The organism is Psychrobacter sp. CX21 (genome assembly GCF_057396255.1).
On sequence record NZ_JBXYJG010000019.1, the window covers coordinates 1 to 49,278 of the forward strand.

At 39.9% G+C, this 49,278-nt stretch carries 37 protein-coding genes and 2 pseudogenes; 22 read left to right on the plus strand and 17 right to left on the minus strand.

What is annotated here, in order from left to right:
- The 3 genes and pseudogenes from AC2SLP_RS10295 to AC2SLP_RS10305 all read left to right on the plus strand — a co-directional run.
- On the plus strand, positions 1 to 4,536 hold a 4,536-nt coding region (locus tag AC2SLP_RS10295; RefSeq protein WP_486536582.1), incomplete at its 5' end, for a beta strand repeat-containing protein.
- A 198-nt stretch (positions 4,537 to 4,734) separates the two neighbouring features.
- Positions 4,735 to 4,863 (plus strand): annotated as a pseudogene (locus AC2SLP_RS10300) (transposase domain-containing protein); the annotation flags it as partial.
- Positions 4,864 to 5,138: 275 nt separating this feature from the next.
- Positions 5,139 to 5,471 (plus strand): hypothetical protein, encoded by a 333-nt coding sequence (locus AC2SLP_RS10305; RefSeq protein ID WP_486536583.1) that lies wholly within the window; start codon positions 5,139 to 5,141, stop codon positions 5,469 to 5,471.
- Positions 5,472 to 5,802: 331 nt separating this feature from the next.
- On the opposite strand, the gene AC2SLP_RS10310 is transcribed toward AC2SLP_RS10305, so the two are convergent.
- The 6 genes from AC2SLP_RS10310 to gmk form a co-directional block, all read right to left on the minus strand.
- Entirely contained in the window at positions 5,803 to 6,903 is a 1,101-nt protein-coding gene (locus AC2SLP_RS10310) for a cation diffusion facilitator family transporter (protein ID WP_486536584.1), read from the minus strand.
- 224 nt (positions 6,904 to 7,127) lie between these two features.
- Complete coding sequence (locus AC2SLP_RS10315; protein ID WP_486536585.1) at positions 7,128 to 9,560, minus strand: primosomal protein N'; 2,433 nt, start codon at positions 9,558 to 9,560, stop codon at positions 7,128 to 7,130.
- 265 nt (positions 9,561 to 9,825) lie between these two features.
- Positions 9,826 to 10,221: a Rid family detoxifying hydrolase gene (locus tag AC2SLP_RS10320; RefSeq protein ID WP_486536586.1), complete on the minus strand. Its 396-nt coding sequence runs from the start codon at positions 10,219 to 10,221 to the stop codon at positions 9,826 to 9,828.
- Between the two features lie 149 nt (positions 10,222 to 10,370).
- A complete protein-coding gene (locus AC2SLP_RS10325) occupies positions 10,371 to 12,818 on the minus strand; it encodes a RelA/SpoT family protein (RefSeq protein WP_486536587.1) in 2,448 nt (815 codons plus the stop codon).
- A gap of 434 nt (positions 12,819 to 13,252) precedes the next feature.
- Positions 13,253 to 13,513 (minus strand): DNA-directed RNA polymerase subunit omega, encoded by a 261-nt coding sequence (gene rpoZ / locus AC2SLP_RS10330; protein WP_486536588.1) that lies wholly within the window; start codon positions 13,511 to 13,513, stop codon positions 13,253 to 13,255.
- A 318-nt stretch (positions 13,514 to 13,831) separates the two neighbouring features.
- Positions 13,832 to 14,446 carry a guanylate kinase gene (gmk, locus tag AC2SLP_RS10335; RefSeq protein ID WP_486536589.1) on the minus strand — a complete coding sequence of 205 codons (615 nt, stop codon included), beginning with the start codon at positions 14,444 to 14,446 and terminating at the stop codon, positions 13,832 to 13,834.
- 443 nt (positions 14,447 to 14,889) lie between these two features.
- Here gmk and ispH point away from each other — a divergent pair, with 443 nt between their 5' ends.
- Positions 14,890 to 15,846: a 4-hydroxy-3-methylbut-2-enyl diphosphate reductase gene (ispH, locus tag AC2SLP_RS10340; RefSeq protein ID WP_486536590.1), complete on the plus strand. Its 957-nt coding sequence runs from the start codon at positions 14,890 to 14,892 to the stop codon at positions 15,844 to 15,846.
- Positions 15,847 to 16,096: 250 nt separating this feature from the next.
- Positions 16,097 to 16,909, plus strand: a complete 813-nt coding sequence (locus AC2SLP_RS10345) for a thioesterase family protein (RefSeq protein ID WP_486536591.1) — start codon at positions 16,097 to 16,099, stop codon at positions 16,907 to 16,909.
- 119 nt (positions 16,910 to 17,028) lie between these two features.
- Here AC2SLP_RS10345 and AC2SLP_RS10350 read toward each other — a convergent pair whose 3' ends face one another.
- The gene (locus AC2SLP_RS10350) at positions 17,029 to 17,310 is read right to left on the minus strand and encodes an aldehyde dehydrogenase family protein (protein ID WP_486536616.1); all 282 of its coding nucleotides are present in this window, start codon (positions 17,308 to 17,310) and stop codon (positions 17,029 to 17,031) included.
- Positions 17,311 to 17,850: 540 nt separating this feature from the next.
- On the opposite strand from AC2SLP_RS10350, the gene htpG reads away from it, so the two are divergent.
- The 3 genes from htpG to AC2SLP_RS10365 all read left to right on the plus strand — a co-directional run bounded on the left by htpG (position 17,851) and on the right by AC2SLP_RS10365 (position 21,086).
- Positions 17,851 to 19,851 (plus strand): molecular chaperone HtpG, encoded by a 2,001-nt coding sequence (gene htpG / locus AC2SLP_RS10355; RefSeq protein ID WP_486536592.1) that lies wholly within the window; start codon positions 17,851 to 17,853, stop codon positions 19,849 to 19,851.
- A gap of 497 nt (positions 19,852 to 20,348) precedes the next feature.
- Positions 20,349 to 20,573, plus strand: coding sequence for a hypothetical protein (locus AC2SLP_RS10360; RefSeq protein WP_486536593.1), 225 nt, complete (start codon positions 20,349 to 20,351; stop codon positions 20,571 to 20,573).
- A 9-nt stretch (positions 20,574 to 20,582) separates the two neighbouring features.
- Positions 20,583 to 21,086, plus strand: coding sequence for a hypothetical protein (locus tag AC2SLP_RS10365; protein ID WP_486536594.1), 504 nt, complete (start codon positions 20,583 to 20,585; stop codon positions 21,084 to 21,086).
- A 95-nt stretch (positions 21,087 to 21,181) separates the two neighbouring features.
- Here the strand turns inward: AC2SLP_RS10365 and AC2SLP_RS10370 are convergent, their stop codons facing one another.
- A complete protein-coding gene (locus AC2SLP_RS10370; RefSeq protein ID WP_486536595.1) occupies positions 21,182 to 21,544 on the minus strand; it encodes a hypothetical protein in 363 nt (120 codons plus the stop codon).
- Positions 21,545 to 21,682: 138 nt separating this feature from the next.
- Entirely contained in the window at positions 21,683 to 22,387 is a 705-nt protein-coding gene (locus AC2SLP_RS10375; protein ID WP_486536596.1) for a DsbA family oxidoreductase, read from the minus strand.
- Between the two features lie 250 nt (positions 22,388 to 22,637).
- Between AC2SLP_RS10375 and pncB the strand changes: the two genes are divergently transcribed.
- Both pncB and AC2SLP_RS10385 read left to right on the plus strand, forming a co-directional pair.
- Positions 22,638 to 23,843 carry a nicotinate phosphoribosyltransferase gene (pncB, locus tag AC2SLP_RS10380; RefSeq protein WP_486536597.1) on the plus strand — a complete coding sequence of 402 codons (1,206 nt, stop codon included), beginning with the start codon at positions 22,638 to 22,640 and terminating at the stop codon, positions 23,841 to 23,843.
- 287 nt (positions 23,844 to 24,130) lie between these two features.
- Positions 24,131 to 25,870: an AMP-binding protein gene (locus AC2SLP_RS10385; protein WP_486536598.1), complete on the plus strand. Its 1,740-nt coding sequence runs from the start codon at positions 24,131 to 24,133 to the stop codon at positions 25,868 to 25,870.
- Between the two features lie 141 nt (positions 25,871 to 26,011).
- Here the strand turns inward: AC2SLP_RS10385 and AC2SLP_RS10390 are convergent, their stop codons facing one another.
- Positions 26,012 to 26,569 carry a DUF924 family protein gene (locus AC2SLP_RS10390; protein WP_486536599.1) on the minus strand — a complete coding sequence of 186 codons (558 nt, stop codon included), beginning with the start codon at positions 26,567 to 26,569 and terminating at the stop codon, positions 26,012 to 26,014.
- A 454-nt stretch (positions 26,570 to 27,023) separates the two neighbouring features.
- Between AC2SLP_RS10390 and aqpZ the strand changes: the two genes are divergently transcribed.
- From aqpZ to AC2SLP_RS10420, 6 genes are all read left to right on the plus strand, one after another.
- Positions 27,024 to 27,761 (plus strand): aquaporin Z, encoded by a 738-nt coding sequence (aqpZ, locus tag AC2SLP_RS10395; protein ID WP_486536600.1) that lies wholly within the window; start codon positions 27,024 to 27,026, stop codon positions 27,759 to 27,761.
- A 464-nt stretch (positions 27,762 to 28,225) separates the two neighbouring features.
- Positions 28,226 to 29,089 carry an S-formylglutathione hydrolase gene (gene fghA / locus AC2SLP_RS10400; protein ID WP_486536601.1) on the plus strand — a complete coding sequence of 288 codons (864 nt, stop codon included), beginning with the start codon at positions 28,226 to 28,228 and terminating at the stop codon, positions 29,087 to 29,089.
- Between the two features lie 111 nt (positions 29,090 to 29,200).
- Positions 29,201 to 29,920 carry a ribulose-phosphate 3-epimerase gene (gene rpe / locus AC2SLP_RS10405; protein ID WP_486536602.1) on the plus strand — a complete coding sequence of 240 codons (720 nt, stop codon included), beginning with the start codon at positions 29,201 to 29,203 and terminating at the stop codon, positions 29,918 to 29,920.
- A 147-nt stretch (positions 29,921 to 30,067) separates the two neighbouring features.
- Positions 30,068 to 30,409 (plus strand): hypothetical protein, encoded by a 342-nt coding sequence (locus AC2SLP_RS10410; protein ID WP_486536603.1) that lies wholly within the window; start codon positions 30,068 to 30,070, stop codon positions 30,407 to 30,409.
- A 91-nt stretch (positions 30,410 to 30,500) separates the two neighbouring features.
- Positions 30,501 to 30,812, plus strand: a complete 312-nt coding sequence (locus AC2SLP_RS10415; protein WP_486536604.1) for a hypothetical protein — start codon at positions 30,501 to 30,503, stop codon at positions 30,810 to 30,812.
- 204 nt (positions 30,813 to 31,016) lie between these two features.
- Complete coding sequence (locus AC2SLP_RS10420; protein ID WP_486536605.1) at positions 31,017 to 31,349, plus strand: hypothetical protein; 333 nt, start codon at positions 31,017 to 31,019, stop codon at positions 31,347 to 31,349.
- A 198-nt stretch (positions 31,350 to 31,547) separates the two neighbouring features.
- On the opposite strand, the gene rpmG is transcribed toward AC2SLP_RS10420, so the two are convergent.
- Positions 31,548 to 31,703, minus strand: a complete 156-nt coding sequence (gene rpmG / locus AC2SLP_RS10425) for a 50S ribosomal protein L33 (protein ID WP_486536606.1) — start codon at positions 31,701 to 31,703, stop codon at positions 31,548 to 31,550.
- Positions 31,704 to 31,771: 68 nt separating this feature from the next.
- Positions 31,772 to 32,008: a 50S ribosomal protein L28 gene (rpmB, locus tag AC2SLP_RS10430; protein ID WP_486536607.1), complete on the minus strand. Its 237-nt coding sequence runs from the start codon at positions 32,006 to 32,008 to the stop codon at positions 31,772 to 31,774.
- Positions 32,009 to 32,605: 597 nt separating this feature from the next.
- Between rpmB and AC2SLP_RS10435 the strand changes: the two genes are divergently transcribed.
- Both AC2SLP_RS10435 and AC2SLP_RS10440 read left to right on the plus strand, forming a co-directional pair.
- Entirely contained in the window at positions 32,606 to 34,672 is a 2,067-nt protein-coding gene (locus AC2SLP_RS10435) for a hypothetical protein (RefSeq protein ID WP_486536608.1), read from the plus strand.
- A gap of 357 nt (positions 34,673 to 35,029) precedes the next feature.
- The gene (locus tag AC2SLP_RS10440) at positions 35,030 to 36,712 is read left to right on the plus strand and encodes an MFS transporter (RefSeq protein ID WP_486536609.1); all 1,683 of its coding nucleotides are present in this window, start codon (positions 35,030 to 35,032) and stop codon (positions 36,710 to 36,712) included.
- A 30-nt stretch (positions 36,713 to 36,742) separates the two neighbouring features.
- Here AC2SLP_RS10440 and AC2SLP_RS10445 read toward each other — a convergent pair whose 3' ends face one another.
- Entirely contained in the window at positions 36,743 to 37,537 is a 795-nt protein-coding gene (locus AC2SLP_RS10445; RefSeq protein WP_486536610.1) for a cytochrome C assembly family protein, read from the minus strand.
- Between the two features lie 412 nt (positions 37,538 to 37,949).
- On the opposite strand from AC2SLP_RS10445, the gene ffh reads away from it, so the two are divergent.
- Positions 37,950 to 39,497, plus strand: coding sequence for a signal recognition particle protein (gene ffh, locus AC2SLP_RS10450; RefSeq protein WP_486536611.1), 1,548 nt, complete (start codon positions 37,950 to 37,952; stop codon positions 39,495 to 39,497).
- A gap of 193 nt (positions 39,498 to 39,690) precedes the next feature.
- Here ffh and AC2SLP_RS10455 read toward each other — a convergent pair whose 3' ends face one another.
- Both AC2SLP_RS10455 and AC2SLP_RS10460 read right to left on the minus strand, forming a co-directional pair.
- Positions 39,691 to 40,089, minus strand: coding sequence for a hypothetical protein (locus tag AC2SLP_RS10455; protein ID WP_486536612.1), 399 nt, complete (start codon positions 40,087 to 40,089; stop codon positions 39,691 to 39,693).
- A gap of 353 nt (positions 40,090 to 40,442) precedes the next feature.
- A complete protein-coding gene (locus AC2SLP_RS10460; RefSeq protein ID WP_486536613.1) occupies positions 40,443 to 41,657 on the minus strand; it encodes an RtcB family protein in 1,215 nt (404 codons plus the stop codon).
- A gap of 1,480 nt (positions 41,658 to 43,137) precedes the next feature.
- On the opposite strand from AC2SLP_RS10460, the pseudogene AC2SLP_RS10465 reads away from it, so the two are divergent.
- The 3 genes and pseudogenes from AC2SLP_RS10465 to AC2SLP_RS10475 form a co-directional block, all read left to right on the plus strand.
- Positions 43,138 to 44,588, plus strand: a pseudogene (locus tag AC2SLP_RS10465) (neutral/alkaline non-lysosomal ceramidase N-terminal domain-containing protein); the annotation flags it as partial.
- An 84-nt stretch (positions 44,589 to 44,672) separates the two neighbouring features.
- Complete coding sequence (locus tag AC2SLP_RS10470) at positions 44,673 to 45,167, plus strand: neutral/alkaline non-lysosomal ceramidase C-terminal domain-containing protein (RefSeq protein WP_486536617.1); 495 nt, start codon at positions 44,673 to 44,675, stop codon at positions 45,165 to 45,167.
- Between the two features lie 101 nt (positions 45,168 to 45,268).
- On the plus strand, positions 45,269 to 45,907 hold the full coding sequence (locus tag AC2SLP_RS10475; RefSeq protein WP_486536614.1) for a class I SAM-dependent methyltransferase: 639 nt from the start codon (positions 45,269 to 45,271) through the stop codon (positions 45,905 to 45,907).
- 169 nt (positions 45,908 to 46,076) lie between these two features.
- Here AC2SLP_RS10475 and AC2SLP_RS10480 read toward each other — a convergent pair whose 3' ends face one another.
- On the minus strand, positions 46,077 to 47,429 hold the full coding sequence (locus tag AC2SLP_RS10480; RefSeq protein WP_486536615.1) for an MFS transporter: 1,353 nt from the start codon (positions 47,427 to 47,429) through the stop codon (positions 46,077 to 46,079).
- A 577-nt stretch (positions 47,430 to 48,006) separates the two neighbouring features.
- Positions 48,007 to 49,221, minus strand: a complete 1,215-nt coding sequence (locus AC2SLP_RS10485) for an IS256 family transposase (RefSeq protein ID WP_486535535.1) — start codon at positions 49,219 to 49,221, stop codon at positions 48,007 to 48,009.
- Positions 49,222 to 49,278: the final 57 nt, after the last annotated feature.

Below are 49,278 nucleotides of genomic sequence, written 5' to 3' on the forward strand. Positions count from 1 at the left end.
CTTACCCAAACAGACGTAGACACCGGTGAGGTTGTGGTTGACGTACCAGCACCATCAGAAGGCGAAACCTTAGAGGTTAACGCCACCATTACTGATCAAGCGGGTAACGAAAGTGATCCGGCAACTGGCAGCGCCACCGTAGACACTCAAGCACCAAGCGCACCGACAGTCGCGATAGGTAACGGCGATGACTTCATCACCAGCGATGAGATTGATGCAGACGGTAACGTACCGGTCACCGTCACGCTACCAGGTGATGCCGAAGCTGGCGACACAGTTACCGTAAACGGTGAAGAGACCGTATTGACAGAAGACGACATCACAAACGGTGAAATCGTGGTAGACGTCCCAGCACCAGCCGAAGGTGAAACGCTAGAGGTTGAAACCACCATCACCGATACTGCCGGTAACGAAAGCGCGCCTGTTAATAACAGTGCGACGGTAGATACCATCGTACCAGGCGATAGCAATGGCGATGGCACATCAGATACCGCACCAGTAGTCACTATCACCGAAGATACAGATGGCGACGGCTACATCAATGCCGATGAACTAGAAGGTCCGGTTGACGTCACTATTGAAACGCCTGTCAACACCCAAATCGGTGACACCATCACAGTAACCAACCCTGATGGCAGCACAGAAGACTATGTGGTTACTCAAGATGTATTAAACACCGGTCTACAAATCAGCTACCCACAAAGCGACTTCCTAGAAGGTGAAGAAGTAACGGTTTCAGCGGTAGTTAAAGATGACGCTGGTAACGAAACACCAGAAGGTAGTGGCAGCGCCACCGTAGACACTCAAGCACCAAGCGCACCGACAGTCGCGATAGGTAACGGCGATGACTTCATCACCAGCGATGAGATTGATGCAGACGGTAACGTACCGGTCACCGTCACGCTACCGAATGATGCCGAAGCTGGCGACACAGTCACCGTAAACGGTGAAGACACCGTATTGACAGAAGACGACATCACAAACGGTGAAATCGTGGTTGACGTCCCAGCACCAGCCGAAGGTGAAACGCTAGAGGTTGAAACCACCATCACCGATACTGCCGGTAACGAAAGCGCGCCTGTTAATAACAGTGCGACGGTAGACGCTGTCATTCCAACTGCTGAACCAGTTGTCACCATTAACGATATAGATAGCGATGGTAATATTGATAGTGAAGATTTAAATGCTGATGGCACTGTAACAACTACTATCACCTTCCCAACAGATTCAGGCTTTAGTGAGGGCGATACTGTAACTATTACTAAGCCAGATGGTACTACAGAGCAAGTTGTGTTGACTGCCAATGACCTGACCAATGGTATTGAAACAACGTTTATACCTTTAGATGAGAACAACACCAACGTTATCAGTGCAGTAGTAACTGACCCTCAAGGTAACACTTCTCCTCAAGGTTCTGACCAAGCGATTACTGACTTGGTGTTCCCAGTAAACCCGCCTATTGTAGAGATAGTGGAAGATGAAAATAATGACGGTATTATCAATGCTCAAGAACTTAGTGGAACTATAGACGTAAAAGTCACTGTACCGGAAGACACTCAAATTGGTGATAGCATAAACATTACCAATCCTAATGGTACGGTCGACGAATATATAGTTACAGATGCTATTTTAAATAATGGTCTACTCTTGAACTATGATGTAGCTGAGTTCCCTGAAGGCGAAGAAAAAACAGTGTTAGCTACTATTAGTGATGCCGCAGGTAACAGTACACAATTTGGTGAAGATAGTGCATTCGTTGATTCAACAGCACCATCAAAACCAGAAGTGGTTATCGGAAACGGGGACGATTTTATTAATGCTAATGAGATTGATGCCAATGACAAAGTTAATGTAACGATTAGTTTACCTGCCGATGCAGTAGCTGGTGACACCCTTACTGTAAATGGCGTTGATATTGAGCTAACTGCAGAAGATATCGCTGCCGAACAAGTATATATTAAATTTACAGCACCGGAAGAGGGGGCGATTTTAAATGTTGAAGCAAAAATAACCGATATAGCAGGTAATGAAAGTGAAAGAGCAACCGATAACGCCACTGTTAAATTCATACCTGAAGTCGATATTACATTTATTGCAGGAGAAGCCCAACCTGAAAATAATGAAATAGAAGACGAACCTTATGCCATCATAAGTCCGTCAGACTATCAAAGTGGTTTCACGATATCTGGTGATACCTCTAAGATTGATCCTGACGCAGTTATAGATGTCACTATTACGGAGTCTGGAAACGCTGCCAATACGTTAGAGACAACAGCATTGGTTGATGCAGACGGCAATTGGTCTGTCACTATTAATCCTTCTACCTCGATTCCAAACTTTGATCCTACCAAAGGATATGAAGTAACTGCGGCAGTCAATGATGGCGGTACTGTTGTTGCTACCGATACCGATTACACCAGAGGTATGCCTGTTGTTAGCTTATCAGTAGATTCGGCTAAAGGTGATTCTTATACGTCAACGCAAGGGGTAGAATATGCGGCTGCTTATGAGAATCAAAACGGTACCACTGATGATCAATTAATATATACTGCAACGATAGATAATGCGCTAACTAGTGAGACAACTATTTCACTTAATATTGGTGGCGCCGCTGATTTTGAAGGCCGTGTAATAACTGATCAAAATGGTAATCCTACTAATGACTATGTCACGGATACAGGTCGTGACTACTATATTGAATTAGACGACGGTACTATTATTAATCCAGATGCACAAGGTAACTTCGAGTTGATGGTTCCTGAGGGTGATCCTGACGCTATGAGTCAAAAGCAAATAGAATTTAAGGTGATACCGATTGCAGAGCCAAATTCATCGCGTTATGTGGGTGAGGGATTAGAAGATGTCGTGGTTACTGCTGAAGATAGTAATGATGTGTTGGCAGCTACTGACGGCACAGAGACTGCCATTGGTACTATCATTGATATCAACCCTATTTCTATGGCAAATATCACTGGTGACATCAGCTTAATTGCTGGACCAACTTCAAACACTGCTTATCTGGCAAATACTGAAAACACGACTCAAAATGGTAACCAGTTTGCACCAGCTACCGACGCTGAGGGTGAACCTGGTTTGGTAACTACCAATGCTTCAGATACTATCTATTCAGGTCTTACCCAAGATAGATCAGATAGCGGTTATGGTAATATTTCTGTTAACCGAGCCTCTATTGGTAGAAACCAAATTAATGATACAGATGGAACTAATGTTCGAACTACGGTCGATCTTGCAGCTGGCGACGATAAGTTAGAAGTTTTCGGTAGAATACTTGCCAATTCTTATACGTATACTGGTGAAGGTAATGATTTAGTCAACCTTTATGAAGGGTCAACAAATGTTAATACTCGACTGTTTACTGAAGCCGGCGACGATACGATAACCGCTGGTGGTATTCCAGATGGTAATGGCGGCTTTTATGTGGAACAAAACATAAATGGCGTTCTTACTCAAGTTCCAGTTTCCAGTACGACTCTGAGTGGTGATACCTATACGGGTAGTGGTAGTGATTCAGTGTCAGTACATGGCAATATGAATAATGGAGTGATCGATTTAGGTAGTGGTGTCGACTTGATCGACGAGGGTACTGCACAAGCTTATTATGCGGGTGATTATAGTTACTTGAGCTTATATAATGATGGTGATTTTGACGCCAATACTGGTGTCTTTACCAACGTTAATGCTGATGAAGTAACCGATGTCAATACACTCGATGTGACGGGTACTGTTAATGGTCACGAAGTAAGAGGCGGTGCAGGTAAAGATCTGATAACTATTGGTGAATATGTTGATAGTGGCGCTACTGTTAATCTTGCTGGCAACGATGATTCTCTGAAAGCTAGCGAGTTCAATAATAGCTCTACCATCGATATGGGTTCAGGTGATGATAAAGTTGAGTTAGGTTCTATGGGTAACGGTGTAGGTACTCCTACAATACTACTCGGTACTGGCAGTGATACCTTAGATTTAACCACTTTGAATAAGGGTAATATTGACACTGGTGCAGATACTGATATTGATACTGTTAATATAACCAATATGCAGGGAGGTACAGTCAACTTAGGAGAGGGTGATATTTTAAATATAGCCAATATGAGTAATGGTACCCTTGCCTTAAGTAGTGCTGACGATGTTATCACTATTGGAGATTTGGTTACTGATGGTATGAGTGTTACTAACTTCACGAGTGGTGCGATTAATGGTGGAAGTGGTACAGATACCTTAAAAGTTGTTAATGGTAGTTCTATCAACGCTAGCAACATAACTAACTTTGAGACTGTCGACTTAGGCCGAGGCGACGCAAGCAATAGTATTTCAATAGGTAGGAATGCTGCTCGAGATCTCGATGGTTTAACCATTGAAGGTGATGCTAATGATACTGTTAATTTAACAGGTAACTTAAGTTATTGGGAGCAGACAGGCAGTGCTAATGGCTATAATGAATATACCACATCAACTTTAAGTGGTAACAATCCAGCCACTATAATAATCTCAGAAGATATTAACGTTGTTATCTAGAGATAGTTAAAAAAACGAATGTTTAAAGAACTAAACGCCTTATTACGAGTAATGCCAGTCAGTTAAGGCCAAACCCGAAGAAAAGTAATAAAATAGCTCATCTATAACTAGATGGGCTATTTTACTATGAGACTACAAGAAGCAATTAATGAGACGCATAAAAGGATCCCAGACACTTTAGAATAATTTAAAGAATAAATAGACCCTGAATGGATACAGCAGGCCCTAGAATATACAGGCAAAGCGAGCATTAGAAGGCGGAAGCTACCAGCTGAACGCGTTGTTTGGCTAGTCATCGGTTCCGCCTTATATCGAAACCGTTCCATCTGGTATATCACATAGCAAATGCGGCTTAATCTAGACTCACAGTCCTGCGTACCCAGTGCTGTTGTACAAGCAAGACAACGCCTCGGGCATGAACCTAGCAGCTATTTAATCAATTAAGTGCTCACTACCAAACGGAATCATAAGACCAGTAACAAGACTTCATGGGACTTAGCGTCCAAGCCGTAGTTCGAGTCGTATACTCATTGCATACACTAACGAGAACCTTCAGCACTTTAGCTCACAAAGGTAGAACCAAAGAGGCGCCTTATCCATAAATGCGTTCGGTATGTCTTATCAATACTAACACTCATGAGATCATTGACACAGCTCTTGGAGATATGGGTCAAGGAGAGATCACTTTAGCTCGTCAACTAAACGTTCAGGATAATAGCATTACGCTCATTAAAAGAGCCTATTTCTCAGCAGACCTACTGATTAGTTTGCAACAAACTTATCCAAACAGACACTGGATCATGTGGGCTAAAGATAATCTGCGTTACAGTGTGATTAAAACCTTCAGCGAAGGGGACTACTTGATACAAATCCCAGTTTCTCCTCAGGCTCAAAAGAAAACCCAAACCTACCCGATACGTGGCAAGCTCGATTAATTGAATGGCATTACTCGCAATGAGGGCGTTTTTTTATGCCAGTTCATAATGTTACAAATTTAGATACAGACTTAACTAACAAATGAACAATAACAACTAAATAGTCAATGCAAGAGTACGATAGGATTTAAACCAATGAAAATTTTGATTAAAATCAATGATAACTAACACTCTTTATATATCTGTCAATGGTTTGTACCAATTCAATATAACTCAACGTTTCAAGTGACTTGTACTTATTCGATAAGAATTAATACATTCTATATAGTCTAAGCGGCTATTAATTATCAAGGACAGTCCTTCAAGTTCTATAAATAATAACTTGAATCGGTTAATGATGATGTCCGTGATGGTGCCCAGTATGACTGGCTGCAAGTGTATTCTCTGGATCGTCTAACGAACATACAATGGCATCAAGCCGATTATGCGGATGCTCAATCGACTCAACCTGAATCGTTGTATGGCTAATACCCAGTTTTTCTAAACTATGCTCTAAATCATGAATGAGTTCACTGGCTTCTAAAATACGCAGATTACCATCGACAACTACATGACATGATAGAGAATGAATGCCACTTGTTATGGTCCAAACATGTAAGTCGTGAACAGTAATAACGTGGTGATGCGACTCTATGGTTTGTTTGACTTCCTCTAATGAAATCTCTTTAGGGGTTCCTTCCATTAGAATGTGGGTTGACGCTTTTACTACTCTAAAGCCGCTTATTAATATAAGAATAGCAACGATGACAGAAGCGACAGGATCCGCCCATACCCATCCTAACCACATCATCAAGAGTGCCGCTATAATAGCTGCCAATGAACCCAATAAGTCGCCAATAACGTGCAAATAAGCACTGTGCATATTTAAATTTTTCTCACCAGGGTTAGATGAGTCATGTTGATGGTCTTCATTATGAGAATGGTGGTGTTCATGTGCTGACCCATCACGATGTAATAGCCAAGCTACCAATAAGTTAACGCAAAATCCGATGCCTGCGATGATCAACATACCCATCGATGCCACTTCTGGCGGTGAGGTAAATCTGTCGATGGCTTCCCACATAATCATAATAGCGATAATGATCAACGTGGCGCCATTTGCTCCAGCAACTAATATCTCAAATCGTTTATAACCAAAAGTCTTTTGTTCATTGGCGGATTTTTCACCAATTTTAAAAGCAAGTAACGTCGCACCCAAAGCTGCAGCATCAGATAGCATGTGTCCTGCATCAGATAAAAGCGCCAAACTGTTGGTTAAGACACCACCAATAGCTTCAATGAGCATAAAAAATGTGATGATTAGAAAACTAAACAACAATGTGCGGCGCTGTTTACTCATATCTCTTGCAGTGGGTTCATTATGAAAATGCGGGGGATGATGCGCAGCAGTAGGTTCTGAATTATCGTTCAAATTTGGCTTTTGCGAGGTCATAGCGTAACACCTTATTAAACAAACACAATTCAACACTCTATAGGCATAATAAAGTCTAGAGGCTAAGCATTCTATTAATCAGACTAGTAGAATGTTATAGTCGGTCAATTACTAAACGGTTACGGCGTTAACCTCGCTAAGCCTCCATGAGTAGTACTTGCACTCGGTTGCCTTGTGACTACTTTAAAGTTCTGTGACTATATATAATAAGCCATACTCCCATATTACCACCCTATAGGATCTATATCTAACGTAAGCTTTAAGTACTTAGCGGACGGTAGCTGTATGACTTGTGGCCACCATACGTTTAATATCTGGTGTAGGTGAGAGCGCTGTTTGGCAAGTAACAAAAGCTGACTATGATAGCGACTGTTCTTCTTTTTCATAGGCGCATCAATCGGGCCCAAAATAGCCAAATTGTGAGGCGGCAATATACCGACCGCATCTTTAAGCGCTTGCGTTGTTCGCGCTAAAGTTTTACCTTCGCAGCGTATTAAAGCTGCGTAAGTGTAAGGAGGAAGACCAAGGAGCTTGCGCTCATTGAGTAACTCTAATGCAAAGGCGTGGTATCCTTCACGCACCAATTTTTGTAATAACGGATTATTGGGCCTCACTGTTTGAATCAGCACTTTACCAGGCTTACTACCGCGTCCTGAACGTCCAGCAACTTGTATCATAAGCTGAGCAGTATGTTCAGGGGATCTAAAGTCGGGGGACAAAAACCCCCTGTCTGCATTGGGTAAGCAAACCAAGGTCACGTTTGGAAAGTGATGGCCTTTTGCGATCATTTGTGTGCCTACCAATATAGCAGGATCGCCTGTGTTTATACGGCGATATACTTCATCCCAACTGTCTTTACGGCGCATGGTATCGCGATCAATTTGTATAATAGGGTATGTACGGACAGACTTTTGAGGATTGGAGAATAAGGCATGCAAGCTTTCAGTCAGTCTCGTTGTTCCAATCCCCACCGCACTCAAATTAGTACTTGAACACTCAGGACAGGCCAAAGGAATAGAGGCTTGCCAATCACAGTGATGACATTTCAAATAGCTGGGCTGATTTTGATTAAGCTGACTATGGTGCAGGGTCATATGCGCTTCACATCGCCTACAGTCTGCTTGCCACCCACAAGCGCTACATAATAATATGGGAGAATATCCACGCCTATTTAAAAAGACGAGCACTTGTTCGCCAGATTCAAGCGTATGACGAATGGCATCTATGGTTTCGTTTGTCAGACCTGTATCTTGGTTCTCTTGAAGGTTTGGCAGTAGGTTATTTTGTTTATCATCTGTATGTGTAGGCAGGTCGCTATACTGCGTCGGCTTATCACGCGCATCGACTAAATACAGAGTTGGTGCAAGTGCGTTTCCTGCCCGTTTGGTTAATATAAGCTCGGTAAGCTTACCCTCTTGAACCAATTTTAAATGATCCAGTGAGGGGGTGGCAGTCCCTAAAATAACTGGTATATTTGCTTTGAAACCTCGATACAATGCTACATCGGCAGCATGATAACGCAAGGTGTCTTGCTGCTTAAAAGACATGTCGTGAGATTCATCTATAATGATAAGTCCAAGCTTATCAAATGGATACAGTACTGATGAGCGGGTACCAATTACAATTTGAGATCGGCCTTGGCGGCAGTCTTCCCAGCCTTGCATACGCTGTGTATTATTTAGATTTGAATGCAGCAATAAAATATTGGCAGAAAACCGTTCGGCAAACCGTGCTCTGGTTTGCGGGGTCAGTCCTATTTCTGGAACTAAGACTAAAACTTGTTTACCCGCTTCAAGTACATGCTGCATTGATTGCAAATAAACTTCCGTTTTACCACTACCTGTCACCCCATTTAATAAGAACCCTTCATAGATTTTATTATTAAAACAAGTAACGATAGCATCGACCGCAAGTTGCTGCTCTTTGTTCAAATCAAGCGGCATTTTAGCCAGCGTTACCGGCTTGGGTTTAGGTTTTGGAGACATAAAGTGTTCAATAATCCCCAATGTCTCTAACCGTTTCAAAAAGGGGCGCTCCATACCTTCCAACAATAACGTATCTTCGCTAGCGCCTGTTTCGCCATGTAATTTGAGCATCATAAACTGTTGTTTTTGCTTGTGCGCATTCGCTGCAAAATACTCATCTGTGATATGAGGCAAAACCCGCCAATGAGTTTCTAATAAATCAAGCGGTTTACCGTCTCTAATGAGTTTAGGTAACATGACAGATAGTACATCGCCAAGAGGGTAGTGATAGTAGCTTGCGAGCCATGTTGCAAAATCCAGCATCTGCTTATCAAAGATCGGAATCTCATCTAAGCTTTCTATGATGGTTTTTAGTTTATTCTCAGGAACATCGCTTTGAGTGAGCGGTACGTAAGCCACAACTATGCCAATGAGCTTTTGGCGTCCGAAGGAGACCTTAACACGGCCGCCAATTGGGGGAAGAAAATCAAAAAGATCTGGGGTACTGTCTTTATTTGATGAATTCTCGATGGTTTGGTTGTCTTTATTCTGATTGTCGTTATTGTGATTGTCGTTATTAGGGTTATCGTTATTAGGGTTATCGTTATTTTGTACATTAATTGATTGATTGGCAGGGGGCAGGTAATCAAATTCTCTATAAAGAGGTACTGGCAGCGCCACACGGATTAACATTAAGGTGACCTCCTCATTAGAACCCAATCCTATTTAATTAAAAAGTGACGTATGTCATTATCATACATCACTCGTTTTTAGTCTTATACAACTGACCCTAGGCATTTAAATGTATGAAACGCTTAAATAAACTTATGGAGCGTATAGATTGTTAAGCACATGGCATAAGGCACAAAAGCATAAAATACTGAATAGGCGGATGTGTTAGGGCGGGTTGGAGTATTCGCAAATTAGCACTGCTGATAGCAAAATCGTTCCACACGCTCTAATCTTCTATAAATAAGATAGATTCAATTTCTACCACAGCACCTTTTGGTAAATCGGCGACTTGAACCGCAGCACGAGCGGGAAACGGCTCAATCAAACGGTTCTTGAAGACAGTATTTAGTGTATCAAAGTCGCTTAAGTCTGTTAAAGAGACGTTAAATTTAACCACATCTTTAAGTGTACCCCCAGCTGCGTGACAAATTGCTTCGATATTATCCATTACCTGTAATGCTTGCGCTTCAAAGCCTTCTAATAATTGCATGCTATTGGGATCGAGTCCTATTTGACCTGAAATATATACAGTACTACCATTCGGACCAGATATTTTAACAGCTTGAGAATAAGTGCCGACTGCTGAAGGCGCTTTATCAGTATGAATAGTCTCACGAGGCATAATGGGTCCTTATTATTAGATAAATATTATAATTACATTTTTATATTTTTAGCCAGTTTCTCTTCAGTCTTTATTGTCTATTGGTTCGACGATTAAACCAAACATTTTAGATGAGTTGTTTATTGCCGTTATTACCATGTTATAAACGGCTACAAACGATATAACCGTCTAATATTGCCAAATCCAACATGGGGGCGTAGTGCTTCAATACTTTCATGTAAGTGGTTACGACTGCGCACAATGATATGAATTATTGTAGATTTTGCTCGAACATCAACTTTTTCAACACCGATGTTAAGTTGACGTAAGGTATAAACCACATCGGATACTTGTTCATCATTTAATGCTAAGTTAATTTTTAAGTACGCCGTAAAATGAGGGCGATCGCTTGGATGTTCTATACTACGTTCTATCTGCTCTTCACTATACCAGTTTAGCTGAACAAGCTCATAAGGCTTGTCTTTGAATTTATTGATAATTGAATAACAGCGATGACGATGCACCACCAATCCATGTGTGGTTAGATGTCCGATTATAGGATCACCAAAGATTGGGCGACAACACCCCGCAAAATGAACTTCGACACCATTAGCATTTGACAATAACTGATTGGGTCTATCAAATCCCTTCTGATTGGCTTGTTCATGAATTTTGGTCACATCATCGCTAAATAGCCGTGATACAACGAGCTGGGGTAATAAAGTACCGGCACTCATACTTTCAAATAGCTCGCCTTTATTCTTGGCATTTTGCCACTGCAATAAATCATCCCAATCAGAGTCTGTCACATCATCGATTGATTTATCATAGGTTTGTAAGGCACGATCTAGCGCTTGTCTGCCATGTAATTGTTGCTCCTCTACGGGTAAGCTGCTAAACCAGCGTCGAAGGGTGCGATGAGCTTTGCTGGTTACCACAATGCCTAGCCATTCAGCTTTGGGTTTTGCGCTGTGATCGATTTCAATTTCGACAGTCTGTCCAGTTTTGAGGGTTGAACCAAGTTTGGCTTCTTCACCATTGATGATAGCACCGACTGCAATATTACCGACCTTAGGGCCTACAGCGTAAGCAAAATCCAGCGCAATCGCACCGCGCGGTAGCTCATACGCGCGGCCTTCAGGGCTATAACAAATTATTTTACGAATATTTAAATAACTGATAAGGTCATCAAGCGTATCAAGCAAGCCTTCATAATCTTGCGCTTCTGAAATCTCGGCATCACTATCAGAAATAAGCTCTTTCATATTGCGTAAAGAGGCTTCAATCACTGAGCGGCTAATCTCAGAAGCTTGCTCCGCTCCAATAACCCCAAGTCTTGCCGCATCTTGCATCTTTTGAGTTAATAAGGTGACCTTGATGGTGTCGTTATCACGCACATAAGTTAAGGTTAATGATTGGTTGCCGCCAGGTAGGGGATGGCGTATGTTATCGGCAATAAACTCCCTTGGTATGTCGTATCTTTTGATAAGGTAGTTAGCAAGCAAATCACAATCTTCGATACTGTGCGTGACAATCTCAAATGCGTAATGTCTGAGTAGATCATCAATCTCACCGCGATTTCTAAAAAACTGACGGTACATAACCACTTGATTTTCAAGTACCCGCACATGGCCGGACACATGATGTCGATCTAGGACGCGGTTTAGATATTGATGAATGGCTTCTTTTTGGTATTTTCTACCCAGTCCGTGTTGAAGCAATTTGTCCGACATCTTGGTATACATAACAGGATCAAGATTTCGATAACACAGTATCTCCATATAATCGGCAATATCATTGAGTCCCATCAAACGTGCAAAGGGGATATAGAATTCTAAGGTCTCTGCTGCTGTCGAGCGTTGTTTTTCAGGTCGAACCGCATCCAAAGTTGACATATTGTGCAAACGATCAGCAAGTTTGATAATTAATACACGAGGATCATCAAGCGTTGCTGTCATGATTTTATGAAAGGTAGCGGCTTTGTTTTGCTCTTTATTGCGTTTTGAGGATTTAAGTTTGGTGACGCCATCTACTAACCGAGCCACTGTGGCCCCATATCGAGTTGCTATTTGATCTGAGGTAACCTCAGTATCTTCAACCGTATCATGTAATATAGCAGCGATTATACAGTCGTGGTCTAAGCGAAAACCTGCGAGAATTTCTGCCACCGAAATTGGATGCGTAATATAAGGCTCGCCAGACTTACGTTTGTCTTTTATATGAGCCTCATCCCCAAACGCACAAGCATCTAATACATCCTGCTTTTCTTCATCATTAAGGTAGTATATGGCACGATATAAATTGCGCTGTGCATCATCTACTAAGTGATGACTAAGCTTAGGTAAGCCTAAAGAGTGTCCCGTAATATTTGCTATATCTTCATCATTAGAATTAGGTAAGCTTATATCACCTGTATCAATAGGGTCAATAACGTTGTCTGAGTGGGAAATGTTGTTAATTTTTTTGCCATTCATATTAGTGTTAAAGTCGTCAATAATTAGGTCAGTATCAGAGGATGTTGTCGTATCAGGATGAGTGGTAGTAGTAATGGAAGTAGTTGTACTATTACAATTACTAGAATCAAGAAGCGTATTTGACTGAGATTCTGAATTGAACATAAGCATCTTGACCTTAATTGATTATGAATTGATTGACAGTTTATTAACAGTTGATTAGCAATGTCACGAATGCACGGTCTAAGAGTAGAGCACTATGTTAATCAACATACCAATAACCAAAGCATAACCCAGTTTGATTTATATTATATAGCCTAAGCAGCTAAACGTATCAAACACTATCTTTTATTTACTCAATATTTTGTATTTAATAAAGCAATACCCATAATTAATCTTAATTAAGGAGGGTTGTCAACCGCTCAACCGATAAAACTACAAATTAACGCTCGTTTGGAGAAAAATATAAAGAATATCAAAGTGATAAACCTATTAAAGTTTATATGTAAATATCCAACATCTTATATAAAATTTTAAAGCTAAAAAAGCCACGAATTGTGTATTAACAAATCGTGGCTCAAATAAGCGATAACATAAGTTTAGAAACTCTGACCACTGCTAAGTGCTAAATCTAGCGAATTGGTCGCAAAATGATGATCAGGCTGATTAAGAATATCTTTTGTGACTAAACCTGATGCAATTTCACGTAATGCCAATACGGTTGGTTTGTCATTATCTACTTCTACTAAAGGCTCAGAGATACCTTTTGCAAGTTGATGTGCGCGTTTGCTGGCAACCAAGACTAGCTCAAAACGGTTATCTACTGCATGTAAGCAATCTTCAACAGTTACACGTGCCATAAAATCCTCTTTTAATCACATTGTGATTGATATTAAATATTGATAGTCAATCAATTAGTATACCAAATATTGCGGCTAATAACTATATTATCAAATTACTATATTGATAAATGACTATATTAACAAGTGAATATATTAATAGTGTCTATTTAAAAAGTGACTATATTAAAAGCGACTATACTAACAAGTAACTATACCAACCATTAAATATATCAACTAATAGCTATGACAACTAAAAATACTGTCTAAATTAAACCTATCTATATTAAATAGTCATGGTATCAACACTCATTTGCTATGCTAAAAATAAATCAGCTGCTAGTCTTTAATAAGATCATTGATGGTTTCTCGATATCGAGACTGCTGGCGAGCAAGCGTTTGACGCTTAGCAACAATAATAGACTTAAGGTCTGATAAAGCAGCTTCAAAATTATCATTGATTACCACATAGTCGAAGTGCTCATACTGCTTCATCTCAGTAACAGCACCCGCTAAGCGTTTTTCAATAACTTCCTGCGAGTCTTGACCACGTGAAGACAAACGCTGGCGTAAGGTGGCGCGGCTAGGGGGGAGTATAAAAATCATCGTCACGTCATCAAAAAGCTCTTTTATTTGTAGAGCGCCCTGCCAATCAATCTCTAATATCACATCGATTCCGGCATTTAATTGCTGATCCACACTTTGGCGTGACGTGCCATAGTAGTTATCAAATACTTTAGCATGCTCTAAAAAGTCACCCGCTTGTATGCCGCTGACAAATGCGGCTGTGTCCGTAAAATGATAATGCTGACCTTCTATTTCACCTGGACGCGGACTACGTGTGGTATGGGAGACACTAACTGCTAGGTCATTGGTGGTCGCAATAAGCTGCTTTACCAGCGACGTCTTACCTGTACCTGATGCTGCCGTTATTATAAATAGTGAGCCTTTCATAAGTTAATTCTCGTTTAATTATAAGGTGTTGTATATTGAGCGTTTTACTTTGAACGTCTTATTTGTCATATAGGGTTTCTATCAAATGTCGAGTAAATAGCGACGCAATAGCGTATTAATGCAAGGAGGATAATCTACCCATATCGCTTTAAAAAGTGCTATCCAATTGGATAAATGTAAATTACTACTCTTAGGGTGTGCCGCCGATTTAAAAGATATGCTAAAGTAGTCAGAATTTTAACTGTTTATTCGCCCCTAATTGAAAACATTTTTTGAAGACACATATAGCACATTATAATAGTAGCAATCTTTCAAGTCCTAGTTTCTATTGTGCCAATGATTATAGTTCTAAATTTAAAGTTCATTTTTAGTTTAAAGTTCATTTTTTAATTCTAATTGGTGTTACCAAATTTTTATCTGATTATCTATTGCAAAGGTTATTTATGCAAATTTATCTTGCTAATCCTCGTGGTTTTTGTGCCGGTGTTGACCGTGCCATTGCCATCGTTAATGAAGCCTTAGTACGCTTTGAGCCTCCCATTTATGTGCGCCATGAAGTGGTGCATAATAAGTTTGTTGTTTCAGACTTAGCACGTCGCGGCGCTGTATTTGTCGAAGAATTACACGAAGTGCCAGATGGTTCGATAGTGATATTTTCAGCACACGGCGTGTCCAAAGCTGTAGAAGACGAGGCACAGCGCCGAGATTTAACGGTGTTTGATGCCACATGTCCGCTTGTGACCAAAGTTCATATTGAGGTTTCAAAATTTGCCCGTGATCAAATGGATACCATTTTGATTGGTCATCATGGACATCCTGAGGTTGAGGGTACAATGGGGCGGTTTAGCACCAAATATGGTGGTCAGATCTATTTGGTTGAAAATGAAGACGATGTTAAGAATCTTGAAGTTGGCAATCCTGATAACTTAGCATTTGTCACCCAGACTACGCTATCTATGGATGATACTGCTGTTGTCATCGATGCGCTACGTGAGAAATTTCCTCAAATTCAAGGCCCGCGCAAAGATGATATTTGCTATGCAACACAAAATCGTCAAGATGCTGTGAAAGATTTGGCAAAGCGCTGCGAGGTGGTACTTGTGGTCGGGTCACCAAATTCATCAAACTCAAATCGTTTACGCGAGCTTGCAGAGCGTATGAGCTGTAAAGCTTATCTGATAGATAACGCAGGCGAGATTAGACAAGAATGGTTTGAAGGGGTTAAAGCGGTCGGGGTGACAGCTGGCGCGTCGGCGCCTGAGGTATTAATTCAGGAAGTATTGGACCAGCTGCAAACGTGGGGCGGAGATATGCCCGATGAGTTACAAGGTATAGAAGAAAACATTACCTTTAGCTTGCCCAAAGAATTACGTATTCCTATTAAAGAAGTACGTTCATAGCGCGCTAATATGGCGTGGCTAGTACAATAGAGCGTAGGTTCGTAGAATACAGGGCGTATGCTCATACAAAAAAGACAGTCAGCTTTAAAATGGCGTTTTAACTATTTATTTTAATCGATACGTTATTTCAAGCGATACGTTATTTCAAGTGATACGTTATTTCAAGCGATACGTTTTAAGCTATATTTTTAAAGCTATTTATCTAAAAAATAATTATTTACAGCATTTAATCAACCTTATAGGAAACTTAATGACGGCATACTATCAGTGCATCGATCGCATTTATCAGGACGATAAAACTTGTGTGGCGCATTATAAACCCACACACCATGCTCAAGGGGCTTGGAATAGCCACGAGCAGCACATGGCGCCAGCAACTGGTATCTTAACGCATGAGCTTGTTCAATATTCCCCCCAAGCTAACTTACGTATTGCCAGAATAAGCCTTGATATTCTAGGTTTGATACCCCTTGAGGAATTTACCATTACCACGCGTTGTATTCGTCCTGGTAAGACGATTGAGCTGGTAGAATCAGTCATGAGTGCTAATGGGCGTGACTGTATCATCGCTAGAGCGTGGCGGTTATTGACTCAAGATACCAGCGAGATAGCAGGATTGGAAGATCCAGTACTCTCATCGCGCCCTGATGAGCTACCTTCGTGGGAAGAAATGAAGGGCTGGCCTGGTGGATTTATAGAAAGCATTGAGCTTGCTGCAGACCCTAACCGTCGTCCGGGCAAAGGACTCGTATGGCTGACTACTGAACTTGATATGGTAGAAAACCAAGACACCAAAGATTTCATTCGTTTAATGGGGCTGGTAGATACGGCCAATGGTGTCGTTCCAAGAAAGGGCTTAAAACTGTCCGAGATGACGTGGGCTTTTCCGAATACGGATTTACAAATTCATATGCACCGATTACCCCAAGGCAAATGGTTGGGGATAGAAGCGGTACAGCAATATGGTGATGACGGTATTGGTCTGACCAGTGCTATCTTACATGATGAAAAAGGCCCATTCGGGCGTAGTGAACAGATTTTAACCATACGTCCCATCCCTTAAATTTAAGATAATCGGGCTTCTAATTTTTTATTAAAAAGACCACCTGTTATGCGCAGGTGGCCTTTATTTTGTAGGGTTTATTTGAAAGCAAACTTTTCATACTAAAGCAGACAAGCCACTTAACTTTCAGGACGTGAGGATTTGTCTCTCACTAATTTGTAATTTAAGAATTCCGTAATTCCTAACTTACCCAGTTCACGACCAAAGCCCGAGCGTTTAACGCCGCCAAACGGTGTGTTGGCTTCACTACCTGAGGGAGCGTTAATCGTGACCATACCCACTTCAAGTGCATCAGTTAACTTATCTGCCATCTCTTCACTCGTCGTATGTATGGATGCGCCCAAACCAAACGGGACGTCATTCGCAAGTTTTATGGCTTCATCAACATCGGCGACTTTGATGACCTAGTTTTGCTTATCTAATTTTGCTCATTATTCTATATTGCATTCACTATATATAAAAGATAAACCAGTCAAAATTTGAATGGTTTTTTCATTTCAATATAAATAAAATTTATCGCTAAAATTTAGCAGCTGGTTAGTTGAAAAATTTAGAGTTCGCCCCTATTAGTTAATAAAGCAACTTGAATAGATAGAAAGCTAATAGGGTCTGTTGAACATTCAAATATTAGGACTGCTGATAGCTAAAATTGTTCCAAACTAGGCATAAACCGACGATAATGTCTAGACCTTAGTTAGGTTTATAACAACGTTTGGGATAATTTTAGCATCAGCCCTACGGGGCGGGTCTATTTTTTGTCAATATATTGTGAAATTTTCTAACTTAGAATAACTAAGTGTCTAAAATTTCCCTGCATATTGCCTAAAAAATAACCGCCGCCAGTTCCATATTTGAATGTTCAAAAGACCCTAATACAGCTAATGCGAAAACTATCCATCCAAAAATTATCAATAACTAAACCAACAATCAAAGAGGATACTATGAGCAAAAATAACAATGCTACCCAGACCACCCAACACGTCTTTGAGGCCGAAGTTGCCCAGTTACTTCATTTAGTAACCCATTCACTGTATTCTAATTCTGATATCTTTGTGCGTGAGCTGGTCTCAAACGCATCGGATGCATGCGACAAATTGCGTTTTGAAGCCACTTCTGATGATAGCCTTTATGAGGATGATGGTGAACTAAAAGTTCGAATCGACATTGATGAAGATGCCAAAACCATTACCTTTATCGATAACGGTATTGGTATGAATGAATCAGATGCGATTGAAAACTTAGGTACGATTGCCAAATCGGGTACCAAAGCATTTTTGGAGCAATTAAGCGAGTCACAAAGGCAAGATGGTCAGCTTATTGGTCAGTTCGGCGTCGGCTTCTACTCAGGCTTTATTGTCGCTGACAAAATCACGGTCGAATCTCGCAAAGCGGGCGAGCCTTCAGATCAAGGCGTACGCTGGATATCTGATGGTACAGGCAAATTTACCACCGAAACCATCACTAAAGACAGCCGTGGTACGTCTATCACCCTTCATCTTAAAGAAGAGTTTAGCGAAGGTGAAGACAATTACCTAGACCGTAATAAGCTTAAGCGTCTGGTAAATAAGTATTCAGACCACATAAGCTTACCGATTCAGATGCGTAAAGAAGTGTGGCAAGAAGAGGTTGAACCAGATAGTGTCGAAGGTGAAGTAGACGAGAATGGTGCTCCAGTTAGTCCGCAATCTGAAGGTAGCAAAGGTGAAATGGTACTGACCGATGAGTGGGAAACCATTAACAAAGCCAGCGCCCTATGGACACGCTCAAGCTCTGAGATTGAAGACGAAGAATATAAAGAGTTTTACAAAAACGTCAGCTATGACTTTGAAGATCCATTAGCGTGGACGCATAACCGTGTTGAAGGTCGTGTGCAATATACACAGCTGTTGTATATTCCCAAAAAAGCCCCGTTTGATTTATACGCCCGTGAGCAGCAACACGGCTTAAAGCTATACGTTAAACGTGTGTTTATCATGGATGACGCTGAGCAACTATTACCAATGTACTTACGCTTTGTGAAAGGTGTGATTGACTCAGCCGACTTACCGCTTAACGTGAGCCGTGAGCTATTGCAAGAATCACGCGATGTGAAGTCTATTCGTGATGGTAACGCGCGCCGTGTATTAACACTGCTTGCCAGCTTAGCCAATAGTGAAGACAGTGAAAAACAAGATAAATTTAAGCAGTTTTACGCTGAGTTTGGTGATGTCATCAAAGAAGGCCTTGGCGAAGATATGGGTAACCAAGAGCGTATTGCCAAACTCCTTCGCTACGCGACCAGCAACAACGATGCGCTAGAAACCAGCTTTGCTGACTACAAAGAGCGTATGAAAGACGGTCAAAAAGCCATCTACTATCTAACCGCTGAAAACCTAGCTGCTGCCAAAAATAGCCCACAGCTTGAGCTATTCAAGAAAAAAGGCATCGAAGTTATCTTGATGACCAGCCGTGTTGACGAGTGGGCGATGAACTTCTTAACCCAGTTTGACGGGACGCCACTCCAAAACATCGCTAAAGGCGCAGTTGATTTAGGCGACTTACAAGATGAAGCTGAAAAAGAAGAAGCTAAAAAAGCAGAAGAGAACTTAAAGCCGGTGGTGGATAAGCTCAAAACCGCTTTAGGCGAGCGTGCAAAAGACGTACAAGTGTCAACTCGTTTGGTAGATAGCCCAGCGTGCATCGTGGTTGGTGATGGTGAATTAACGCCACAAATGGTACAAATGCTGCAACAGATGGGTCAAGAAGTCCCAGACATCAAGCCAACGCTTGAGGTGAACCCTAACCATCCATTGATTCAAAAGCTTGATAAAAGCGAGCAGTTTGATGGCGATTTTGACAAGCTGGCCCAAGTCATCTTTGACCAAGCCCTACTTGCTGATGGTGGTCAGTTAGAAGATCCAGCGGGTTATTTGAAGCGTGTGAATGAGTTATTGTTGAAGTAAGCTATGATCAATTAACTCGTCGTTAGAACAAAAAAAGGACTCATATCTGAGTCCTTTTTTTGGGTTTAAAATTTGTTAAATAGGTTTAGGATAACTTCCCGCTATTTGCTTGTAGTTTGCAGTCTGTGTGGCACAGCACCTGAGCATAGGGTCGTTCCTTTTGCCTAGAGACCACCCCTATGCGAGGTGCTGTAAGCCACACAAACCACAAAGCTACCGTTCCAATCGGGGCTAAACCGCTTTTAGTAGGTTTGTGGTGAGTATTAAAGTAAAATGAGCGTCTGATATGGATTTAAATGAGTGTAGTAAGTTTGTGTAGATATACAGTACATTATATCTTCAATCGATAGGTTGTGTGACGCAAGTTTTATACTACCTAGAGATAAAAAACTCTTTTTAATAGGTTAGGGTGATTGATAAAAGTTTATAATTATAGTAATTTTAAAGTGAGCCTAAACAGTTGCCATTTTTTTAAATAATTAATTGAGGATACCAACGTGAAAAAATCAGTTTTTCTATTACCCTTATTGTTTCTGTTGTCAATTCCAGTTCATGCGTCTATGAGTTACGAATGTTATGGTTACAAAGCGGATGGTAAACCAGTAAGTAGTATGAGCGCTTATGTTAAAGTAAATGCCGACTCTAAATTAAAAGCTCAAAAGAAAGCAATAATTAAATATAAGAAAAATGGCAAAACAGTTAACTCTGTTAAATGCAAATAGGGATTGATTATGAAATTCAAAAATATATTTTTAGCATTATCATTAGTGAGTTTCAGTTATTCTTCTTATGCAGAGCCTACTAAAGAACAAACTGTTGATTATATTTTAAATAATCTAGATAGATCAGTAGAAACAGGTGGTGAATATAGCTTTCAAAATAACGACTGTTTGCTTGAAATTGAAGGCAGGCTTATTACAAGTAGTCAGAACAACTCTAATGATGTAATCACAACTTACATACCTTTAGAACAACTTGATCCAAGTGCAAGTGACATTAAAGGTAATAATCATTACTCACTAGTTTTACTTCGTTGCACTAATCAGAAAGATTGTATAATTAACCAGCAAAGGACATCAAGCGGAAATGTCGCTACAAATATTTTTGGTAAAGTTATTCAGGACCATCATAGTAGTTCACAAGGAGTCAAAACTATTGTAGGTAAAAACCACAAAGTTAACCGAGCCTTTAAACATTTGATTAAGCTCTGTGGAGGTCAAGAAGAATTGTTTTAGAACGTGTAGGTACTATTTTAAAAAGTTAGAATCAATCAAGCCTATAATTGGCTTATAGCTCAGCAATCTATTCAGATTAACGTTATTCATCACCATTAAACCTTACCAACATTCACCCTCAATCTCTCAAAAAACCGAAGCGGGTCACTATCACAAGCTTGTAACTCAGCATCGCTCATCACAATATTTATTAAATCCCCGTCTATAGCTACCACGCAAGGCACGTTATCAGCTACAACATGCATAATGTCATCGCTTACCTCGTCTAAATGCAAAGTTTCTATAGGAATAGGGAAGCGCTTAACCTGCTCTTGCCAAGTAGGCTTAGCCTTAAAAGACAATCCATGTGTGATATCACATAGCGCGCAGTGTTTGCTCAAAAATACCTTTTCAAAAGCATACTTTAATTCACCTAATATCGAACCATTTGCATTGTATATACCGATGATTTTCTGCATTTTATTCCCTTTTATTCAATGTTTAGCAGACTCAAGTCATCTTAGGATAGGCTCGCGCTAGTTGAGTTCAATTGAGTTGAGTTAAACGTCAGTTAGTATTTTTAAGGACTAGATTAGATTTGAAACAGATATAAATTCTTAAGCATCATCTGTCTGTAACTGGTTTATAATCGCTACAAAATTATCCACGCCTTGAGCCCCGGTCACTAAATGACGATCATTAAAGATAATGGCTGGCACGCCCGTGATACCTTGCTGAGTAAAGTAGGCTTCTTGCTTACGCACCTCATTGGCATAGCGCTGATCTTCTAATACTTTTAAGGCGTCATCTCTATTTAGTCCAACAGATTCAGCAATAGCTACCAATACATTGCTATCTGAAAGGTTACTATTATCAGTGAAATGGGCTTTAAATAAAGCCATTTTTAGCGCATGTTGCTTGTTACCTAGCTTATCGTTAACTAGCTTATCGTTACCTAGCTTATCATAGTCAAGTTCGGTTCCTGCCCAATGTAATAACTGGTGCGCATTAAACGTGTTATGCATCCGCATCTCATCATTAAAATTCATATCAAAGCCTAAGTCTTTAGCACTTTGAGTAATTTTCTCACGATTTTGCTCAGATTGCTCTGGAGTGATGCCGTATTTTTCCATGAGATGCTCACGCACATTCTGCCCTTCATTTGCCATGTTAGGATTAAGCTCAAACGGCTGCCAATGAATATCATAATCAGTGTTAATCTGTTCAAGTGCTTTTTTTAATTGTAGATAACCGATAAGGCACCACGGGCACATGACATCTGAAGCAATGTCGATTCGAAGTTTTTGATTTGAAGATGTCATATTAGTTCTCCTAAAAGCATGTTAATTTTATTATTTGCTTCAACTTTTATATTACTAAAAATAGACAGGGTGGCTAGTTGCTAAATGTAAGGGTTGCCAATTGTAATAATTGCTAAATGTAATAGTTGCTCTCAATACTAGTTAGTCTCGATAATGGTTTAAAATAGCTTTAATATACTGAAACCGTCATAATATAAATATCAGCGAATATAGATGGCATAAATAGTAATCAAAATTATAGAGCACTCACATGACTCAGCCTATTATTACTTCATTGTTAGATAACGACTTATATAAATTTACGATGCTTCAAGCCATGTTGCATCAGTTTCCTCAAACGCATGGTGTGTATCGCTTTCGTTGTCGTAATTATAAAGATACGGCTTACCCTCTGCCAGATATCAAAGACGCCTTAGAAGAGCAGATTGATTATCTATGTGATCTAAGCTTTACTCACGATGAGTTAGATTATTTAAGTAGTCTACGGTTTATACGCTCTGATTTTGTTGATTACATGGAGCTTTTTAAATTAAAACGTCGTCATATTACTGTCAGTATCGATCAAAAAAACCGTTTAAGTATTGATATTGAAGGTCCAATGATTCAAGCGATGTTTTTTGAAGTGTTTGTCTTAGCTATCGTTAATGAGTTGTACTATCAGCAATTGACTACTGCCGAAGTTTTGGAAGAAGGTGAGCGCCGATTACAGCAAAAAGTAGATTTACTGCAAGACTTGTCACTAAAACAAGAGCGTGGTGCACCCCCTTTTATTATTGCTGACTTTGGGACACGCCGCCGATTTAGTAAAGCGTGGCATGGTCATGTATTAGAAACCCTACGTAAAGCTGCGCCAAGCATTGTGCGAGGCACTTCAAATGTGTATTTGGCGAAAAAGTACAAGATGACCCCAATTGGTACGATGGCGCATGAGTTTTTACAGGCGTTTCAAGCTTTGGATGTTCGTTTGCGTGATTCTCAAAAAGCAGCTTTAGAAGCTTGGGTACATGAGTATCGCGGTGATTTAGGAATTGCTCTTACCGATGTGGTCGGAATGGATGCTTTTTTACGTGATTTTGATTTGTATTTTGCTAAGCTATTTGATGGGCTGCGTCACGACAGTGGCGACCCTTATAGTTGGGGTGATAAAGCCATCGAACATTATAAAAAGCTTAAAATTGATCCTAAGACCAAGGCGTTAACCTTCAGTGATGGTTTGGATATAGAAAAAGCGTGGGAGCTGCATAGCTATTTCAAAGACCGTATTCAAACCAGCTTTGGTATAGGTACTAATTTAACCAATGATATGGGCTTAACACAGTTAAATATAGTGTTAAAGCTGGTTGAGTGCAATGGTCAACCTGTCGCTAAGTTGTCAGATAGTCCGGGTAAAACGATGATTCATAATGATACCTATTTGGCATATTTAAGACAGGTTTTTGATATTGAAAAATATTGATGAATAGTTATTTCAGGTCTTGATAACTAACCCAATAAGAAACCATATCGCTATAGTTATAATGATAACTATAGTTTCATTTTAAATCATTCTATGCTTATATAGTATGACGAGTTACGACGAACGAGAGCCGTATTCATAAAACTATATGAACGCTAAGTTATATCTATCAGCACTGGTTATAGAATAATAATTCTGCTCACAAATCGTCATCTAAAAGTTTGAACAAGCACACAACTATAACATGGAGTTTTAGCTCGGTTTATATATTGACAAGGAGAGTTTATATGTTTAGAGACCTTTTACATCAGCGATACCCGAATGCCGCTTCCAAAAATGCCCCTCTAATTATCAGCCATGATAGTGGCCCGACTGATACGCCTTTAATTGAAGATACTATTGGTGACTATTTCGACAAAGTTGTGACGCAGTATCCCGATAAAGAAGCGATAGTATCTCGCCATCAAGACATCCGATTAACTTATCAACAATTGCAGCAGCAGTCCAATCAGCTTGCCAGTAGTATGATCAAAATGGGTTTAGAAGTTGGTGATCGAATTGGCATTTGGTCGCATAATAATATTGAATGGTTGTTGATGCAGCTTGCCACCGCCAAGGCAGGTCTTATTTTAGTCAATATCAATCCAGCCTACCGCATATCTGAGTTGCAATACGCTTTAAATAAAGTAGATTGTAAGGTTTTGGTGTTTATGCGTCATTTTAAAACCAGTGATTATGTACAAATGGTTCAAGAAATGGCACCTGAGATTTATCATCAGCAATTTGAAAACTTAGCGCTGGATTCATTACCTAATCTAAAGCGTCTCATATGGATTGATCCACCGGGTACTCAAGAATCGTTTAACTTCATGCAGAAGTTTACAGATTGGATGGCAGAAGGAGACAGCAATGATCCTGAGTTAGCAAAGCGGCAAAGCAAGCTTGATGCTAATGATGCCATTAATATTCAATTTACCAGTGGGACAACAGGCACGCCAAAAGGTGCGACGCTAACGCATAGGAATCTATTAAACAATGCCTATCACCTCGGTGAAGCATTATGTTTATCATCTGATGATAAGTTATGCTTACCATTACCGTTATATCACTGCTTTGCAATGGTATTGGGTAATCTAACTATGTTGTCGCACGGCGGTTCACTCGTGTATCCAAGTGCCAGCTTTGACCCATTACAGGTATTAAAAGCGGTGAGCGAAGAGCGCTGTACTCTATTACATAGTGTGCCTAGTATGTTTTTAGCGGTGCTCAACCATCCTGAGTTTTCAAAATATGATTTGACCAGTCTGCGTAGCGGTGTCACCGGTGGCGCAAGTTGCCCGCATGAACTCATGCAGAGAATTATCGACGACATGCACATGAGTGAGCTCACTATCGCTTATGGTATGACCGAAACCAGTCCGAAGTCGACGCAAACCTTGCCGACCACAGAATTTGAAAAGCGTATTACCACCGTAGGCGTGGTACAACCTCATCTAGAGGTAAAAATCGTTGATCCCGAAACTGGCGAAACCTTGCCCATCGATGAAGTAGGCGAGGTGATGACGAAAGGGTACGCGGTGATGAAAGGCTACTGGAATGATACTGTAAAAACCAATGAAGCTATCGTAAATGGGTGGATGCATACCGGTGATTTGGGCAGTATGGATGAACAAGGTTACATCTCTATTGTTGGACGCAGTAAAGATATGATTATTAGAGGTGGAGAAAATATTTATCCGATCGAAGTAGAAAACTATTTATATCGTCATCCAAAAATATCAGACGTACAAATTGTAGGCGTGCCTGATGAGCGTTACGGGGAGGTGCTCGCAGCGTGGATTATTCCAAAAGCGGATCAGAGCATAACAGAGCAAGAAATACGCGACTTTTGCTATAACCAAATAGCGCATTTTAAGATACCAACGTACATACGTTTTGTTGATGCGTATCCGATGACGGTCACAGGTAAAATCCAAAAATTCAAAATTGTAGAAATGATGAAAGAAGAGTTGGAAGTGACAGTTTAGTTTCACTTATTCAAAAAGCTATGCTTAGAGTATGCCTATAGAATAAACTGCCATGTGATGACAGTTGATAAATTAATAAACCCAACTTTTATATCAAGTTGGGTTTTTATGTTTTAATTCAAATTTTTGCATTATTAGATTTTAGAACGATGAATTAGGCTGCTTTAAAAATTCTATCTCTTCATCTGTAGAATCTCTATCTAGCACATCATTGCGATGCGGATAACGCCCAAATCGATCAATGATTTCTTTGTGTCTAATCTCATATTTTAAGGTATAGTCATCGTCTAAAGCCTTAAATAGCGGCAAACCTTGCTCATGAATTTTGGCAGATTCAGAATGCATAAAGGGCATAATTGCAAACTTCCTACGCTGTAAAGGGATGTCAGTATAGTCATCACGTTTTACTAATTCCTGTGCTAATACCAACGCCATATCATCCTGAGCAAAGGCATCAGGGGAGTCTCTAAATAGATTGCGAGAGAATTGGTCAAGTACAATTATTTCAGCTAATGCGCCTTGAGACGTATCACGCCAATGAGCACACTCTCCAAGCCTTGCCGATAGTAGGGTATCTAAAAACTTTTCCCTAATTTTATGATCAAAATTATCATTTTTTTCGAACCAATAAGGCTGGTTGTCTGGATCAAACCAGAAGTCCAAGACTTCTTTTGCTTCAGGTGCTATTTGAGTAGTCATGTTTTTATTGTCTCCTAAAGTGATTGATAAGCAACAAGTCTATAACCGTTAGACTATATAGTTATTTTTCTACTATAATTTTTATGGCTTTTAATCAGGCATCGAATAGTTTAAATAGAAGATAATACAGTTTTTTAGCTTACAAAGTTAAATATAGGTACAATATAAGTTAAATATAGGTACAATATCATCAGTTAAAGCTATCTATCAGGTTATAGAACTGCTGAGAATACTATCTAAAGATAGCATCCATTACTAGTTTGACAAGCTATTCGAGTGACGTTAATATCGTATTGTATGTTTATTTGAGTGCATTGGTTACTCTTTAAAACTTATAATGAATGGACTTAAATAACTGCTATAGAGATTGGCTAAATATTCAACTTACTGAATATTTAGAATAAAAATAACTAATAAAAAAGACGATTATCGTCTTATTTCAAGGAACGAAGATATGACTAATACAAGGAAACTGGCAGCAGAATTCTTAGGGACGATGTGGCTAGTATTAGGGGGCTGTGGTAGTGCGGTATTTGCTGCTAACTTTGGGGGAGACGGTAACCCATTAGGTATAGGGTTTGTCGGTGTGGCATTGGCATTTGGTCTAACCGTATTGACAGGCGCTTATACATTCGGTCATATTTCAGGCGGACATTTCAATCCTGCAGTTAGTATAGGTCTTATGGTAGGCAAACGATTTCCTGCTTCTCAATTACCAGGATATATTATTGCGCAAGTATTAGGCGGTGCTCTTGGAGCGTTTATTATTTACCTTATTGCTACGGGTCAAGCGGGCTTTGCCATTGATGCGAGCAGTGCCGGTGCGTTCGCTACCAATGGCTTTGGCGACTTTTCACCAGGCGGCTACAGTATGACAGCAGCATTCATTGCTGAAATTGTACTTACTGCTGTATTCCTACTTATTATTATGGGCTCCACTCATAAGAATGCACCAGTCGGGTTTGCGCCTATTGCTATTGGTTTAGGTTTAACTTTAATTCACTTAATTAGTATTCCAATCACCAATACTTCTGTTAATCCTGCACGCTCTACTGCGGTTGCATTATTCGTAGGTGGTGATTCTATATCACAACTATGGCTATTTTGGGTAGCACCAATCATTGGTGCAGCGATAGGCGGAGCCATATATGCTTGGTTAGGACATGACCGTCCGGATATCGTTGGTGAGTGAGTTGTTTTAATAAACTAAATAGTTTTAATAAACTAAATAGTTAAAGAGACCTTATAGGTCTCTTTTTTTTGCTTATTAATAGCTATGAAAGGTTATAAAATAATTAATAAGACAACACCTTTATGATCTTGTTAACGGTTCATATCTCCTTATGAGTATATGCTAGAATCATAAGCGTAAATTTAATAAGAATTAAAACCAATAATATATAACCATTTAAAAAATTTAATGAATTTAGTCTGCTTTAATCAACCTTATCTTTTGATCTATAAGATAAAGATATTGTATTAATCAAAATAACTGCTTAGATAACTGCCATAACTTCAATAAATTACCCTAAAAAGTACGCTAATATGATATGTAGCAAAATTACATTACTTTGAATGACTTAATCTTTGATGCCTAATTACTCATCTATTGAGTACCCGTTTGATATAAACCCACTGTTTGATAGGAATACTGATATGTCAGCTTTAAGTTTAAAGAGTAATAATCGTTGTTATCATGGTGAGCAGCATTATTATACTCATCAATCTAGTACTACCCAATCAGAAATGACGTTTAGTATTTACTTACCTGATGAGGCCTTAGCGGGTAAGACTTGCCCAGCAATCCTATACTTATCTGGGTTAACGTGTAGCCCTGATAATGTGACTCATAAAGCGCACTTTCAGCAAAGATGTAGCGAGCTTGGCATGATTTTTATTGCGCCAGATACGTCGCCAAAAGGGGAAGATTTGCCAGATGATGACCGTTACTTTGTGGGTCAAGGCGCAAGTTATTATGTGGATGCCAAACTAGCGCCTTGGGCAGATAACTTTCAAATGCACAGTTATATCATTAATGAATTTTATGAGCTGGTTCGGAGTCAATTCTCTATAAGCAGTATAGGTATTACAGGTCATTCCATGGGCGGGCATGGGTCCATCATGTTTGGATTCAAATATCCAAGTAAGTTTGTCAGCGTGTCTGCCATTGCACCTGTCAGTGTTGCTAGTGAATCGGACTGGGGTAAAGCGGCATTTGAAGCTTATTTCGGTGCAGATTCCAACCAAGGGGGTTTAAGTTGGTCACAATATGATGCGGTGACTGCCATTAAAGAGGCAGGCAAAAAGTATACCTCATTATTAGTTGATCAAGGCGGAGCCGACGATTTCTATAAAGAAGGCGCACTTCGTCCTGAAGCCCTGCAAGCAGCTTGCCAAGATGTTGACCAGCCTCTAACACTTCGTTATCACGCAGGATTTGACCACAGTTATTATTTTATCCAAAGCATTATTGATGATCATGTTGAACATCACTATAACGCCGCTTTGATTCATGGATAGCTGTTATAATAACGGGGGCTAATAGGATGGCTAAAGCCCCCTAATTTAATTATGCAAAGAATAACGCCTTTTTTATTATCCAAAAATTAAACCTTTATTTTGAGAAATCGTATGAGCAGTACACAATCCGCAGCTTCAAACGCTAGTCAATCAGACTTTCTTATTGCCCCCTCTATTCTTTCAGCCGACTTTGCGCGTTTAGGAGAAGAGGTAGAAGCAGTCCTTGAAGCGGGTGCCGATGTTATTCACTTTGATGTCATGGACAATCATTATGTGCCAAACTTAACGTTTGGAAGTATGATTTGTAAAGCCTTACGCGATTATGGGGTTGAGGCGCCAATTGATGTTCACTTAATGGTTTCACCTGTAGATAGTATGATTGAGCAGTTCTTAGAAGCAGGGGCTAGTTTTATAACTTTTCATCCAGAAGCTACGCATCATATTGACCGTTCATTGCAAATCATTAAAGATGGCGGCGCTGAGTGCGGGCTTGTATTTAATCCTGCCACACCGCTACATTATTTAGATTATGTCATTGATAAAGTCGATCAGATACTACTAATGAGTGTTAACCCTGGATTCGGCGGTCAATCGTTTATTGAAGGGACGCTTGATAAGATTACCCAAGTACGTGAACGGATTAACGCCTGTGGTCGAAACATTAGATTAGAGGTAGATGGCGGGGTTAAAGTTAACAATATACGTGCGATTGCAGAAGCAGGTGCAGATATGTTTGTAGCAGGTTCAGCAATCTTTAATCAGCCTGACTATAAGCAAGCCATCGATGCAATGCGCCATGAGCTCAGCTTGGTTGGCGCCACAAAAGTTTAGTTATACCAATTCTGAAAACTATCATATCGAGTAAAACGAGTGCAAACGCTACAATGAGTCTAAACACTATTTAATGTAGGCTCAGCGAGTTTGATAAGGATAGGTTATCTTCAAAAAAGGTATTAATTTGACATATAAAGAGATGAAATGACTGACAATACAACTTTAAAAAAACAATCCGAAAACCCTCAAAAGCAACCAAGTTTAGTACCCAAAAACTTTACTATTGGTTTGTTTTTATTCTCATTGGTATTAAGCATAGCAGGTTATGTTTTTAGATTAATCTTTGGTGACCCTTTAAATGAGGTGTTACGGCATGCCGCTGTTATAGTCCCTTTATTTGTAATTGGTATCCCTTTACTGTTTTGGGTTGGGGCGCTAATTATGAATAAACTCAATAATATGAATATTCAGCGCCGAAATGCGTTGACTTTAGGCTGGTTAACCTCATGTGTCACCATGCTATGGCTAATGGGAACTTATAGTTAAATAATCGGGACCTATTTTTAAACTTTAGTTTGGGAATGGGTACATATCGTTGTATTAACATAATTATATGAAGACTCGTTAAGGAATTCATTTGTCAATATTTGACCCGCGCTCTTTTTATTATCCTTATCCAAAAGACATTCCTAAAGGACTCATAATAGCCCTTATTATTGGATGCTTATTGTTCGGTTTATCAAGTTTACGTCAAGGTACTGACCTACAGGGCTGGCTTGCCGTGCTTGAGCAGTGGTTATTCATGTTAATCATAGTTCCTACCGCCACAGCTGTGGTAGCCTTGCCTTTTAAATACCGTGATCCAACTTTTGAGCTTAAAAATGCATACTATCTTGGTATGTTTGTAGCGCTATTATTTACCTTAGCCAAACTACGCTATTGGCGTTAGGCCATATTACGGATATATGAATGTATGTTGTAAGTTATGGCTTAAATTGAGCTTAAGCTAAATAAACCTTGAAATTTGTGTCATTAGCGTCCATTGTTTATAGACAGACTTTAATTGTAAAGCTAAGTTTAAAGCAAAACGATTAGATGCTATACGATAAAATGCTAAGCAATATATTAAAACGCGATATGAGGTTAATAGGGAATGGTATTTGATTTTGACAACGACAGTAATATAAATATCGATATTGATACAGATACTGGAGAGCGCTCGACCAAACGTAAAGGGTTCGCACAAGAGACGGTGCTTGAGCTTATCGAAGACGTGGATGGAATGATCGTTTTACGTGATGCAGGCGATGCGGACAACCCACTATTGACAATCAATTTTTCTGATAAAGTACAAGATATGCTAGGTAGTGATGTTCAATTTGTGGGACATCAAATGGTCCACGCTGCTATTCAGGCTGTTATGAAAAAGCAAGTAGGGCAGTGGCACGCTAACGTTTATGATGAAGAGCCTGAGCATTACAGCTAATTTAATAACATTAAAAGATTTCACTAGATAAATACGTTTGAGTCTATAAATCTACAACTATAAATCTATAACTAGCGATCTATAATCAATAAAAGTAACATTACAAACTAACATTGAATATTCATCCATTAAAAAAGGAGATTATCATTTGATAATCTCCTTTTTTATAGCGTTATATTGTCAAAAGACATTAGAACACTATTTGATTTTAGCTTCTTTAAAAATAACGTGTTTGCGGGCTTTAGGATCAAACTTTTTGATTTCCATTTTGCCAGGCATAGTACGTTTGTTTTTGGTAGTGGTATAGAAGTAACCTGTACCAGCAGTAGATACTAACTTAATCTTGTCTCTCATGATGCATTCCTATTAATTTGTAAAGTACGATGACTAAAAGCGAGTCATCTTGCTAGTCGATTAAAAGACTAAACTTTTTCACCTTTAGCGCGTAAATCAGCAAGAACTTTATCAATACCTTGCTTATCGATAATACGCATACCTTTAGCAGAAACACGAAGACGAACAAAACGATTTTCAGATTCTACCCAAAAACGATGATTATGTAGATTTGGAAGAAAGCGACGACGGGTTCTGTTAAGCGCGTGCGAAACATTGTTACCCACCTGAGGGCGCTTTCCTGTCACTTGACATACTCGAGACATGACGGACTCCTAATATAGTTGTAAGACATAACGAAAAGCATGCTAATCATGCTTTATAAATAAGGTGTCTTACCTACTCAAAATAACAATTCGATATGCGGCTATGGACACATAAGATTGATACTTGAATAAAATGTTAACAGAAAGTTTGCGGTCATAACTTTTTAACGCCACAACGAAAAAAGTGGGTGACCTTACTAAAATTTTTAAGGGCGTATTTATACCATACAATCAGATATTTATCAAATAAATTGTTAAAAGATTATCGCACAAAACCACGCATAAATTAAGTTTTAATTATAAGATAGTGTCAAATTTCGTATATACTAACTGTATTTGATCTTAATGATACTATTTTTGTTGTAAGTAACCATTAAAAACAGTAAATTATATCTTAGAACATATTGCGAAACACTATATTTATGTAGATGCTATATTTATGTAGATGGTATGTCTGCTAAACAAGTTATGACAAGTTATGGACGACTGCTTTATTTTGATCTTTATAGGTCCTTTTTAAACTTTAAATAAGCAATTTAATAAACATACTTACAAATCACTCCAAATCGGTAAGCTTAGGATATTAGGAAACAGAACATGATGGTTAGATCAGCTAGAGTATTTCAATTAACGGCGCTAACAGTCTCACTAGCATTAGCAGGGTGCGGCGGTAGTGATAACAGTGGCGGCGTTGATTCAGTTAAGCCTGGGCTACCTGAAGGAGGATCTCAAGGTAATGGGGGTGCAACAGGCAATGGCGGATCTAATCCTCAAAGTCCTATCGAGTCATTGAACGTCAGTACTATATCAATAAAAGATGTAAACGGAAATGATACTCGATTTATTAATCGTAATGGCGTTACTGCCAAAGTAACGGTAACGGATCAAGCAGGTCAACCCATCTCGGGAGCTTTAGTCACCTTTTCCGGTGAGAAAGTACAGTTCGGTAGTTCTAATAATGCAGTAATCACTAATACCAATGGTGAAGCGATTATATCAGTCATGCCTGAATCAAATACCGATACGGGAAGTTACACCATGAAAGCTACGGCCACTTATAATGGGATGACCAGTGATGCCGCTGATGCTTTTTATTCCATTCAAGCTGTGAGTGTCCGCTTGAGTAACTTGCAGACAGCCAAAACCAATTTGGAAACTGGTGGCTCAACCCTTGTTACTGTTGAAACTACCGATCAAGTAACTGGTGAGTTTGCTAACGATGTCAGCGTTAACTTTAGCGCGACATGTGGTAGCTTTGATACCGCCTCATTATCATCAACTAACCAAGGTAATGTGAGTACGACTTATAAAGCGGTTGATAGTAATGGTCAGCTTTGTGAAGGTGTGCATACCATTAGTGCTACAGCACCAAGTGCCAGTACTTCTGCTTTACAAACCACAGTAAACATAGCTGCAATCGAAGCTACGTCGATTATTTATACCACAGAAGCAGGTATGACATTAGGTGCTAAAAGTAGTGGGTCTGCGAGTAGTAGTCAGATTGAATTTACCGTTTTCTCAAATGGTACGCCAGCTTCTAATCAAGAGGTGGACGTTTATTTATTACGTGCACCGAATGATTTTAGTTTTGTCAGAAATGGTAACCGTAATAGCCCTCAGACGTTAACCAGTGATGCTTCAGGTAAAATTAACGTGACGGTCTATCCTGGTGATCTTCCAGGTCCTGTAGAGCTTAAAGCTGCGTTAAAAGCTGACCCTTCTGTTTTTGCGTTGTCTAAAAACTTAGCCGTGGCAACTGGTCGACCCGCTCAATATCGCATCACGCTTGCACCAGAACGCACGGTCATCCAAAACGACATCATATCAAGTACAGGTATCGTCGTTCGTCTTTCAGATCGTCAGGGTAACTATGTACCAGAAGGCACTGTGGTCAGCTTTGTGACCGAAGGCGGTACGGTGACACCAAGTTGTGCTACTGACGATCAAGGCGAGTGTTCAGTGACGTTAACCTCTCAAAACCCTCGTCCTGCTGACGGCCGCGTTAGTGTCTTAGCCTATGTGGAAGGGGATAAAGCCTATTTGGATGTCAATGGAGACAACATTTATACACCGGGAGTTGATACGCTGACACAGAATATAGGCACGTTATTCCGCGATGATAACGAAAATCTTCAGTATGATATTGGAGAATATCAATATAGCCGCGCTTTATTAGGTAATCCTTTATCTTGTGCGCCTTCACTGTTTACGCAGCCTAACCGTCCTAATACTTGTGATGATGCTTTAGATGCTGTGTTGCGCAAACAGATAATTTTAGGATTTGCAGCGAGTACGCCAACCATTGTCAATAAGGCATATGATAAATCAAGCAATACGATCACATTTGGTCTATACGGCAATGGTATGCTAACTCTGCCTATGCCTTCAGGAACTAATGTGTCTATCGTTACTGATGATAGAACAGATGACGGTGTAGATTGTAATGCTGAGTTGATATCTGGTTATGAAGAAGTTCCGAATTCTGTCGATTTAAAGCGAGTCTACAGTCAAAATGGCACTATGATTAATGGATTTTTAAATAGTGATGTTGTCAAGTATGCCGTCGATGTGCAAAACTGTACTAGCAGTGATAAAGTTGAGCTTAACATCACATCGCCTGATGGCGGGGTAGTGAAAACTCGCCTAAATCCGTTAATTCAATAATTTTTGATTCAGTAATGCATTAACTTAATAATACATTAACTCAATAATGCTTTAACTTAACAGCGTATTTCCTTTATACGTAATAATAGACAAACCTAAGCTTAAAAGCTTAAGAAATGATCACAAATGAATGCCCTCAACATTTTGAGGGCATTTTTTTGATAGGGATTAATTTGTAGTATCCTAATATTTAGATCTTTATTGAATAAAATTATCAGCTTCTTCTAATCAGCTTCTTAAATAAGAGATGCTAACAATATAGAAAACGCTGACAGTCTATTGAGCACTAACAGTTAAACGTTAAATCAATTACACGATCTTTAAGTCTCACTCCGTATAAATAGGTAGCTACCATCCATGTGTAAGGTATCAAAAGACGCGCCTTCAGAGCAAAACCTCTCAGCGACTAGCTCTTCACAACCATACCAGCCGTTTACAGTGCAAAGCAGCACACAACCTCCTTATTCCTTACTTGCTGTACTACTCTCCTTATACTTAGCACAAGGATTGCCCTCTGGATTTATAACGCAGGCGTTGCCGGCAATTTTAAGAGAGTACAACGTGTCCTTACAAATGATTGGCCTATCAGGACTCATACTGATCCCTTGGTCATTGAAGTTTTTATGGGCTCCACTGGTTGATAGATATTATTTCAAATCGATAGGTCGGGCGCGTAGCTGGATAATACCGATTCAATTACTATCAGCGCTATTAGTGGCTTGGGTAGGTCTATTCGATCCTTACGCGCTTAGCTCACCGGCAACGTTATGGACAATTTATTTGCTCTTGTTTTTATTGAGTTTGAGTGGGGCCACGCATGATGTAGCAGCAGATGGATTGGCGACCCGTTCGCTCTCTGAGCTTCGATCAATTACTAAATTACCGCCCTACGCGCAATCCTCTACTACCGCCACGCATAACAACGTACTGTATAAGGATAATAAAAGCGCTTCGAGTAGAAGTGAGATGAAGGTACATATTAACGACCTATCAGCATCCAACAATATATCTACCGTCACCAATGCGTCTAATATGAGTGATGCGCTGACTGTAGGTACAAAGCACTCACATAACCCCTATCGGGGAATGGGTAATGCGGTGCAAGTAATTGGGTATCGGCTCGGGCTTATATTGGGCGGTGGGGTTTTTCTATTGGTATTAAGCCAGTGGTCGTGGCGTTATAGCTTTTTTGCTATGTCAGCACTTATCTTGCTCAACACCCTCCCTATATGGCGGTATGATGAAAACAAACGTGATATACACTATGATCATAAGGTAGAAGGTGATCATAATCTAATATGTCATGATGCTAATTTGGATGTGTATCAAACGCATGGAGATAAAGAAAATGCAATAAATTCGCAATTGAATCTTAAGTTTAGCTTTGCGGATATTGGAAGATATATTAGCGAGAATTACAGCTACTTTTGGTCCAATAAGCATATGCGCGCATGGCTTTATGTACTACTCACATTCAAAGTAGTAGATGGTATATCTAGCGGCATGGTTAAGCCTATGATGGTAGATATGGGCATTGCCACACGAGATATCGGCCTATGGGCAAGCGTACTGGGGTCAATAGCGTCATTAATTGGTGCAGGCATAGCAGCTATTTTATTAAAACGGTTTAGACCTCAAAATACCTTAGTAGTGTTTTATGGTTTGCAAACTTTGACTACCGCGCTATATATGATTGTTGCCATAGGCTTTGAGCATCCTAATTGGATAGCACTTAGACAGCACGTCCCATTTTGGTGGATATATGCGGCTAATGCGATTGAGCACATGGCAGCAGCACTTGCGCTAGTTGCGATGTTAACGATGGTAATGCATTACGCACGGCATGATAAAGCAGGTAGCGACTTTACCACGCAAGTATGTATTTTAACGGTATTTAGTGGCGGGGCACATTTAATCAGTGGCTATATCGCAGATTGGTTAGGATATACGGGTCACTTTACGCTAAGTGTCGTTTTAGGCGGACTATGCCTTATACCACTTCTGTATTGGCGACGTGTATTTGGCGCTATAAACCCATAATATGAATCAACAATCATAAAAGTTAAACTGCTAAGTTAGCAGTAGTTCTAGAACAAATTTACTGCCAATAAAACCAATAGCCAGTATGATAAAGGCTACTATCGTCATATTGGCAGCACGGCGCCCGCGCCAACCTGAGCGCCAGTGACCAATTAACAGGCCGCCAAATAATAGCCATGATATACAGCTTAGTATGGTTTTATGGGCAATATGCTGAGCCATCAGATCTTCTACATAGATGAAGCCAATGGCCAGTGCCACGGTCAGAATACTAAAACCTACAAGTATCATGTCGAATAATAAAGATTCCATACTTTGTAATGAGGGCAGTTTATTGACCCAAAAGCGGTGAGCGGTTTTGTGCTTAAGCTCTCTGATTTGGAATCGCAATATAATGGCTTGTACCGCTGCCATCAGTAGTACACAGTAGGCCGCAATAGATAGAATAATATGGGCTTCTAATCCTGTGCTAATATTGGTGATAGGATCGTAAGGTGCATTAGCAAAATAGCCTAAGCAAAGCCCCCCTATGGCGACAGGCATGGCAATGACGCCAAGGCTTAATATAGAACGATAAAAACTAAATAGAATGTAAAATAATAGAAAATAAAAGCTGGTAAGACTGGCGATATTAAATACGTTAAAGTTCAGCCCATAAATAGTAAATATATTAGGGTATAGAGCGATGCCATGTGCAATGATACCGACTAACAGCATCCCCAAAGTGAACCCTTTGGCAATGGGTTTCATGCGAATCAGTGCCCATATTAAGTGGCAACTCACTATAACGTAAACAATAAGCGCGATAGTAAAAGCTAGCAACACGGTGTTTAAGTCCCCAATGCAAATCTTCAATGAAAGTCGCTAATGAAAGTCGCTAATAAAAGTCCCTAGTTAAAATCCAGTAAACAAGTTAGACGACATAATGTTTGATATACTAGGTGCACAAAGATAACTAATTAATTCAATAATTCGTCAATTCAATAATTCATTAGCTCTATGCCTAATTTATCTTAATGTCTGAATCAGCTAAATATCTAGTTGAGCAAAGACTAACGATAATCAAATTTTTAACTGATTATATAGTGTTAATTTAGCATAGAATACGTCTTATTAGCGATTGCAGTATAGTTAAACTTGCGAATTTGTTAAAATAATAATACTCATATCGCCACATACACATTAAATATAGCCATATTATAATTCATAACTTAAACGATTGATCGAGAAGCCTTATATGTTTGATACATTAACCGAAAGACTTTCTGGCAGCCTGCGTAAGATATCAGGTTCAGGCCAGCTGACTGAAGATAATATAAAAGACACGCTTCGTGAAGTGCGCATGGCGCTGTTAGAAGCTGATGTTGCGTTACCCATCACTCGCGACTTTGTAAAGCGTGTTAAAGAAGAGGCATTAGGCCAAGAGGTGCTAAAAGAGCTTGCGCCTGGTCAAGCCTTTGTAAAGATAGTTTATGATGAACTGACTGAAATGATGGGCAGTGCCAATCAACAGTTAGAGATGACGGGCAAACCGCCTGTGGTCTACCTACTTGCAGGCCTTCAAGGTGCAGGTAAAACGACAACAGCAGGTAAGCTTGCAAAGTATTTACAAGAGCGACATAAGAAAAAAGTCATGCTGGTGTCAGCTGACGTCTACCGTCCAGCTGCAATTAAGCAGTTAGAGCAGGTTGCTGGTCAAGTAAATGCAAAGTTTGTCAATTCTACAACGGATGAAAACCCAATCGATATTGCCAAACGTGCTATTGAAGAGGCAAAGCTTCAGTATCAAGATATTCTTATCATCGATACGGCAGGACGCTTGCATATCGATGAGAAAATGATGGATGAGATCAAGGCATTGACTGCTGCGGCCAATCCATCAGAAACGCTATTTGTTGTTGACGCTATGACTGGTCAAGACGCGTCGAATACTGCAAAAGCCTTTAATGATGCATTGCCTTTAACGGGCGTTATACTAACCAAGACAGATGGTGATGCTCGTGGTGGTGCTGCTTTGTCAGTACGCGCCATTACTGAAAAGCCGATTAAGTTTTTAGGTCGCGGTGAGAAGCTTGACGCTTTAGAAGCCTTTCATCCAGAGCGTATTGCTCAACGAATCTTGGGTATGGGTGATGTCTTAAGTTTGGTCGAAGAGGTCGAGCAGAAGATTGATCGCGACAAAGCTGAGAAGATGGCGAAAAAAATCCAAAAGGGAGGTAACTTTGACCTTGAGGATTTATTAACTCAGTTTCAGCAAATGAAAAACATGGGCGGAATGACAGGCTTTTTAGATAAGTTACCGGGTATGAGCGGTGCTGGCGTGAAAGAAGCGCTTGAAGAAGCTAAGCCTGAAGAAAAAGTTAAAGAAATGGAAGCGCTCATCAACTCTATGACGCCCTATGAGCGTAAAAACCCAGACAAAATAAACCCAAGTCGTAAACGCCGTATTGCAGCAGGCTCTGGTAAACAGATTCAAGACATTAACCGCCTTTTAAAGCAGCATAAACAAATGGCTAAAATGATGAAAATGATGTCTAAGCCTGAGGGCATGGGCAAAATGATGAAAGCCATGCAAGGATTAACTGGTATGGGCGGCGGCGGTGCTGGTGGCGGCGGGCCCTTATTTGGCGGCGGTAATACTGGTGCTAAAAGCGCAAAAGGTAATGCGGGCGGTATGCCGCCGTTTGGATTAGACCCAAGTAAAATGCCGAGTAAAGAAGATATGGAGCGTCAAATGAAGGATTTAGAACAGAATTTACCTCCTGATTTTAAAAAGCGCTTTTAATATTTATTAATACAAAAAGCCAGCCTTTATTTTTAAGGGCTGGCTTTTTTTATTTAAGAATTAACGATATACATTCAATATAGTCAAAGAAGTCAAAATGTTTACAAGGCAACCGAGTGCAAATACTACTTATGTAGGCTTAGCGAGGTTAACGCCGTAAATGTTTAGTAGTTCGCTGACTATACAGCTGGTATTATGACTTAGAGTCTGACAACCAGTTAGTTTTACGTAAGCTCTGTTTGGTCTTACGCCGCTGTTTCTTCCGAGCTAATTTGACATCGTCTCGTTCATGCAGACCCCCTTTTTCCATTAATGGATTTAGTGCTAAATAATTTCGCGGCTTCACAACTTGCCTTGAGGATATTATTTTATCATCTTCAAGCTGCCGCTCGATCTGCTTTGATTTCTTTAATTCATTTTTTAAACTCATACTATTCCTATCGTATTTAGGAGTGGAATATAGGGGCTGTCTAGAATTAGTATATGTCACTGAGAACGGGTCTCGAGCAAAGCACTGCTCAAGTGGGGCTGATGCTAAAAATGCTCCAGACGTTGTTGCAAATTTAGCCAAGGTGCAATACGCTTCTGTCATTAGCGCCCGTTTGCGCCTAGTCTGAACCAATTTTAGCCATCAGCAGTACTAATATACTAATTCTAGACAGCCCCTAGTGAGTGTTATCGCCTTAAGGTTAATTAAAAGGCGATCTTTAATAGTGACTCAAGCTATTTCCACGTAAATTAAAATGTGTTAATTGACAATGATTAAAATCTTGTGACATTTTTTATTCTCCTTGTACTATAAATAGTTCTTATAAATAGTGACTGTACTTAGTCTTGATTATTAAAATAGTTACTAATATTTGATACTTAGATCTAACGTTTAGTTTCCAAGATAACTATTCTTTTATTACATTATCGCTGAATACTATCAGTGTTTAATGAACGTTATCCTTTAATACACATCACTTGTTTTAGAGTGTGTACCACTTCCACCAAGTCGGATTGGTTGTTCATCACCGTGTCGATGTCTTTATAAGCACCAGGGATTTCATCCATGACGCCTTTATCTTTTCGGCATTCTACATTTTTAGTCTGAGCTTTTAGCTCATCTATGCTAAAGCTGCGGATCGCTTTACCACGGCTCATCTTACGGCCAGCGCCATGTGAGCAAGAGCAAAACGATTCGCTATTGCCAAGACCACGTACAATAAAAGATTTTGCACCCATCGAGCCGGGTATAATCCCAAGCTCTCCTGCATAAGCACTAATAGCCCCTTTACGAGTCACATAGACGCTTTCACCAAAATGAACCTCTTCATTGACATAGTTATGATGACAATTAATGGCCTCTTTGGTTAGTCTAAATTTAGGCAGTTTGGCCTGTGGTGATTGCATGGACTTGATGACCAGGCGCATCATTTCTTTACGATTTTGCAAGGCATAATCTTGTGCCCATTCAACAGCTTCTACATAATCTGTAAAACTATCTGAACCCTCAGCGAAATAGGACAGGTCACGATCTGGTATATAACCAAAACGTGATTCTCGCTCTTTTTTAGCCAGTTCGATAAAGTAGCGCCCAATACAGTTACCTATACCGCGACTACCAGAGTGTAGCATCACCCAAACATCATTATTTTCATCAAGACAAAGCTCAATAAAGTGGTTGCCGCCGCCCAGTGTTCCTAGCTGCTTTGCCCATGTACGGTTAAAGCCTTTAAGCATTTTAAGTAGGCCAGGATGTTTATCCGTAATACGCTTTAAGCGATTACCTAATGGGTCGAGGGTCGAAACCTTTGCTTGGATTTGCTTGTGCATGTTAAAGCCGACAGGCACTTGATGTTCTATCAATTGGCGCAACTGCTTTAGATTATCCGGCAGATCATTCGCTGTAAGTGAAAGCCGTACGGCGTTCATACCGCAGCCAATATCGACACCAACCGCAGCAGGAATGATTGCAGACTTGGTTGGTATAACACTGCCTACCGTAGCGCCTTTACCCACGTGCACATCAGGCATCACGGCAATATGCGAATGCACAAACTTTAGTTGTGCCATACTCCTAAGTTGCTGAAGAGCGCCTTGCTCGATGTCAGTCGTATAAATTTTGACTGGAACACCATGTTTACCATTTTCATTTAAAATAAGTTGAATACTCATATCGCTTATATTTCCATTCTGTTTTTCAGTATTGCTATGTCAGCTGATTACTATGTCAGTTGCTTGCTATGTCAGCTGCTGCATTAGCTGTTGTTTCTTAGCTGGTAGTTTAGTTTAGCTATTAGCTTTGTTCAGATAATGACAATATGTAGCTCATTTAAAACCTAAATGCACTTTATTGCAGACAAAGCAATACCGCCGTTCTATTCTGAAAATCAAAAATGTTTACTGCTCGTTTATATCAGCAGATAAAATCAAGATTTGAATAGAACGTTGTTATTTTTTAGTGTTGTTTTCTTATAACAAATCGAAGGGGAGAGACAGCGTAAACGTAATCTTATAATAGAGCCATTGATCAATGCTGATTATCAAAGCCATTTATCAAATGCATTGTTATAAACTACATAGCAAAGCGACATAGCTAAATCACAAGTTAGAATCACAATGGTGATTAACATATGATGATAATGACATACAGATAAGCTTAAACTTATGATAACAGGCGTGATATTATAAAGCTTGATCAGAGCGAGATTAACGCACATCCAGTAGCTAAATAAATCATTAATGTGTCAACAACGAAGAGAAGTTAGGAAAGGAAGTTGGTTTAGAAATAGGAATTTATAAAATATAAATCACATGACTTTATTCTAACCATTAACCAAACTTTTTAGAGGTTAACACTGCTGCAAACTTAACATTTACTGCTGTCTTTTTAGGTAAATAGGACACGATGATTCCTCCATAAGTTGAGTTAATAAAAATAATTAGAATGTAGTAGGACTATTGAGTATTTAAATAAAGTCAAAGAAGTCTAAAATGTTTACAAGGTAACCCAGTGTAAATACTACTTATGTAGGCTTAGGGAGGTTAACGCCGTAACAGTTAAGTAGTTCGTTGACTATATCAAACTACGGTCTAAGTGCGCTTATAATAACCCTATAAGCTTTAATGTCAAGGCATTATAGAAATTGAATATTAATAATTTATGAAAACTAGCATTTTAAAGTCGGTAGATGGTAGATTAAAAACACTCAAATACTGAGTATAAATAATTGATAATATGAATAAAAGTATCGACCTAAAATTGTTAAGTATTAAAATTAGACCCAACTCATTCAAGGACGACTAAGTTGTGATGACTAAATTACTATACAGCCATTTTTTTATGCTCACTTGTCTGTGCGCACACGCTGCTCAAGCCGCCCATACTCAGCAAGATTTGTTGAATCAAAAGCAAATCGATCATCAATCAAACAATCAGATTACGCTCTTAGCACTGATGAAAGAGTCGGCACCGTACATGAGTGGTCAAACTAAAAAAACCATCAATACATATTTGGAACCACTACCAGATTCAAACGGCAAAACCATATTACAATCCAACATAGCAAGCTCAATTAAATCAAGCTCTAGTCAGTTTAATTACTTATTAGGTGTGGGACGGGCGGATATAACGGGCGCAATTGCTGAAACTGGTATGTTTGGTTATGCCGCGCGCCAAGAGGTGTCAGGTTTAAACGATCGATTGTATTCTCAAGCTTACATCATTGATGATTCGCCTCAGCAACATTCTTAGCATTCTATAGGGCGTGTGGTGTATGTATCGGCGGACATGGGCGCAATGTTTAATTCAGTTAAAAGTGCGGTGATCAAACGTCTTAAAGCCAAGTACGGCAATATGTATCGAGATGATAATGTCATGCTGACAGCCACTCACACGCATGTGGGTAATGCTGGCTATTCGCACCAAACCCTATATCAATTTGCAAGCATGGATAGCACCCTAAATGGATATAGCTCGCAAAACTTTGAAGCCATCGTCAATGGTATTGTGGACTCTATTGTGCAAGCACATAATGGATTGGCGCCGGGTAATCTGTCATTGGCTCAAGGAAGATTGGTCGGCGCGACCATCAATCGATCACTTGAAGCTTATTATCAAAACCAAGACGCGCATCATTATGACTCAACCGTAAATGAGGTGATGACGCAGCTTCGTTTTGATAATTATCACGGTAAGCCGCTCGGTCTGATAAATTGGTTTGCTATACATCCCACAAGCTTTAGTAATCAATTTAATCACCTTAGTGCTGATAATAAAGGCTACGCGCAACTAAAAGCGGAGAACTATTTTAGCCAGACTGACCAATCCGATCATGCCAATACTATGGAGTCCCGATTATCAAATCAATTTGAAAACGAGGTTATTACGCCTGATTTTGTCGCAGCTTTTGCCAATGCGGATGAAGGGGATGTGGTGGCAAAAGGGGGGAATGCCAACTCGAGCGAAGGATATGAAGGCAGTCAAGATGAATGGGCAAATGTAATCCGAGATGGCAGTCTACAATTTAAGAAATCTCTTGATCTTTGGGATAAAGGCGTGCCATTAATAGGCCCTGTTGATGCCCGTTTACGCTGGGTGGATCTAGAAGGCTACCAAGTCGATGCACAATTTACAAATGGTGATGGCGCCAAACAGCTATGCTCGCCGGCACGCGGATTTTCATTTGCCGCAGGCGCGGAAAATGGACCATCTCACATACCTGGTATTTATGAGGGAATGACACAAGATACGTTTAGAGTTAATGACAGCATTAATCAGGTAGACACCTCTTTTAAAGGCAGCGTGGTTAGGGCTGGATTTAATGTATTGTCTGGACTGTACCAAGATGAGTGTCAAGGTCAAAAACGAACCTTGCTACCCAATGGAGCGTGGGGTTTGACTGAAACACAAAACCCTTTTCAGCTGATGCGTATTGGTAATTTGGCAATCGCTGGTATACCTGGCGAGCCGACCACAATGATCGGACGACGTTGCGTAACACTATTTCTGCTTCATTACAAGATAAGGGGGTTGATACCGTCGTCATTAATGGGCTTGCCAATCACTATAATGGATACTTGACCACAGTTGAGGAGTATTCGCAGCAGCTTTATGAAGGCGCATCCACCGAATATGGCCCTTATCAAGCGGCAGCCTACTTACAAGAGTTCAATGTGCTTGCCCAAAGTATGCATGATGGCGTGGTTAATAACCAAAATGCGTTGGCGCAGTTGAACCTTGAGGTCGCAGCAACCGATAACAGTAGCGAGACTTTTAGAGAACGCTCATTACCCCGCTATGATGTCAAACCCGAGGATCAGGCATGGGGGCAGGTTCTCACACAGCCAGATAGTAGCTATAAAGTAGGCGAGGTCGCAACCGTGATATTTAGAGGCGCACATCCCAAAAATATTTTAAAAACAGGGGGTACTTTCTTAAAAGTACAACGTCTCTATCAGAACGAATGGAGGGATTATTTAACAGATCGAGATTTTGATACTTTGTATACGTGGAGAAGAGATGGTGCATTATCCAGTCAAATCATCATACAGTGGCGAATCCCTTTCGATGCCCCACATGGTACCTACCGGTTAGTCCATCAAGGCAATTGGAAAGCCAAGTCTGACGGACGCATACGGCCGTATAGCGGCTATTCTGATGCATTTGTGGTAGTAAATAATTAACTGTGTTAGGGGCTGTATTAGAATGACGTCATATTGATGACAAATGACGCTTATCCCTACACGTTTAAACTCATTGATAAATCTACTGAACTAAGAAGCTTATGATAAACCCACTTGCGCAACTTGCAACCCTCAAAAAATTATATGACAGCAAGATTCTACCTGTCATTATAGACAAAGCGTGTAGTTTAGATAGTATCAGTAAAAAAAGACAACTTGTGGTTCCTAAGGCCAGTGGTGTGGTGCTTGAGGTGGGCGTTGGTAGTGGACACAATGCCAAGTTCTATAATAGCGAAAAGGTGACCCGTGTGATTGGCGTTGACCCTTTCATACATATCAACGCGCCGCAGCGTTTTGAAAATGCAGGTATTGAGTTTATTGTGAAGATGATGTCTGCCAAAAAGCTACCGCTTGAAGATAATAGTATCGACAGTATTGTTATGACGTTTACGCTTTGCTCTATCGATGATCCTACTAAAGCGCTAAGCGAAATGAGACGGGTACTAAAACCTTCTGGTAAGTTATATTATGCCGAACATGGTTTGGCACCGCAGCCAAAAATAATAAATAAAATCCAAAAAACCATCACCCCTGTATGGAAGCCAATAGCGGGCGGGTGTCATCTGGATAGAGATATTGAAGCGCTTATAACGCAATCAGGATTTGAAGTAGCAGGCGAGCAAGGCTATGATGATCGAGTGAGTATGGTTGCGTATTACTACTGGGGCGAGGCCGTTTAGAGGCTAAATAGGAAGGCTAAATACGAAGGCTCAAGAGGAAGCCTAAATACGAAGGCTCAAGAGGAAGCCTCAGGAGTAGGGGTAAGATAATACGGTATTAAACAAATGCTTAGATAAAGATAAGGCCTTATTCGTTTATACAAATAAAACCTTATGTTGCAAACTTAGCTTATAAACTATATTTTTTTGCGCTTTCATCAGAGTTGTACAACTCACCAAAAGTTTCTCTTTGCTGCAAATGCCAACCAATAATAAAGGCGCTGATACCGACTATAGAGAGATACAGCGCAGGCGCAAAGCTTATCTGACTAGTCATCTTAAACAAAAAGTAAGGTAGGACGGCACCCAATATTGCTGATATTGTGTTATAAGACACTGATACTGAAAATAGACGAATGGTAGTTGGAAAGAGTTGAACAAATATGGCGGTACATAGCCCAATCATACCAGTACAAAATCCTAATAACCCGTACATAGGAAGAATATAATCGCCTTGTCCATTCGCCAGATACGCATAAAACATCCAAATCTGAATGGATAACGCCAACGCTGCCAACATAAATGTCTTTGACATACCGATTTTATCGGCCAAAACGCCATAAAAAATACAGCCCACTATCTGCGTTACCAACGCAAATAAACTGGCATACATCACAAAATTAGGCTCTGTTTGGAACTTTAAAGCAATAAGTTTGGGCAGTAATATCATCACTACCATAATCAAGCTGGATCTAACAAACGAAATCGCTGAAGATAATACAGCGGCGGATCTAATACCAACCACATTATCGCTTGATAACATATTGGAGTCACTATGACGATTAAGTTGGTGATTTTCAAATACCGGGGTCTCTTTTATACGGCGCCACATCAAAAGCATTAAAGCAGTCAGCACGCCACCCATAACCGCAGGAATACGCCATCCGTAGTCAATTAAAGCTTGTGGCTCTAAGACTCCGACCAGTAATTTAGCAAATACAACCGATATGACAGAACCAAATATACCGCCGGCCACCGCCAAACTACAATACGTCGCCAAACGGCTTCGTTTGGTGTGCTCTGCTATAAACACCCAACTAAGCGGGGCATGCGCGCCAAATGCGATGCCTTGTAGCATACGAATAAAGATAAACAAGATAGGCGCAAGAATACCAACTTGCGCATAGGTTGGTAAAAATGCCGCTAACAATGTGGTAATAGCCAATAAAGCGATACTAACAAAAAAGGCAGGTTTACGACCTTTTTTATCGCCATATCTACCAATTAGTATCGCCCCTAGAGGACGAGATAAGAAGCCAATACTCATTAAACCAATGATCTTTACTTGTATTAAAGCCACACTGTCTGTATTTGGGAAGAACACCTTTGCAATCACGTCGGCGATATGAAGATAGATAAGAAAGTCAAAAGCTGCCATTGCATAGCTAAAGCAAACAAATAGAATTTGATAATTGATAACCTTCTTATCTAGATAAGAAGAAATAGAAATACTTGAGCCATTATTATTGTGCGTTTTGATCATACAATTGATTTGAACCGCTTATTATTGACCTAAAATTAAATATTAATTTATATAAATTACATATTAATAACAAAACTTACGTATTGTATGAGTATACACTGTTTTTAATTACAAACCACCACTAAAAATACTAAATGCGCTATCTAGTCGTATTTATATTTATAGAGTTAAACCATACTGAAACGTTATAAACTATAGATTAGCGCAGCTATTTGAAATACAAAATCTTTCACATTATCTACCACATTCTTTATATATATAAACTAAGTAAAATTAATAGTAATAGTTAGTAAAGGTAATAATTCAACCTTATTTAATATATATCAACCTATTTATAAATGAATAAATTAGGTCTAATAAAAGGAATTAATATGAGGTTGCAAATTTTAATAGATGTAGCTATAAAAATGTCAGCAGACATGAGTGTTAGAATGACAGCTAGAAGGTAAGCTTGAAAGAATCCTAAAAAGAGATCACAAATGACAGCACAAACTAAATAAATAAATAAATTAATAAATGAATAAATGAAATAAAAGCAGAAAAATGGAGCCCATCCTGAATTCTGTGTAACTGCAATTTAGATTAAATGCTTACTAACACGCTCATCGAACATAATCATAAATCGATTAAGAGCAGACGTCCAGTTACGGATGGGCATCGACCACTTTTTAGACGCCTGCTGAGTCGCTAGATAAACAACCTTTAACGCCGCTTGATCAGATGGGAATATCTTACGCTTATTCACAGCGGTACGAATCACGCTATTTAATGACTCGATAGCATTGGTCGTATAAATGGCTTTTCTAATGTCTTTCGGGTAATCAAAGAACACGGTTAAGCCCTCCCAATTATTGCGCCAAGAGGTAACCACATGCGGGTATTTATCGCCCCAGATCTCATTAAACTGCTCAAGGCTAGCCTCTGCCAGCTCAAGCGTATCAGCACCATAAACCGCCTTTAAACCAGCCGCTACTTTTTTTCTATCTTTCCATGGTACAAACTTCATAGAGTAACGTACCATATGCACAATACATAGCTGAACCTGTGTGTTTGGATATACCGTATTAATTGCCTCGCTAAAGCCTTTTAAACCATCCACACAGGCAATAAGAATATCTTGAACCCCACGGTTTTGTAGTTCAGTGAGAATACCTAGCCAGAACTTAGCGCCTTCATTCTCCGATAGCCACATACCCAGTAGCTCCTTTTTGCCCTCAAGATTGACGCCTAAGGCCAGATAGATGGCTTTATTAATGATTTGCTTGTCTTGACGTACTTTAACGACAATGCAGTCTAAATATACGATAGGATATAAGCTACTTAGTGGACGATTCTGCCATGCTGTGATGTCATCTATGATGTTGTCAGTAACCCTTGATACGAGACTGGTTGAGATATCAACGTCATAGATATCTTTGATACTCTCAACAATCTCAGTGGTTGTCTGGCCTTTGGCGTAAAACATGATGATTTTATCATCGAGCCCAGTGATACGAGTTTGATGCTTTGCAACCAATACAGGATCAAAGCTTCCTTCACGGTCTCTGGGTGTAGATACTTCAATCTCACCTGTGTCACTGCGCACTGTCTTTTTGGTGTGACCGTTGCGCTTGTTTGGGGTATCCGCCTTTTCATGCTTAGGATAGCCTAGATGCTCTTCCATCTCGGCTTCTAATGCAGTGTCAATAAATGACTGCATGAGCTCTTTTTGAAATGCTTTGATGTCTTCAAAGCTGCCAACGTGTTTGGCCATTTGTTCGGCTAGTTTTTTTAGTTCTGTTTGTTTTGTCATTGCTTATTCTCCTTTACTATGGATTATAAGCAGTTACACAAAGTTTGGGAAAGTCTC

Coding starts and splice junctions, on each gene's coding strand:
- AC2SLP_RS10410 (WP_486536603.1), top strand. CDS start 30,068: ATGACTGACAATACAACTTTAAAAAAACAATCCGAAAACCCTCAAAAG.
- AC2SLP_RS10310 (WP_486536584.1), bottom strand. CDS start 6,903: ATGACCTCGCAAAAGCCAAATTTGAACGATAATTCAGAACCTACTGCT.
- ffh (WP_486536611.1), top strand. CDS start 37,950: ATGTTTGATACATTAACCGAAAGACTTTCTGGCAGCCTGCGTAAGATA.
- AC2SLP_RS10345 (WP_486536591.1), top strand. CDS start 16,097: ATGACGGCATACTATCAGTGCATCGATCGCATTTATCAGGACGATAAA.
- AC2SLP_RS10325 (WP_486536587.1), bottom strand. CDS start 12,818: ATGTTCAATTCAGAATCTCAGTCAAATACGCTTCTTGATTCTAGTAAT.
- AC2SLP_RS10375 (WP_486536596.1), bottom strand. CDS start 22,387: ATGACATCTTCAAATCAAAAACTTCGAATCGACATTGCTTCAGATGTC.
- AC2SLP_RS10475 (WP_486536614.1), top strand. CDS start 45,269: ATGATAAACCCACTTGCGCAACTTGCAACCCTCAAAAAATTATATGAC.
- AC2SLP_RS10440 (WP_486536609.1), top strand. CDS start 35,030: ATGTGTAAGGTATCAAAAGACGCGCCTTCAGAGCAAAACCTCTCAGCG.
- AC2SLP_RS10315 (WP_486536585.1), bottom strand. CDS start 9,560: ATGTTAATCCGTGTGGCGCTGCCAGTACCTCTTTATAGAGAATTTGAT.
- AC2SLP_RS10420 (WP_486536605.1), top strand. CDS start 31,017: ATGGTATTTGATTTTGACAACGACAGTAATATAAATATCGATATTGAT.
- AC2SLP_RS10390 (WP_486536599.1), bottom strand. CDS start 26,569: ATGACTACTCAAATAGCACCTGAAGCAAAAGAAGTCTTGGACTTCTGG.
- AC2SLP_RS10485 (WP_486535535.1), bottom strand. CDS start 49,221: ATGACAAAACAAACAGAACTAAAAAAACTAGCCGAACAAATGGCCAAA.
- rpmB (WP_486536607.1), bottom strand. CDS start 32,008: ATGTCTCGAGTATGTCAAGTGACAGGAAAGCGCCCTCAGGTGGGTAAC.
- AC2SLP_RS10305 (WP_486536583.1), top strand. CDS start 5,139: ATGCGTTCGGTATGTCTTATCAATACTAACACTCATGAGATCATTGAC.
- htpG (WP_486536592.1), top strand. CDS start 17,851: ATGAGCAAAAATAACAATGCTACCCAGACCACCCAACACGTCTTTGAG.
- rpmG (WP_486536606.1), bottom strand. CDS start 31,703: ATGAGAGACAAGATTAAGTTAGTATCTACTGCTGGTACAGGTTACTTC.
- AC2SLP_RS10385 (WP_486536598.1), top strand. CDS start 24,131: ATGTTTAGAGACCTTTTACATCAGCGATACCCGAATGCCGCTTCCAAA.
- AC2SLP_RS10365 (WP_486536594.1), top strand. CDS start 20,583: ATGAAATTCAAAAATATATTTTTAGCATTATCATTAGTGAGTTTCAGT.
- aqpZ (WP_486536600.1), top strand. CDS start 27,024: ATGACTAATACAAGGAAACTGGCAGCAGAATTCTTAGGGACGATGTGG.
- fghA (WP_486536601.1), top strand. CDS start 28,226: ATGTCAGCTTTAAGTTTAAAGAGTAATAATCGTTGTTATCATGGTGAG.
- AC2SLP_RS10455 (WP_486536612.1), bottom strand. CDS start 40,089: ATGACAGAAGCGTATTGCACCTTGGCTAAATTTGCAACAACGTCTGGA.
- gmk (WP_486536589.1), bottom strand. CDS start 14,446: ATGAAAGGCTCACTATTTATAATAACGGCAGCATCAGGTACAGGTAAG.
- AC2SLP_RS10470 (WP_486536617.1), top strand. CDS start 44,673: ATGCATGATGGCGTGGTTAATAACCAAAATGCGTTGGCGCAGTTGAAC.
- AC2SLP_RS10480 (WP_486536615.1), bottom strand. CDS start 47,429: ATGATCAAAACGCACAATAATAATGGCTCAAGTATTTCTATTTCTTCT.
- rpoZ (WP_486536588.1), bottom strand. CDS start 13,513: ATGGCACGTGTAACTGTTGAAGATTGCTTACATGCAGTAGATAACCGT.
- pncB (WP_486536597.1), top strand. CDS start 22,638: ATGACTCAGCCTATTATTACTTCATTGTTAGATAACGACTTATATAAA.
- AC2SLP_RS10460 (WP_486536613.1), bottom strand. CDS start 41,657: ATGAGTATTCAACTTATTTTAAATGAAAATGGTAAACATGGTGTTCCA.
- AC2SLP_RS10370 (WP_486536595.1), bottom strand. CDS start 21,544: ATGCAGAAAATCATCGGTATATACAATGCAAATGGTTCGATATTAGGT.
- rpe (WP_486536602.1), top strand. CDS start 29,201: ATGAGCAGTACACAATCCGCAGCTTCAAACGCTAGTCAATCAGACTTT.
- AC2SLP_RS10435 (WP_486536608.1), top strand. CDS start 32,606: ATGATGGTTAGATCAGCTAGAGTATTTCAATTAACGGCGCTAACAGTC.
- AC2SLP_RS10320 (WP_486536586.1), bottom strand. CDS start 10,221: ATGCCTCGTGAGACTATTCATACTGATAAAGCGCCTTCAGCAGTCGGC.
- ispH (WP_486536590.1), top strand. CDS start 14,890: ATGCAAATTTATCTTGCTAATCCTCGTGGTTTTTGTGCCGGTGTTGAC.